Genomic DNA, 55882 nt, shown 5'->3' with positions numbered 1-55882 from the left:
AGGCCATGGGCGGCCTGGACGCCAAGCGCACCGCGCTGCAGAAGCACATCGAGGAGCTCAAGCAGTTCGAGCGCGAGTACCGCACCCGGCTCAAGGCGTACCTGGAGAGCCAGCTGCGTGACCTCGACGGTCGCGGCCAGGGCCTCGAGGTGGAGATGAACCGCGCCGAGGGCACCCGTGCCGCCGGCAGCAACGGTCTCGCCGCGGCCGGCCTCGCCGGCTCCTACGGCGGTGGCCGCGGCGCCGGCTCGCTCGAGTCCGGCCGCTGATCCCGCGTCGGTGGCCGTCCCCGTGACGGCCACCGACCGCCCAGACCGACACGACGCGGCCGGGGGTGAGCCGTGGTAGCCGCCAGCATCCTGCTCATCGTCGTCGCGGTCGTGCTGCTGGTCGCCGGGCTCGCCGGCGGATCCAGCCTCCTGCTCATCGTCTCGATCGCGGCCAGCGTCCTGTCCGCCGTCGTCTTCGTCGCGTTCGCCCGCCAGGCGGCCGCGGCGCGGGCCACGGCCGTCCGGGCGACCGGGCCGCGTACCCGGACCGCGCACACCGTCCCGTCTCCGGACGACCCGGTGAGCCCGGTCCCGCACCACACGTCCACGGTCGACGCCGGCGGATCCGGGTGGCGGCAACCGCCCGGGTCGCCGGTGACCGAACCGGACGACACCCCGCCGCCGGCCGCGTACTCACCACCGGCCGATCCGTTCGACGCCGATCCGTACACCGCGACTTACGAGCCGGCGACCGCCGAGTCGTACGAACGCGTCGCCGCCGAGCCGGTGACCGACGCGGAACCGACGCCCTACTCGCCGCCCGGCCAGCGCGCCTCGGACGCCACGCGGCCCACCTCGCCCGCGCCGGGCGATGCGTTCGACGGCGACCCGCCGGCCGAGTACCTCTCCGCCGGGCAGGTGGCCCGGCTGGTGCGGCTGCCCGGCGAGGTCCTGGTGGTCGACGGCCACCCCCGCTTCCACCTGCCCGGCTGCCCGCATCTGGTGGGCCGGGAGGACGAGCCCGTTCCGGTCGCCGAGGCGGTCGGCCTGGGCTTCACCCCGTGCGCGCAGTGCGCCGCCGCCACCACCCTGCTGGCCGAGGCCCGGCCCCGCTGACCATGACGATCGCGGACGACACGCTCACCGTCGCGGTGCGGGTGAAGCCCGGCGCGTCCCGGACCCGGGTCGGCGGCCGGTACGACGGGCCGCTGGGTCCCGCGCTCGTCGTCGCGGTGCACGCGCCGGCGGTGGACGGCCGCGCGACCGAGGCGGCCCGGAGGGCGCTCGCCGAGGCGCTCGGCGTCCGGCCGGCGACCGTGTCGCTGCGCTCCGGCGCGGCCAGCCGGGACAAGCTCTTCCTGGTGGAACGCCCGCACGCCGAACTGCCCGGGGTGCTGCGGCGACTGCGCGACGGCAGCACGCCGTGAGATCCGCCCGGGCCGGTCGGCGATGACCCCCGGGCTGGACGTCGCGTTGCTGGTGGGCGCCGCCGTGCTGCTGGTGGCGGTGGGCGCGGTGCGCTTCTCCACCCGGCTCGGCGTGCCGAGCCTGCTGGTCTACCTGGCGCTCGGGGTGCTGCTCGGCGAGGCCGGGCTGGGCATCCGCTTCGACGACGTCGAGCTGACCCGGGTGCTCGGCTTCTGCGCGCTCATCGTGATCATCGCGGAGGGCGGCCTGACCGCCCGGTGGAGCACGCTGCGGCCGGTGCTCGGGCTGGCGGCCACGCTGTCCACCGTCGGCGTGGTGGTCAGCATCGTGGTCGTCGGCGTGGTGGTGCACCTGCTGCTCGACCTGGACTGGCGGCTGGCGCTGCTCTACGGCGCGGTGCTCTCCTCGACCGACGCGGCGGCGGTGTTCGCCACGCTGCGCCGGTTGCGCCTGCCACCCCGGCTGGTGGCCGCGCTGGAGGCCGAGTCCGGGGTGAACGACGCGCCCGTCGTGCTCGTGGTGCTGCTGCTCTCCCGCGCCGGAGCGGAGGCGGCCCACCCGTGGTGGTACGAGGCGCTGCTGCTCGGCTACGAGCTGGGCGTCGGCGCGGCGGTCGGGGTGGGCGCCGGGCTGGCCGGGCGGTACGCGCTGCGCCGGGCCGCGCTCCCGTCGGCCGGCCTGTACCCGATCGCGGTGGTCGGGTTCACCGTGCTGGCGTACGCGGCCGGCTCGGTGGTGCACGCCTCCGGCTTCCTCGCCGTGTACGTGGCGGGCGTGCTGCTCGGCAACTCCCGCCTGCCGCACCGGCAGGCCATCCTCGGCTTCGCCGACGGGCTGGCCTGGCTGGCCCAGATCGGCCTGTTCGTGCTGCTCGGCCTGCTGGTCTCGCCGAGCCGTCTGGAGACCGCGGTGCTGCCCGCCGTGATCACCGGGCTGGCCCTGCTGCTGCTCGCCCGGCCGTTGTCGGTGGCGGTGTCCGCGCTGGCGTTCCGGGTCAACCTGCGCGAGCAGCTCTTCCTGTCCTGGGCCGGTCTGCGCGGCGCGGTGCCGGTCGTGCTCGCCACCATCCCGCTGTCGCTGCACGTGCCGGGGGCGGACCGCCTCTTCGACGCGGTCTTCGTGCTGGTGGTGATCTTCACGTTGCTCCAGGCCGGAACGCTGGCGTCGGCGGCCCGCCGGCTGGGCGTGATCGCGCCGGCCGAGCCGAACGAGATCATGCTGGAGACCGCCCCGCTGGAGCGGATGCGCGCCGACCTGCTCCAGCTGGAGGTGCCGGACGGGTCCCGGCTGGCCGGGGTGCACGTGGACGAGCTGCGGCTGCCGGTGGGCGCCGCGGTCACGCTGGTGCTGCGCGACGGCGTCGGGTTCGTGCCCGGCGCGGACACCCGGCTCAAGGTCGGGGACAGCCTGCTCATCGTCGCCACCGCCGGCGTACGGGACGAGACCGAGCGGCGGCTGCGGGCGGTGAGCCGCCGGGGCCGGCTGGCGCGGTGGTTCGGGGAGTACGGCGAGGAGACGGCCCGCTGATCTGCTACCGTTCCTTTTGCCCCGATTGATGGCAGTCCGGGGCGGATACGTGGGACGACGGTGCGGCACGTTGTCGGACGCCTGTACGTTCCGTATTCTTGCCAACCTCCGGAGTGCACGGCGGGCCCGCTCGCCGTGCACCCTTCCGTACGCGGAGATGCCGACGACGGCGTCCCCGCCCACGTACCGCTGACCGCCGCGCCACGCGGCTGAGGGAGCTGACGATGGCGAAGCCAGCCGACACCAGGACCGCCGGCCGCAAGCCCGCGCCGAAGGCCACCCGCAGCGCGGCGGAGACCGAGAAGATCCGGGCCGCCCTGGCGGCGCGGCGGGACGAGCTGAACGCCGAGTACGATCAGACGCTGAGCGAGATCACCGAGCTGCAGCGCGACCGGCTGACCGACTCGGCCGGGGACGACCAGGCCGACACCGGCACCAAGACGTTCGAGCGGGAGCAGGAGATCTCTCTCGCCAACAGCATCAAGGAGCGGATCACGCAGGTCGAGCGCGCGCTGGAGCGCCTCGACGAGGGCGGCTACGGCTGGTGCGAGCGGTGCGGCAACCCGATCCCGGTGGAGCGGCTCGCCGCGTTCCCGTCGGCCACCCTCTGCGTGACCTGCAAGCAGCTGGAGGAGCGGCGCTGATCACCGCTCCCCGGCGGCCGTACGGCAGACGGTGACCACGCCGTCGCAAGCGTCGATGGGGAGCAGATGACCGCAGCACCGCCCGCCGGTTCCGGCACCACCGAGTCGGGTGCCGGCGCGCCCCGCCGCAGGGCCGTCGGCCTGCTGCTCGGCGTGTCCCTGTTCTCGCTGCTGGCGGATCTGGGCACCAAACAGCTCGCGCTGGCCGAGCTGACCGGCCGGGAGCCGGTGTCGGTGCTCGGCGGCGCGGTCTACTTCAGCCTCACCCGCAACAGCGGCGCCGCCTGGAGCATCGGCTCCGACCACACCTGGGTCTTCCCGATCATCACGTTCGTGGTGATCGGGTGGATCGCGTGGATGGCGCTGCGGCTGCGCTCGCTGCCGTGGGCGGTGTCGCTGGGCCTGGTGCTGGGCGGCGCGCTGGGCAACCTGATCGACCGGATCTTCCGCGCGCCCGGGCACTTCGTCGGCCACGTGGTCGACATGATCAGCCTCTTCGACCCGTACGGCCAGGTCTGGCCGGTGTTCAACCTGGCCGACAGCTCGCTGGTCTGCGGCGTGGTGCTGGCGGTCTTCCTGGAGCTGACCGGCCGGCAGCGCGACGGCTCCCGGCTGCGCGACGAGAAGCGCGACGACGCCGCCCCGGCCGAGCAGCGGGAGACCGCGTGACCTCCGCGTTCGCCGCCGGCGGCGACACCCGCTCCCTGCCCGTCCCGGACGGCCTCGACGGCATGCGCCTGGACCAGGCCGTGTCCCGGCTGTTCGGGCTCTCCCGCACCGCCGCCGCCGGCCTGATCGACGCCGGGGACGCGCTCGTCGACGGCGTGGCCCGGCCCAACTCGCACAAGGTCAAGGCCGGCTCGTGGCTGGAGGTCACGCTGCCCGCGCCGCCCGCCCCGCCGACCGTGGTGCCGCAGGCGGTGCCCGGCCTGACAGTGGTGTACGCCGACGACGACATCGTGGTGGTGGACAAGCCGGTCGGGGTGGCCGCGCACCCGAGCCCCGGCTGGACCGGCCCGACGGTGATCGGCGGGCTGGCCGGCATCGGCCACCGCATCTCCACCAGCGGCGCGGCCGAGCGGCAGGGCGTGGTGCACCGGCTCGACGTGGGCACCACCGGGATCATGGCGGTGGCCAAGAGCGAGCGCGCGTACACCGCGCTCAAGCGGGCGTTCAAGGAGCGCGAGGTGGAGAAGCGCTACCACGCCGTGGTGCAGGGCCACCCGGACCCGCTGCGCGGCACCATCGACGCGCCGATCGACAGGCACCCGCACCACGACTACCGGTGGGCGGTGGTCTCCGGCGGCAAGCCGAGCATCACCCACTACGACACGCTGGAGGCGTTCCCCTCCGCCAGCCTGCTCGACGTACGGCTGGAGACCGGGCGCACGCACCAGATCCGGGTGCACTTCTCCAGCATGCGGCACCCCTGCGTGGGCGACCTGACCTACGGGGCGGACCCGACTCTGTCGGCCCGGCTCGGGCTGTCCCGGCAGTGGCTGCACGCCCGTTCGCTGAGCTTCGCGCACCCGGGCACCGGCGACGAGGTGACGTTCGTCAGCGACTACCCGGAGGATCTGGCCCGGGCGCTGGAGATCCTGCGCGACTGACCATGAGCGACGACACCGCGCCGCCGCGCCGGTCCCGGTTCACCACGCTGACCTGGTTGGCGCTGGCCTGCGCGCTGGTGGTGCTGGTGGTAGCGGTGGCACAGCGGCGGGACCGTCCGGCCAGCGACCGCACTGTCGGCGAGGTGACCCGGGTCGGGGTGGCCGCCGGCGCGAGCGTCCCGGCGTACCTGCGTGCCGCCGGGGAGGAGCTGGCCGCCCTCGACGCGCCCGACGCCTACGCGCTCGTCTCGTTCGCCGGCTACCTGACCCCGGCGCGGGCGGCCGCCGCGCTGGACGGCGCGCCGGTCTCGGCGGTGGTGGCGCGGGTGCCGCTGTCCGGCCGGCAGACCGAGATCGTCCGGATCGCGGCGTTGCGGCTGCCGGACGACGTGGTCGCCGGGATGGCCGACGTCGCCGGGCGCAAGGACCGGGAGGCCGCCGACTACCGGTCGCGCGCCGCCGCCCCGGCGGCCACCGCCGATCCGGAGCTGCGCCGGGTGTACGAGAGCGGGGCCGAGGTCGCGGCCCGGGAGGCGGACGCCTACCGGACCGGGTGCGCCTGCGTGTACGCCGCGGTGGTCCGTGCCGCGCCGGACGCGCTGCGCGCGCTCGCCGGGCGCCCGGACGTACGGGTGGTGGACCCGGCGCCGGAGGTCACCCGGCTCGACCGGACGGTGTTCACCCCGCCGCTGCCGGAGCAGCGTGACGTGGCCCGGCCGCCGGCGGACAGCGCGGCGGCCCAGGGCGGCGGAATGGGCGATTCGTCGGAAGCTGCACGGACGGTGAGCGGACCTTCACCGACCGCCCGTGCGCCGGTCCCCGGATCCGGGCCACCCAATCCCGCTCCCACCTCCTGAGACATCAGCGGGCGCGGCCACCCGGTCGATCCCACCGTGCGGCGGGTCACCGGGCGATGTGCGGCGCGGGGAGTGGTCCGAATAGGGTTTCGTTCGTAGCCTGTCAGGCGGAGATCGATGGGCTGGGGGAGGGCGAATCCTTGGACGGCAGCGAGACCGGCTGGGGTCGGCAGGGCGAGCCGGCACCGCGGTGGCGGGCGCTGCTCGACCGGGCCCGGCTCGGCGGTCGCGGCGCGGAGCACGCCGACGCCGACCGGCACGTCGAGGACCACCACGCGCCGCCGCCCGACCCGCTGCCACGCCGCGCCGCCGGCACCGGCTGGACCGGGCGCGCCGCCGCCGTCGGCCGCGCCCCCGACGGGTCGTACGGCGCCGAGCCCGGTTACCGGGCCGAGGCCACGTTCCGCGTCGACCCCGCCTTCCGCGCCGACCCCCGCCAGGAAGGTGAACCGGCCTACCGGGGCGAGCCGGCGTACCGCACCGACCCGGAGCCGTCCTGGCGCGCCGGGCAGCCCTATCCGGCCGAGCCGTCCTGGCGCGCCGAGCCGTCTGTCGCGCCGGACCCGTCCTTCGCCGCCGAGCCCCGGCCGGAGCCGTCCTGGCGCGCCGAACCGGCGCTGCCGGAGCCGCGCGGCCGGGCCGAGGCGCCGGCCGAGTCGCGCTACTCCCTTCTCGACGGTGGCTACCGGCCCGCGCCACCGCCGGCCGAGTCCCGGTACGCCCTGCTCGACCGGGGCCGCTACCGGCCGGACGTCCCGCCCGCGCCGGAACCGGTGGTGCCCGCGCCGCGCAGCCCGCTGGAGGGCCGCTCCGGCCGCGCCGGGCGGGTCGCGCCGGCCCAGGCGCAGTGGCGTGCCCCCGAGCCGGACGCCGAGCTGGAACGCGCCACCAGCGTGCTGCGCCGCGAGCTGGGCACGCCCCGGGTGCTCGCGTTCGCCAACCCCAAGGGCGGGGTGCACAAGACCACCGCCACCGTGCTCGCCGCGGCGACGGTGGGCAGCGTCCGCGGGCGCGGCGTGCTCGCCTGGGACGACAACGAGCTGCGCGGCACCCTCGGGCTGCGGGCCGGCAGCGCCCGGCACGCCCGCACCATCCGCCACCTGATCCACGACCTGGCGCAGATCGAGATCCTCGAGGGCAACCGGCTGCTGTCCCACCTCGACGACTACCTGCGGCACGCCTCCGACGGCTCGTACGACGTGCTGGCCGGCGAGGAGAGCCCGCGCTTCGCCCAGCGGCTCGACCAGTTCACCGTCAAGCGGGTGCTGGAGCTGCTGCGCCGCACCCACGAGGTGGTCTGCGTGGACACCGGCAACAACGTGGAGAGCCCGAACTGGCGCACCGTGATGCAGGCCGCCGACCAGCTCGTGGTGACCACCGTGCCGCGTGAGGACGCGGCGTTCAGCGCGGACTGGATGCTCGACCTGCTGCACGAGGAGGGCATGGGCGACCTGGCCGACAACGCGGTCACGTTGATCTCCTGCCCGACGCCCGGCCGGACCTCCCTGCAGGACGACCTGGAACGGCACTTCGCCACCCGGACCCGGGCGGTGGCGGTGGTGCCCTACGACCCGGCGCTGGAGACCGGCTCCTCGATCGAGTACCACCAGCTCCAGGCCGAGACCCGCAACGCCTGGCTCAAGGCCGCCGCGGTGATGGTGGAACCGTTCGCGCGCTGAGGCGGCGACCACCGCCCCGCGCCGTGCCCCGGCCTGAGAGGATCAACGGGTGACTCCGGACACCCCTGATCCCGAGCGGACGCGCGAGCGTGCCGACGGCGCCGAGGCGCGGCCCGAGCGCGAGCAGCCGCCTGCCTGGCCCGGCGGACCACCCGGCTGGCCCGGCGGACTGCCGGTGCCCGCCGGCACCCCGGTCACCGCGCCCGGCGCCGACCCGCTGGCCGGGCATCCGGGCGTCGTGACGCAGCTCCCCGGTGCGTCGCCCGCGTCCCGGCGATCCGCCGGCCGGGTGGTGGCGACCACCCTGGGCGTGGCCGCGCTGCTCACCGCGCTCGGCGCGCCGCTCGGGCTGCTCTGGGTGTGGGCGGCGCCGGCCACCCCGGTACGGCAGACGCCGGCCGGCGCGGTCTACGCCACCACGCAGCCGGAGCAGCCGATCGCCGCGGACGGCTGGTTCAGCCTCCTGACCCTCGGCTTCGGCGTGCTCGCCGCGATCACCCTGTGGGTGGTGCTGCGCCGCCGGCGTGGTCCGGCGGGCCTGCTCGCGGTCACCCTCGGCGGTCTCGGCGCGGCGGTGGTGGCCTGGCAGGTCGGCCGCCGGATCGGCCTGTCCACGTTCCAGCGGCTGGTGGAGACCGCGCCGCCGGGTACCGCCTTCACCAAACCCGTCGACCTGCGCGCCGGCGGCGTCGACTGGTTCGGCCCGCTCCCGCTGCCGCACGGCAACCTGCTGCTCGCCGCGTTCGGCGCCGCAGTCACGTACACGCTGCTCGCGGGCTGGTCGCGGTGGCCGTCGCTGCGGCCGGAGCCGGAGTTCGACGGCGGGTGGCCGCCGCCGGCGCCGGGGTTCAGTTCGGCGCCGGGAGACCCGCCAGCTCGCTGAGCGGCACGGGCACCGCCCGGACCTGCCGCAGCAACGCCGTCTCCCGGTTGAGCAGGCGCAGCTCGGCCCGCAGGCGGGCGGCCGTGTCGTCGATGGCGAGCAGCCGCTGCCGGTCGTCCACGGTCAGCGCGGCGGTCGCGGCCACCAGATGCGACAGCACCGTCGGGTCCTCCGGCAACTGCTCGGAGATCTCCTGCTGGTCCGGCCGGATCAGGCCGAGATATTGCCGGAACACCGAGATCACCCGGGCCGCCAGCAGGTCGGCCGTCTCGTCCGGGCCGCCCGGCTCGGGCAACCACTCCACCTCCGCCGTCAGGTAGGGCTCGGCGGAGTGGTCGACCTCGGCGAGGCGGAACCGGCGCCGCCCCACGGTGACGATGTCGAACCCGCCGTCGGCCAGCTCGGTGACCTGCCGCAGCTCGGCGGTGCAGCCCACCTCGTGCAGCGTGACCTCGCCGGCGGTCAGCCCGAAGCGCCCCGGCGGCCCGGCCGGCGCCACCTCCCAGCCGGCCCGGATCGCGACCACGCCGAACTCGCGCGGCGCGCCCTCGGGCAGCGCCACCAGGTGGCGTACCAGCGCCCGGTAGCGCTCCTCGAAGATGTGCAGCGGAAGGACCAGCCCGGGGAAGAGGACGGTCCCGAGCGGGAACACCGGCAGCCGTGCGCTCACGCGATCGAGCGTATCCCCAACGCGCCCGCCCGCGCGTGTCCCGGCTCACCGTCCCGGCGTGCGGGCGGCCCGGGCCGGTCGCCGCGGCGGCGGCCTAGACTCGCAGGCGTGCTGAATCGGATCGACCTGCGCGGCGGGGCACGTGACCCGCGCCGCCTGCTGCCCCGTGCCCAGCTCGACGTCTCCGTGGCGGTCGAGCGGATCCGCCCGCTGGTCGAGGCGGTCCGGGAGCATGGGTACCCGGCGATCCGGGAGGCCAGCGAACGGTTCGACGGTGTGTCACCGGAGCGGCTGCGGGTGCCGGTCGAGACGATCCGCGCCGCCGAGGACGAGCTGGACCCGCAGGTCCGCGCCGCGCTGCTGGAGTCGATCACCAGGGCCCGCAAGGTGCACGCCGACCAGCGCCGCACCGACCACACCACGACCGTGGTGCCCGGCGGCACGGTCACCGAGCGGTGGGTGCCGGTCGACCGGGTCGGTCTCTACGTCCCCGGCGGCCTGGCCATGTACCCGTCGACGGTGGTGATGAACGTGGTGCCGGCCCAGGCGGCCGGGGTGCGCTCGCTGGTGGTGGTGAGCCCGCCGCAGAAGGACAACGACGGCCTGCCGGACCGCCGGGTCCTGGCGGCCTGCGCGCTGCTCGGCGTGGACGAGGTGTACGCCGTCGGCGGCGCCCAGGCCGTCGCCATGCTCGCGTACGGGGCGGGCGCCGACCCGGCCGGGGACGAGCGCTGCGAGCCGGTCGACATGATCACCGGCCCGGGCAACATCTGGGTCACCGCCGCGAAGCGGCTGCTGCGCGGCGTGGTCGGCATCGACGCCGAGGCCGGCCCGACCGAGATCGCGATCCTGGCCGACGACACCGCCGACCCGGCGCACGTCGCCGCCGACCTGATCAGCCAGGCCGAGCACGACCCGCTCGCGGCCAGCGTGCTGGTCACCCCGTCCACCGCGCTGGCCGACGCGGTCGACGCGGAGCTTGCCCGGCAGGCGCCGGCGGCCAAGCACGCCGAGCGGATCGGCACCGCGCTGCGCGGCGAGCAGAGCGGCGTCGTACTGGTCGACGACCTGGAGGCCGGGCTGCGGGTGGTCGACGCGTACGCGGCCGAACACCTGGAGATCCAGACCGAGAACGCCCGCGAGTGGGCGCTGCGGGTCCGCAACGCCGGTGCGGTGTTCGTGGGCGCGTGGTCGCCGGTGTCGCTCGGCGACTACTGCGCGGGCTCCAACCACGTGCTGCCCACCGGCGGCTGCGCCCGGCACTCCTCCGGGCTGTCCGTGCAGTCGTTCCTGCGCGGCGTCCACCTGGTCGAATACACGCAGGAGGCGCTGCGCGACGTGGCCCCGCACGTGGTCACGCTGGCGACCGTGGAGGACCTGCCCGCGCACGGCCAGGCGGTCAGCGTCCGGTTCCCCGAGGGCGGGGCGTCGTGACCACGCTCGACGACCTGCCGATCCGCGACGACCTGCGCGGGCGCACGCCGTACGGCGCGCCGCAGCTCGACGTGCCGGTGCGGCTGAACACCAACGAGAACTCCTACCCGGTGCCCGAGCCGGTGGTCGAGGCGATCGGCAAGGCGCTCGCCGCCGAGCTGCGTGACCTCAACCGCTACCCGGACCGGGACGCGGTGGCGCTGCGCGCCGACCTGGCCGCCTACCTGGGGCACGGGCTCACCGCCGACCACGTGTGGGCGGCGAACGGCTCCAACGAGATCCAGCAGCAGCTGCTGCAGGCGTTCGGCGGTCCCGGGCGCACCGCGCTCGGCTTCACCCCGGCGTACTCGATGCACCCGCTGCTGGCGCTCGGCACCGGCACCCGGTGGGTGCCCGCCCGGCGCGGCGCGGACTTCGGGCTCACCGCCGACGAGGCGGTGGCCCAGGTCCGCGAGCACCGGCCGGACGTGGTGTTCCTCTGCTCGCCGAACAACCCGACCGGCACCGCGCTCGACCCGGCCGTGGTCGCCGCCGTGCTGGACGAGGCGCCCGGCATGGTGGTCGTGGACGAGGCGTACGCCGAGTTCGCCCGGCCCGGCACGGTGAGCGCGCTGGCGGTGCTGCCCGGCCACCCGCGGCTGGTGGTGACCCGCACCATGAGCAAGGCGTTCGGCTTCGCCGGCGGCCGGCTCGGCTACCTGGCCGCCGACCCGGCGGTGGTGGACGCGGTGCAGCTGGTCCGGCTGCCGTACCACCTGTCCGCGCTCACCCAGGCCGCCGCCCGCGCGGCGCTGGCGCACCGGGACGCCCTGCTCGGCACCGTGGCCGCGATCATGGCGCAGCGGGACCGGATCGTCGCCGAGCTGCGCGCCCGGGGCCACCGGGTGGCCGACAGCGACGCGAACTTCGTGCTGTTCGCCGTCGACGGGGACCAGGCGGTGGCCTGGCGTACCCTGCTCGATGCCGGCGTGCTGGTGCGCGACGTCGGCCTGCCCGGCTGGCTGCGCGTCACCGCCGGCACCCCGACCGAGACCGACGCCTTCCTCACCGCGATGGAGAACGTTTCATGAGCCGGATCGCCCGGATCGAGCGGGTCACAAACGAGACCAAGGTGCTCGTCGAGATCGACCTCGACGGCACCGGCCAGGCCGACATCTCCACCGGCGTCGGCTTCTACGACCACATGCTCAACCAGATCGCCCGGCACGGCGGCTTCGACCTGACCGTGCACACCGTCGGCGACCTGGAGATCGACGCGCACCACACGATGGAGGACACCGCGCTGGCGCTGGGCGCCGCGTTCGACCGGGCGCTGGGCGACAAGGCGGGCATCCGGCGGTACGGCTCGGCCACCGTCCCGATGGACGAGGTGCTGGTCCGCGCCGCCGTCGACCTGTCCGGCCGCCCGTACGTGGTGCACGACGAGCCGGCGCTGGCCCCGTACATCGGGCCGGTCTACCCGACCAGCATGACCCGGCACATCTGGGAGTCGTTCGGCCAGTCGGCCCGGATCACGCTGCACGTGGACGTGCTGCGCGCGGCCCGGCCGGGCGGTCACCCGGATGCGCACCACGTGGTCGAGGCGCAGTTCAAGGCCGTCTCCCGCGCGCTGCGCGAGGCCACCGCGCTGGACCCGCGTAACGCCGGTGTGGTGCCGTCCACGAAGGGCGCTCTCTGATGAGCGCGAGGAACGCAGCGCAGCGGAGTCCCGCAGTCGCGAATGAAAGGCGGCTCTAATGAAGGTGCTGCCCACTCTCGTGTTGATCCTGGCCGGGCTGCTGGTCGGCGGGACGTGGTCGCTGCTCAAGCAGGGCGCGCCGCGCGCCGCCGTGGTGGTCACCGGGCTGCTGGCCGTACTGGCCACCGTCGCCGGGGTGCTCTGGCTGCTGCCGGGGGAGAGCTGATGACGCGGCGCGTGGTGGTGCTCGACTACGGCTCGGGCAACCTGCGGTCGGCCGAGCGCGCGGTGGCGCGGGCCGGCGCCGACGTGACCGTCACCGACGACCTGGACGCCGCCGCGTCGGCCGACGGCCTGGTGGTGCCGGGCGTGGGCGCGTTCGCCGCCTGCATGGCCGGGATCGAGGCGCTGGGCGCCGGGCCGGTGATCGCCGAGCGGGTCGCCGCCGGGCGGCCGGTGCTGGGCATCTGCGTCGGCATGCAGATCCTCTTCGGGCACGGCGAGGAGCACGGCGTGGTCACCAAGGGGCTCGGGCTGCTGCCCGGCGGCGTGACCCGGCTGCCCGCGCGGCGGCTGCCGCACATGGGCTGGAACACGGTGCGGCCGTCGGCCGGCTCGACGCTGTTCGCCGGGCTGCCGGAGGGCACCCGGTTCTACTTCGTGCACTCCTACGGCGTGACGGACCCGGCGGCGCTGGCCGAGGCGGGCGCCACGGTGACGACCGCGCACCACGGCACGGACTTCGTGGCCGCGGTGGAGCGGGGCGCGCTGTCGGCCGCGCAGTTCCACCCGGAGAAGTCGGCCGACGCCGGTGCGGCGCTGCTGCGCAACTGGCTCGGCACGCTGTGACCGGCCCGCTGGCGTCGGCGTGAGCAAGGAGCGGGCCCGCCGCCGCGCGGAGCGCGAGGCCGAGCAGGAGCGTGCGCGCGCCGTCCGCGCCCGCCGGGTGGCCCGCCGGGAGCGGCGTCGTTCCCTGGTACGCCGGCTGACGCCGTCGCTGCGGCGCGGCCGTACCGGCCGGCTGCGCCGGCACACCCGCCGGGAGCGGGCGACGATCCTGGTGCTCACCGCGGTGGCGGTGGTCGGCATCTGGAGCCTGGTGGACGACCTGGCGCTGCGGCTGGTGCTGGTCGCGTTGTTGTTGCTGGTCCTGCCCGCGATCGTGGTGATCGCGCTGGACCGTCGTTGAGGATCCGAGGAGAGAAGCGTTGAGCCTCACCCTGTTGCCCGCCGTGGACGTCGCCGACGGCCAGGCCGTCCGGCTCGTGCAGGGCGCCGCCGGTAGCGAGACCGCGTACGGTGACCCGCTGGACGCGGCGCTGGCCTGGCAGTCCGACGGCGCGGAGTGGATCCATCTGGTGGATCTGGACGCCGCGTTCGGGCGGGGCTCCAACGCCGCGCTGCTGGCCGAGGTGGTCGGCAAGCTGGACGTGAAGGTGGAGCTGTCCGGTGGCATCCGCGACGACGAGTCGCTGCGGGCGGCGCTGGCCACCGGGGCGGCACGGGTGAACATCGGCACCGCCGCGCTGGAGGATCCGCAGTGGTGCGACCGGATCTGCGGCGAGTACGGCGACCGGGTGGCGATCGGGCTGGACGTGCGCGGCCGTACCCTGTCGGCGCGCGGCTGGACCCGCGACGGCGGTGACCTGTACGAGGTGCTGGCCCGGCTGGACGCGGCGGGCGCGGCGCGGTACGTGGTCACCGACATCACCAAGGACGGCACCATGCGCGGGCCGAACCTGGACCTGCTGCGCGAGGTGTGTGCCCGCACCGACGCCCCGGTGATCGCCTCCGGCGGCGTGTCCACGCTCGACGACCTGCGGGCGCTGGCCACGCTGGAGCCGGTGGGCGTGGAGGGCGTGATCGCCGGGAAGGCGCTCTACGCGGGCGCGTTCACCGTCGCCGAGGCGCTGGCGACGCTGCGGGCCGGCGCGTGACCGCCGCGCCGCCCGAGCCGCCGGCGGACGCCGGTGTGGTGACCCGGCTCGGCTCGGGCGGCCCGTGGGAGGCGCTGTACGGCTACTCGCGGGTGGTCCGGGCCGGTTCGCTGGCGATCACGGCCGGCTGCACCTCCACTGTGGACGGCCGGGTGGCGCACGCCGGCGACGCGGCGGCGCAGACCGCGCAGGCGATCCGGATCGGCCTGGACGCGCTGGCCGAGGTGGGCGCCGGTCCGGGCGACGTGGTGCGGACCCGGATGTACGTGACGGATCGGATCTTCGCCGACGAGGTGGGCCGGGCGCACAACGCGGTGTTCGGCCCGGTACGCCCGGTGGCGACGATGGTGGTGGTGGCCGGGCTGATCGACCCGGACCTGCTGGTCGAGGTCGAGCTGGAGGCGTACCTCCCCGCCTGAGGCGTTCCGGGGTGCCTCGCGCGCCCCGGACCACACGCCGATCGGTTGTGCACAACCTAATTGTGCGTTACGGTTTCGCGGTGACCGATGATCTGGTGCTGCGCCGGCAGGTGTGCTTCGCCCTCTACGCGGCGTCGCGCGCCATGACCGACGTCTACCGGCCCATCCTCGACGAGCACGGCCTGACCTACCCGCAGTACCTGGTGCTGCTGGTGCTCTGGGAGCGTGACGACGACGCCCCCACGGTCTCCGAGCTCGGCGCCGCGCTCCGGCTCGACTCCGGCACGCTCTCCCCGCTGCTCAAGCGGCTGGAGGCGGCCGGCCTGGTGGTGCGTACCCGCTCGGCTGCCGACGAGCGCCGGGTCGAGGTGGGCCTCACCGGCCAGGGCCGGGCCCTGCGGGAGCGGATGTGTGACGTGCCGCGGCAGGTGGCCACCGCCACCGGGCTCACCGAGGCCGAACTGGTCTTCCTCCACGGCATCCTCACCCGGGTCACCGAGACGATCCACCGACAGAAGGAGCAGTGACATGCAGGTGCTCTACACCGCCTCCGCCCGCGCCACCGGCGACGGCCGCGACGGTCACGTCCGCACCTCCGACGGCACGGTCGAGCTGGACCTCGCCGTACCGAAGGAGATGGGTGGCGCCGGCGGCGCGGCCAACCCGGAGCAGCTCTTCGCGGCCGGCTACGCGGCCTGCTTCCACTCCGCGCTGCGCGTGGTCGCCCGCAAGGCCAAGGCGGACGTCTCCGGCTCGGTGGTCGAGGCCGAGGTGGGCATCGGCCCGAACGGCAGCGGCGGCTTCGGCCTCGCCGTGACGCTCGTGGTGGACCTGCCCGCGGTCGAGCGCGCGGCCGCCGAGCAGCTGGTCGACGCGGCCCACCAGGTCTGCCCCTACTCCAACGCGACCCGGGGCAACGTCGAGGTCACCCGCACGGTCCGCGAGGCCCGATGAGCGGGATGAACCGGGAGATCCATCTGGCGTCCCGGCCGCAGGGCTGGCCGACCGCGGAGAACTTCCGGCTGGTCACCACCGAGGTGCCGACGCCGGGCCCGGGACAGGTGGTGGTCCGCAACCGGTTCATGTCCGTCGACCCGTACATGCGCGGGCGGATGAACGACGTCAAGTCGTACGTGCCGCCGTTCGCGCTCGACGCCCCGCTCGACGGGGGCGCGATCGGTGAGGTGGTGGCCGGCGAGGCCGGCGGCGTCAAGCCCGGCGACACGGTGCTGCACGGGCTGGGCTGGCGCGAGTACGCGCTGGTGGACGCCAAGGGCGCGCGCAAGATCGACCCGGACCTGGCGCCGGTGACCGCCCATCTGGGCGTGCTCGGCATGACCGGGCTGACCGCGTACGCCGGGCTGCTCGACGTGGCCGCCATGAAGCCGGGGGAGACCGTCTTCGTCTCCGGCGCGGCCGGCGCGGTGGGCAGCATGGTCGGCCAGATCGCGAAGCTGCGCGGCGCCGGCCGGGTGATCGGCAGCGCCGGCTCCGCGGCGAAGGTGGAACGGCTCACCGCGCTCGGCTTCGACGCCGCGTTCGACTACCACGACGGCCCGGTGTCCAAGCAGCTCAGGGCGGCCGCGCCGGACGGCGTCGACGTGTACTTCGACAACGTCGGCGGCGACCACCTGGAGGCCGCGATCGGGGCGATGAACGTGCACGGCCGGGCCGCCATCTGCGGCATGATCGCCCAGTACAACGCCACCGAGCCGCCGCCCGCGCCGCGCAACCTGGCGCTGGTGATCGGCAAACGCCTGACGCTGCGCGGCTTCCTTGTCAGTGACCACGGTCACCTGCGGGAGCAGTTCGTGCAGGAGGTGGCGGGCTGGCTGCGCGAGGGCCGGCTGTCGTACGACGAGACGATCGTCGACGGCATCGAGCAGGCCCCGGAGGCGTTCCTCGGCCTGCTGCGCGGCGAGAACCTCGGCAAGATGCTGGTCCGTCTCTGACCGGCGTGAACCCGTACCACCACGGGCGGTGGTGACCGGCCTCACCGGCGGGTCACCACCGCCCGCGCGTTGGCTAGGCTCGGGGCATGACGGTGGCGGTACGGGTCATCCCGTGTCTGGACGTGGACGCCGGGCGCGTGGTCAAGGGGGTCAACTTCCTCGACCTGCGCGACGCGGGCGACCCGGTGGAGCTGGCGGCGGCGTACGACCGGGCCGGCGCGGACGAGCTGACCTTCCTCGACGTCACCGCCTCGTCCAGTGACCGCGGCACCATGCTCGACGTGGTGCGGCGTACCGCCGAGTCGGTCTTCATCCCGCTCACCGTGGGCGGCGGCGTCCGCCAGGTCGCCGACGTCGACACGCTGCTGCGGGCCGGGGCGGACAAGGTGGGCGTGAACACCGCCGCCATCGCCCGCCCGGAGCTGATCGCCGAGATCGCCGACCGGTTCGGCAGTCAGGTGCTGGTGCTCTCGCTGGACGTGCGCCGCGCGCCCGACGGCACGACGCCGAGCGGTTTCGAGGTGACCACGCACGGCGGGCGGCGGGGCACCGGGCTGGACGCGGTCGAGTGGGCGGCGCGCGGCGCCGAGCTGGGCGCGGGGGAGATCCTGCTCAACTCGATGGACGCCGACGGCACCAAGGCCGGGTTCGACCTGCCGCTGATCCAGGCGGTCCGGGAGGTGGTCGACGTGCCGGTGATCGCCAGCGGCGGCGCGGGCGAGGTGGCGCACTTCCCGCCGGCCGTCGGCGCGGGGGCGGACGCGGTGCTCGCGGCGAGCGTCTTCCACTTCGGTGAGCTGACCGTCGGCGAGGTCAAGGACGCGCTGCGCGGCGCCGGGCACCCGGTGCGCTGAGGCGCGCTCACTGCCGGCCGGAGTGCCCCTCGGGGGAGCGGCGCGGCATCGGGATCGAGCGGACCACGTACTCCTGCACGGCGGCGGCGTGGTCGTCCTCGTCGAGCTGCCACTCGGACTCACCGGGCGGGTGCCGGCGGGTCAGCACGCCCTGCACCGTGTCCACAGTGGTGCCGAGCCCGGCGCTGGGGCGGGTGCGCCAGAGCCGCTCACCGTCCGGTGTGACCCGGAACCAGCCGTCGGCGACGCTGACCAGGCCCGCGCCGACGAGCCGCCGGACCGCGCCCTCCACCTCGTGCCGCTCGGGGATGGCCTGGTTTAGGTGGTCGGCGGTGGAGAGGACGTCGGCCAGTCGTACGCCTTCGGGGCGGCGTGTCGACGCGGACCGCCGGTGCCGGCCGGCGCCACTGGCGATGACAAGCGCGACGAAGATCCAGGCGTCGCTCCAACGCCATCCGTTCTCCCCCATGCAGGAATGATGCCCGGCCGCGACGGCGGAGGAAACACCTGGTTTTGCTGTTCTTCGTCACCGCAGCTCAGCGCGTTGCGGATCGCTTCGGGCCGTGGCGGTCGGCCCGGCGCCGGTCACGTAGCGTAAGCGCCGCTCGCCGGCCGTGCGGGCAGCGCGAAGACCGGGATGAAGAACTGGGCGAGCGGGCCGATGGTCAGCGCGTACGCCACGGTGCCGAGGCCGACGGTTCCGCCGAGCAGCCAGCCGAGGGCCAGCACGGTGACCTCGATGCTCGTGCGGACCAGCCGTACCGAGAAGCGGGGATGACGGGCGACGAATCCGGTCATCAGACCGTCGCGGGGCCCGGGGCCGAGCCCGGCGCCGAGGTAGAGCCCGGTGGCGGCGCCGTTGGCGACGATCCCGGCCACGAGCATCGCGGCACGCGCCGGCATGCCCTCACCGGGCGGCAGCACGGCCAGGGTGGCGTCGACGACCAGGCCGATGACCACGACGTTGCTGACCGTGCCGAGGCCGGGCCGCTGCCGCAGCGGGATCCAGAGCAGCAGCACGAGAGCGCCGACGGCGATGGTGACGGTGCCGAAGGAGAGACCGGTCTGCCGGGCGAGCCCCTGGTGGAACACGTCCCACGGGTCCAGCCCCAGCTCCGACCGGATCATCAGCGCCATGCTGAGGCCGTACAGGACGAGCCCGGCGTAGAGCTGGGTGAGTCGTCGCGCCGAACGGTGCCCGAGATTGCCAAGCGGTGCCATGCATGCCACCCTAGGGGCCAATTGCAGGACGTAAGGGGTCCAATTCCGGAGGTGTGGCCATGACCAGCCAGGTGCGCGGCGTCCAATTGGCGCGACTCCTCGGCCAGTGGCATGCGCTGCCGGGCCGCCGCCGCAGCCCCGACTACGCCGCGCTCGCCGGCGCCGTCCGGGGCCTGCTCGCCGACGGCCGGCTGCCCCTGGGGGTACGCCTGCCGGCCGAGCGGGAACTGGCCGAGGCGCTGCGGATCAGCCGGACCACTGTCACCGCCGCGTACCGGGAACTGCGGGAGAGCGGCCACCTGGCCAGCCGCCGGGGCGCCGGGAGCTGGACCATGCTGCCCGGCGGCCACCGGGTCGCCAGCACCGGGCTGTGGACGCCGCTGGACGACCGCGACATGATCGACCTCGGCGTGGCCGCGCTGTCCGCGCCGCCGCAGCTCGTCCCGGCCGCCCGGGCGGCCGCCGAGGACCTGCCCCGCTACCTCGGCGGGGCCGGCTACCACCCGACCGGCATCATCGAGCTGCGGGAGGCGGTGGCCCGCGGGTACACCGAGCGCGGGCTGCCCACCAGCCCGGAGCAGATCATGGTCACCAGCGGCACCCAGCACGCGCTGGACCTGGTGCTGCGGCTGGCCCTGTCGCCCGGCGGCGCGGTGCTCGTCGAGTCACCCACCTACCCCAACGCGCTGGCCGCGCTGGCCGCCCGGCGCGCCCGGATCGCCACGCACGGCCTGTCCGACGAGGGCTGGGACGCCGAGCTGCTGCTCGGCAGCATCCGGCAGACCCGGCCGAAGCTCGCGTACGTGATCCCGGAGTTCCACAACCCGACCGGCCACCTGATGGCGGCCGACCTGCGCGAACGGCTGGTCGGCGCGGCCCACGCGGCCGGCACCGACCTCGTCGTCGACGAGTCCTTCGTCGACCTGCCGCTGGACGGCACCCCGCTGCCGCCGCCGGTCGCGGTCTTCGACAGGCACTCCCGGGTGATCAGCATCGGCGGGATGAGCAAGCCCTACTGGGGCGGCCTGCGGATCGGCTGGGTCCGCGCCTCCGCGCCCCAGGTGCAGCGGCTCGCCGCGGCCCGGGTCGGGGTGGACATGGCCAGCCCGGTGCTCGACCAGCTCGTCGCCGTGCACCTGCTCGCCGAGGCGCCGGCCATCGTGGCCGCCCGCCGGGCCCAGCTCGCCGCGCAGCGCGACGCCCTGGTCGCGGCGCTCGCGGAGCAGCTGCCCGACTGGCGGGTCACGCCGCCGCGCGGCGGCGTGACGCTCTGGGCCGAGCTGGACGGCCCGATCTCCAGCGCGCTGGCCCGGGCCGCCGAGGAGGTCGGCGTACGGCTGGCGCCCGGACCCCGGTTCGGCCTGGACGGGACGCTCGAGCGCTTCCTGCGGTTGCCCTTCACGCTGCCCGCCGAGGAACTGGTGGAAGCGGTGGGCCGGCTCGCCGCGGTGCGCTACGACCTGGACCGCACCAGCCGCCCGCAGTGGCGCGAGCCGAGCGTCATCGCCTGACCGCCCGCCCGATCCGGTGGTGAACCGCCCGAACCACAGCTGCGGGCGGGTCCGCGCCCGCACACTGCCCGGGTGGGAGACGGGGACGCGGTCCGGTGGTCGTGGGCGGTGCGGCGCAGCGCGCCGGGCTCCCGCACCACTCGGCTGGAGCTCTTCTACGACCTGGTCTTCGTCTTCGCGTTCCTGAGCGTCACCACGCTCACCGCCTCGGTGCTCACGCCCGCCAACCTCTACCGGTTCCTGCTGGTGCTGGCGCTGCTCTGGTGGTCGTGGACCGGCTTCGCCCGGATGGGCAACGCGTTCCGCGCCGACCAGGGGATGCTGCCGCTGATCGGCGTCGTCACCGTGGCGGCCACGTTCCTGCTCGTGCTCAGCACGCCCAGCGCGTTCGCCAACAGCGGTGGCTGGCTGCCCGGGCCGCTGGTCTTCGCCGCGTGCTACTTCGTGATCCGGACCGCCCAGCTCACCGTCTTCGCCTGGGCCGACCGCGCCGACCCGGCCCGGCGCCGGGGACTGCGGATGCGCTTCCTGGCCCCGACGGTGGCCACGGCGCTGCTTGTCGTCGCCGGCACACTCCCCGGCCGGCTGCCGCAGGAGCGGTTCGCGGTCGGGCTGCAACTGGCGCTCTGGACGCTGGCGCTGCTTGTCGAGTACGTCGCCGGGACGGTCCTGGGCCAGCAGTGGTGGGTGGTGCTCTCGGCCGGGCACTGGGCGGAACGGCACGCGCTCATCGTGCTCGTCGCACTCGGCGAGTCGATCATCGCGCTGGGGCTCGGCCCGAAGCGCGGGCTGCCGCTCACCGGCCCGGTGGCGATCGCCGCGTTGCTCGGCATCACGGTCGTGGCGGCGCTGTGGTGGGCGTACTTCGACACGCTGGCGTTCGCCATGGAACAGGTCCTGCACCAGGCCCGGGACCGCGCCACACGGCTGCGGCTGGCCCGCACCGCGTACACGTTCCTGCACCTGCCGATAGTCGCCGGGATCATCCTCTACGCGCTCGGCCTCAAGGACCTGCTGGCCGAGGCCGCCGATCCGCACACGCCCGCCTGGGGGCTGCCGCTCGGCGACTTCTGGGGCGCGATCCTGTTCGGCGGGGTCGCGTTGCACCTGCTCGGCGTCGCCGGGTGCTGGTGGGTGGCGCTGCGCGAGATCCACTGGCGGCTGCTGACCACCGTGGGGGCGCTGACCGCGGTCGCCCCATTCGTGTTCCGTGTGCCGGAGCTGGTCGCGCTGATCGTGCTGGCGGTGGTCACCGGCGCGGGAGTGGCTTGGGAGACCCGGGGCGAGAACGGTCACCGGCGCCGGGTACGCCAGCTCGCGCTGGAGGAGCAGATCGCCGCCGAGGCCGAGCAGAGCCGCTGGCGGCAGCAGCACCTCTGACCGGCGCCGACGCGAACGGCCGTGCCCCGGGACGGTGGGGCACGGCCGGCGCTACCGGCTGGCGGTGCGGGTCACAGCTCGGCGAGCGTGCCCTCGTACATCTTGTCGATCTCGGAGGAGAAGTTCGTCTCCACGCTCCGGCGCTTGATCTTCAGCGACGGCGTGACCTCGCCGTCCTCGATGGTGAGGTCACGGGGGAGGATCGTCACCTTCTTGATCGTCTCCCAGCGGTTGAGCTTGGCGTTCAGCTCGGCGACGTACCCCTCGACCATCTCCCGCGCCTGCGGCGAGGTGACGATCGTGGTGTAGTCGCTGCCCTCCAGCGGGGTGCCGGCGGCCCAGCCCTTGATCGCGTCCGGGTCCAGCGTGACGAGCATGGTGCAGTAGTTGCGCGCCTGCCCGATCACCACCGCCTGCGAGGTGTACGGGCAGACCGCCTTGAACATGCCCTCGATGTGCGACGGCGCGACGTACTTGCCGCCGGACGTCTTGACCAGGTCCTTCTTGCGGTCGGTGATGCGCAGGTAGCCGTCGTCGTCGAGCGTGCCGATGTCGCCGCTGCGGAAGAAGCCGTCCTCGGTGAACGCGGCGGCGGTCTCCTCGGGGAGGTTGTGGTAACCCCGCATGACCGGCTTGCCCCGCATCAGGATCTCGCCGTCGGTGTCGATCCGGCACTCCAGATCACCCATGGCCCGGCCCACGCTGCCGATCTTCAGCCCGTCGGGCGGGTTCACGAACGCGCCGGCGCTGGTCTCGGTCAGGCCGTAGCCCTCGGAGATGGGCAGGTTGGCGGCGGCGAAGAAGGTGGCGATCTCCTTGCTCAGCGGCGCCGCGCCGGAGACCAGCACCCGCATCCGGCCGCCGAGCCGGGCCTGCAGCTTGCTGAACACCAGCTTCTCGGCCAGCGCGTACTTCATCCGCAGCCCGGCCGGCACCGGCTTGCCGGCCTGCTCCAGCGCGACCTTCTCCTTGCCGACCTCGACGCCCCAGGCGAAGATCTTGGCCTTCGCGCCGCCCGCGCCCTGCGCGGTGGTGACCGCCTTGTTGTAGACCTTCTCGAAGACCCGGGGCGCGCCGCACATCAGCGTCGGCCGGATCACGCCGAGCAGGTCGACCAGCTTGTCCACCCGGCCGTCGACGTACGTGGGCAGGCCGACGTGGGTGGCGCCGCAGAGCAGCGTCTTGCCGAACGAGTGCGACAGCGGCAGCCACAGGTACTGCAGGTCGTCGGTGCGCAGCAGGCCCAGCTCGGCCTGCGCCACGCCCTCCCAGCACCAGCCGCCGTGCAGCAGCTCCACGCCCTTCGGGCGGCCGGTGGTGCCCGAGGTGTAGATGAGCGTCGCCAGGTGGTCCGGGCCGATGCCGGCCACGAGCATGTCGATCAGGTCGGGCTCGGCGCTCAGCGCGGCGGCGCCGCGCTCCTCCAGCTCGGCCAGGGTGAGCTGCGGGACGGCGGCGGCCGGGTCCGGCGCGCCGTCGAAGAGCACCACGTGGGTCAGCGCGGGCAGGTCCGCTCCGGCGATCTTCGCCGCCTGGGCCGGGTTCTCCGCGAACAGCACCTTCGAGCCGGAGTCGGCGATGATGTAGACCGCGTCGTCGGGCTCGGTGGTCGGGTAGACGGTGGTGGTGGCCCCACCGGCGCACATGATGCCGAAGTCGGCAAGCACCCACTCCAGCCGGGTGTTGGCCAGGATCGCCACCGGGTTCTCCAGGCCGACACCGAGCCCGTGCAACCCGGCGGCGATCGCCTTCGCGCGCTGCCCGACCTGCTCCCACGTCAGCCAGACCGGGCCCGAGTCGTCGGGTGCGGGGTGAGCGAACGCCTGGCGGTCGGGGGAGTCCGCCACGCGCTTGAGGAACATGTCGGGTACGGAACGGTACGGTACATCGAGAGCCATCGCTGTAGCCGCCTTCAGGGGTGGAGGGACGTGACGGGGGTCACGCCGGTCTGCGGTTACCGAAGGGTATTGCCTGTACCCGGCCAGCGGCTAGCCCTGATCGGCCGAGTCGCCACCGGTCCCGACTTCTGGAATCGGATCAGGCGTATCGGCTGGCGGCGCGGGACCAGTCGTAGGTGGCCCGGATCCAGTCCCGGCGGGTGTCCAGGAACGCCCGCATCCCCTCGTCGGCCCCGGCGCTCAACGCCGCGTCCCGCTCCGCGTACGAGGCGAGGGCCGCGTTGAAGCGGTTCGCCGCCGCGTTCAGCGCCGCCGACTCGTCCTGCCCGGTCTCGCCCGCGATCGTGGTCACCAGGTTGTGCGCGTCCGGGGTGACGCCCCGCTCCTTGCCGTAGGAGAACACGTCGTTGCACCAGCAGACCAGGTCGGTGGCGAGGGCGTCCAGCGCGGTGAGCGCCGGGGTCGCCCGCTGGTCGGCCCGGGGCAGGGACGGGCGGGCCAGGTCGGTCACCGTGAAGCTGGGGCGTACGCCGCCGGTGTGGCGGCGCATCTGCACGTACTCGGCGACCCCCGGCACGCGCCGGCGCTCCCGGTTCGCCGCCTCCCACAGCAGCGCCAGCAGGTACTCCCGCAACTGGCTCACCAGCCGCATCAGGTGCGCCGGCCGGCCCCGGCCGCGCGCCCGCCGGCACAGATCGTGCAGCGCCAGGCCCATCGGGCCGGCGTCGGTGGGCGCGGGCGCGTCCGGGTCACCGTGCCGGTCGAGCACTTCCAGCAGCGCCGCCAGGGTGGGCGCGAGCACTGTCGGCGCGGCGCCCAGCCCGTCGTCGTCGCAGGCGTCGTCCACCACGAACAGCCAGTTGATCAGGTCGGTGAGCAGCCGCAGACCGGCCGGGGACGCCTCGGGGCAGGCCCGTCCGGCCAGCTCCGAGGCATGGGCGCCGGCCAGCCGCAGCAGGCCGGCCTGGGTCTTGACCAGGCCGAAACCGCGCACCCAGGCGACGCTCTGCGCGGCCACCTCGTCCGCGGCCGGGTGACACCGGGAGGGAAAGGGCGGCTCGTGCAGCGCCGAGAGCGCGAAGTCCCGCATCGTCGTCCCCTGTCCGCCGCCCCGCAGGGTCGGGCCGGTGCGCAGGAGCGTACGGCAGCCGGCGAACGTTATCGAACGCCGGGTGTCCACATTCTACGATCGCCTGGGTGGACGGGCGGAAACGTCTGTCACAGGCCCAGTTCGGCGGTACGCAGACGCTCGGCGCGCTCGGCCGGACCGTCCACCTGGACCCGGGCCACCCGCTGCCGCCCGGTGAGGAACAGCACGAGTTCCCCCGGCGCGCCGACCAGCCGCAGCCGCTCGCCGCCGCCACCGGCCCGCAGCTCGCCGTGCCCCGGCGCCTGCACCAGCACCTCGGCCGGGAAGCGCCGCAGCGCCATCCGGGCCAGCAGGGCGACCCGCTTCCAGAGCACCGCCTGCTGCCCGGCCGGCAGGTCACGCGGCTGCCAGCCCGGCCGGGCCCGGCGGACGTCCTCGTGGTGGATGAAGAACTCCATCCCGTTCGCGATCTCGTCGGTGAGCGGGTTGCTCACCGGGCTCCACACCGGGGGACGGCGGACCCGGGCGATCAGGTCGGCGTACGGCCCGGCGGCGATCCGCCTGCGGACCGACTCGCCGTAGCCGCGCAGCGGCGGCAGCAGGATCCCGCCCGCCGCGTCCGGCCGGCGCTCCCGCACCAGCAGGTGCGCCGCCAGGTCGCGGGTGGTCCACCCCTCGTTCACAGTCGGCGCGTCCGGTCCCAGCTCCAGCATCAGGTCGGCGAGCGCCTCGCGCTCCGTTCGGGCGTACCGCGGCATGGCCCGATCGTAGGCCCGTCGCGGCCGATCGGCGCGCCACGCCCGGCGCTACGGCGGGCCGCGAGCATCGAGGGCCGGTGTCCGCCCAGGTCCGGTGCGAACGTGACGGCGGACATATCCCGGCCGGGTCGGCGGAGCTGGCGGCGAGCGGTAAGGATGGGGGAGAAAATTGCGGCTTACGGCGGGGGCGAACGTGGCGAGCGGGACAAGTCGGGACGTGCTCGGCAGAGGGCTACGGGTGCTCGGCCGGGCCATCCGGGAACAGCCGCGGATCTTCGCGGTGGCGGTCAGCGGCAGCGTGCTGTTCGGCCTCCTGGTGATCGCCAGCGCGTACGTGGTCGGCGGGGTGGTCGGCAAGGTCGTCGTGCCCGCGGTCGAGCGCGGCGAGGTGGCCCGCGGGACCCTGGCGCTGGCCGCGGCGGCGCTGCTCGGCATCAGCGTGCTGCGGGTCGTCGGCATCTTCGGCCGGCGGCTCGGCGCCGGTTACATGCAGTACCGGCTCCAGGCCGCCTACCGCCGCCGGGTCACCCGCCGCTACCTGGAACTGCCGCTGGCCTGGCACCACCGCAACTCCACCGGCACGCTGCTGTCGAACGCCAACTCCGACGTGGAGGCGGCCTGGTACCCGATCGCGCCGCTGCCGTTCGCGGTCGGCACGCTGGTGATGCTGGTCGGCGCGGTGGCGTCACTGTTCGTCACCGACTGGGCGCTGGCCCTGGTCGGCCTCGCCGTGTTCCCCGCGCTGTTCGCGCTCAACGTGGTCTACTCCCGCCGGATGGCGCCCCGGCAGGCCCGGGCGCAGCGGCTGCGCGCCGAGGTCAGCGGCATCGCGCACGAGAGCTTCGACGGCGCGTTGGTGGTCAAGACGATGGGCCGCGAGGCCCAGGAGACCGCCCGTTTCGCCGCCCGCGCCGGCGAGCTGCGGGACGCGCTGATCTCGGTCGGCCGGCTGCGCGGCGTCTTCGACCCGATGCTGGAGACGCTGCCCAGCCTCGGCACGCTCGCCGTGCTGGTGGTCGGCGCGATCCGGCTGCGGCAGGGCGCGATCACCGTGTCCGAGCTGGTCAGCGTCGCGTTCCTGTTCACCGTGCTGGCCTTCCCGGTGCGCGCCATCGGCTGGGTGCTGGCCGAGCTGCCGCGCAGCGTCGCCGGGTGGGACCGGGTGCGCCGGGTGCTCGACGCGACAGGCGAGATGCCGTACGGCACGAGGACGCTCGACCCGGCCACCCGTACGCCGGCCACGCTCGCGTTCCACGACGTGCACTTCGCGTACGAGCCGGCCGAGGCGCACCTGCCCGGCGCCCAGGTGCTCGGCGAGGTGACGTTCACCGTGCCAGCCGGGAAGACCGTCGCCCTGGTCGGGCCCACCGGTTCGGGCAAGTCCACGATCGCGTCGTTGGCCGTGCGCCTGGTCGACCCGGGCGCCGGGCGGGTCACGCTGGACGGCGTGGACGTGCGGGAACTGACCGCCGCCTCGCTCGCCGGCAACGTGGCGCTGGTGGCGCAGGTGCCGTTCGTCTTCGACGACACGGTCCGGGCCAACATCGCGCTGGACCGGGCCGGCATCGGCGACGACGAGGTGTGGGCGGCGCTGCGGCTGGCCGAGGCGGACGGCTTCGTGGCCGCGCTGCCGGACGGGCTGGACACCATGGTCGGCGAGCGAGGCACCTCGCTGTCCGGCGGGCAGCGGCAGCGGCTGACGCTGGCCCGGGCGCTGGCCGGACGCCCCCGGCTGCTGGTGCTCGACGACGCCACGAGCGCTGTCGACCCGCGCGTCGAGGCGGCCATCCTGGCCGGGCTGCGCGCGCCCGCCGACGGCGGCGCCCCGGCGTCGATCCTGGTGGTGGCGTACCGCCGGGCCACCATCGCGCTCGCCGACGAGGTGATCTACGTGGAGCAGGGCCGGGTGGTCGCCCGCGGCGCCCACACCGAGCTGCTGGCCACCGTGCCCGGCTACGCCGACCTGGTCACCGCGTACGAGCAGGCCGAGCAGGAACGCGAGCAGAAGCAGACGTACGACGAGGTCACGCCGCTGGCCTCCGGCCTGGAGGTGGAGCGGTGAGCGCGACGACGGCGGAGGCGGACCGGAGCACCGAGACCACCGAGTCGACCTGGCAGACGTTGCGGCGCGGGCTGGCGCTCTCCCCGGAGCTGCGCACCGGTCTCGCCGGCACGCTCGCGCTGGCGCTGGTCTACATGGTCGGCCGGGTCGCCGTGCCGGTGGCGGTGCAGCGCGGCATCGACCACGGCATCGTCGGCGGGCTCGACCTGAACGTCATCTCGCTCACCGTGGCGATCACCGCCGGGGTGCTGGTGGTCACCACCGCCTGCGGCTACCTGATGATGCGCCGGCTGTTCACGGTGAGCGAGACGGCCCTGGCCGGGGTGCGCACCCGGGCGTTCCGGCACGTGCACGACCTGTCCATGCTGCACCAGCAGTCCGAGCGGCGCGGCTCGCTGGTCTCCCGGGTGACCAGCGACGTCGACCAGATCACCCAGTTCCTGCAGTGGGGCGGCGTGATCCTGATCGTCAACCTGGGCCAGCTGCTGGTGACCACAGCGGTGATGCTCGCGTACTCCTGGCAGTTGACGCTCGTGGTGCTCGTCGCGTTCGCGCCGGCGGTGCTGGTGATCCGGCAGTTGCAGCGCCGCCTCGCCGGGGCCTACGGCCTGGTGCGGCAGCGCACCGGCACGCTGCTCGGCGCGATCGGCGAGAGCGTGGTGGGCGCGCCGGTGATCCGGGCGTACGGCATCGCCGGGCGGACCGCGCGGCGGCTCGACACGGCCATCGACGGTCAGCGGGTGGCCCAGCAGCGGGCGATCCGGATCAGCATCATGGGCAGCTCGGTGGGGGAGCTGGCGGCCGGGCTGGCGCTGGCCGGCGTGGTCGTGGTCGGGGTGAGCCTGGGCGTCGACCGCACGCTGTCGGTCGGCCAGCTCACCGCGTTCCTGTTCCTGGTCACGCTCTTCATCCAGCCGGTGCAGATCGCCACCGAGGTGCTCAACGAGGCGCAGAACGCGATCGCCGGCTGGCGCCGGGTGCTGGACGTGCTGGACGTCTCCCCGGACGTGGCCGACCCGGGCGAGCAGGGGCGGGAGCTGCCGCCCGGGCCGCTGGACGCCCGGTTCGCCGGCGTGACGTTCGCCTATCCGGGCGGCCCGCCGGTGCTGCACGACGTGACGCTGGACATCCCGGCCAAGAGCCGGGTGGCGGTGGTGGGCGAGACCGGCAGCGGCAAGACCACGTTCGCCAAGCTGCTCACCCGGCTGATGGACCCGACCGAGGGCGCGGTGCTGCTCTCCGGCGTCGACCTGCGGCAGGTGCGTTTCGACTCGCTGCGTTCCCGGGTGGTGATGGTGCCGCAGGACGGCTTCCTGTTCGACGCCACGGTCGGGGAGAACGTCCGCTTCGCCCGCCCCGACCTGACCGACGAGCGGCTCACCGCCGCCTTCGGCGAGCTGGGCCTGGCCGACTGGCTGGACGGGCTGCCGTCCGGGCTGGACACGCCGGTCGGTGAGCGCGGGGAGGCGCTCAGCGTCGGCGAGCGGCAGCTCGTGGCGCTGGCCCGGGCGTACGTCGCGGACCCGGACCTGCTGGTGCTGGACGAGGCGACGAGCGCCGTCGACCCGGCCACCGAGGTACGCCTGCAACGCACGCTCGACGCGGTGACCCGGGGGCGGACCACGCTCGCCATCGCGCACCGGCTGTCCACCGCGCAGGCGGCGGACGAGGTGATCGTGGTGGACCGGGGCCGGATCGTGCAGCGTGGCCCGCACGACGAGCTGGTCCGCGACACCGACTCCGTGTACGCGCTGCTGTACGCGTCCTGGTTGGAGCAGACCCGGTAACCGGTCAGCGGGAGTAGAACTCCACCACCAGTTGCTCGTCGCAGACCACCGGCACCTCGTGCCGGGCCGGTTCGCGTACCAGCGTGGCGCGCAGCTGCGCCGGCTGCGCCGACAGGTACGGCCGGGGCTGCGCGTCGGCGTGCGCCCCGGCGGCGGCGAGCTGGAACGGTGGCAGCGTGCGGCTGCGCTCGCGTACGCCGACCACCTGGCCGGGCCGCAGCCGGTACGACGGCCGGTCGACCTTGCGCCCGTCCACTGTGATGTGGCCGTGCCCGACGAGCTGGCGGGCCTGGTAGATGCTGCGGGCCAGCCCGGCCCGCAGGACCACCGCGTCGAGGCGTCGTTCCAGCAGCGCGACGAGCGTGTCGCCGGTCTTGCCGGCGGCCCGGGCGGCCTCGTCGAACAGCCGGCGCAACTGGGCCTCGCTGACGTTGTACTGGTGGCGCAGCCGCTGCTTCTCCAGCAGCCGCACCTGGTAGTCGGAGGTGGTGCGGCGGGACCGGCCGTGCACGCCCGGGGGATAGGGGCGCCGCTCGAAGTACCGCACGCACTTGCGGGTCAGCGGGATGCCGAGGGCCCGGGAGAGCCGGGCTTTGGGCCGGGGGTGGTTCACGGGGGCGTCTCCGATCGTCTAGCCTGCTTCTTAGGTAAGCCTAACCTATCTTGAGGAGGTCGGGATCATGCGGCCCAGCCCGGCGGAGATCGTGCGAACCCTTGTCGCGGGCCGGTTGCCCGCCCTCGTCCACCTGGCCCGGCACCCCGGCCCGCACCAGGTCCGGCACGCCGTCGACCCGGACGGGCGGGTGCTGCTGCTCGTACCCGTGGTCAGTGACCTCGCCGCGGCGCTCGTGCCGCCGGCGGGCGACGCCGACGTGGCCGCCGTGCTCGACGTGCTCGACCTGCCGCCGGCGGCCGGGGCGCCCTCGCTCGGCCGGGCCTGGGTGTCCGGCTGGGCGACGCGGCTGAACGGGGACGAGGCGCGCGACGCGGCTGTCGACTTCGCCGCCACCGACCCGGTCGCCGATCTGCTCGACGTGGGCAGCCGGTTCCACCTGCACCGCTTCGAGGTGGCCGAGGCCCGCTGGGAACGCGCCGGGCGGGTGCGCCGGATCGACCCGGAGGCGTTCGCGGAGGCCGAGCCGGACCCGCTGCACCCGGTCGAGGCCGCCCTGCTCGCGGACCTGGCCGACCACCACGCCGAGCAGGTCGGCGACTACCTTCGGCGGCGGCTGGACCTGCCCGGCGACCAGATCCCGCGGGTGGTCCGGATCGACAGGTACGGCCTGCTGGTCGCGCACGGGCGGCCCGGCGCGACCCGGCGGGCCCGGCTCGCCTTCCCCCGGCCGGTCGCCGACGTGGCGGAGTTGTCCCGCCTGCTGCACCCGATGCTCTGCCCCCGGGCGGCCGCGGCCTGAGCCGCGACGGCTCAGGTGATGTCGCCGGTGAGGTACCGCTGGACCGTCGGGCCGACGGCGGCCACCAGCGTCGCCGGCTCGGCGGTGGCGACCGCGTCGAGGCGGAGCACGTACCGCATCATCGCCAGCCCGGCGAGCTGGGTGGCGACCAGGCCGCCGCGCAGCGCGCGCTGCGCCGGGTCGACGTCGAGCTGGTCGAGCACCCGCCGCAGCACCTGCGTGACCAGGAACTCGCGCAGCAGGCGCGCGGTCCAGTCGTTGCTGACCGCCGAGCGCAGCAGCGCCACCGCGGCGGTGCCGGTGGGGGAGTCCCAGACCTCCAGGAACACCCGGACCATCCGCTCGCCGAGCGCGTCCGGGCCGCCGGCGAGCACCGCCGGCAGCAGCCGTCCCGGGTCGGCTGGGAACGCCGTCGCGGCCCGGAACAGCTCCTCCTTGCCGCCGAAGTAGTGGTGCACGAGCGCCGGGTCCACTCCCGCCGCGGCGGCGATGGCCCGGATGGACGCGGCGTCGAACCCCCGCTCGGCGAACGCCTCCCGCGCCGCGGCGAGGATCGCCTCGCGGGTGTCCGGAGTGCCGGGCCGCCGCCCGGTGCGCCGCGCGTTCACCCGCTGCGCCGGCGCAGCGTCGCGGCGGCCAGCACCAGCGCCGCCACCGCCGCCCCGGTCACGATCGCCACGTCCCGCCACATCGTCCCGGTCGGCTCGGCGTGCGCGCCGACCTCCTGCAGCGCCTCGACCGCGTACGACAGCGGCAGCGCGTCGCTGACCGCCTGGAGCCAGCCGGCCATCTGGTCGCGCGGCACGAACAGGCCGCACAGCAGCAGTTGCGGGGCCACCACCACCGGCATGAACTGGACCGCCTGGAACTCGGTGCGGGCGAACGCCGAGCAGAACAGCCCGAGCGCCACCGCCAGCACCGCGTTCACCCCGGCGATCAGCACGACCAGCCACGCGCTGCCCGCGGTCTCCAGGCCGAACACCCGGTACGCGACGACCGAGGCGACAGTGGACTGGAGCACCCCGGCCAGGCCGAACGCGATGCCGTACCCGAACAGCAGGTCGAGCTTGCCCAGCGGCGTGGTGAGCAGGCGCTCCAGCGTGCCCGTGGTGCGCTCGCGGAGCATGGCGATGCTGGTCACGAGGAACATGATGATGAACGGGAAGAAGCCCAGCATGATCAGGGCCACCCGGTCGAACGTGCTGGGCGCGCCGGGCGGGGCGGGCTGGTCGACGTACATGAAGTAGACGAGCGTGAGCAGCACCGACGGCACCACCACGAGCAGCGCCACGGTCCGCCGGTCGTGCCGGAGCTGGCGCAGGATGCGCCCGGTGGTGGCGGCCAGGATCCGTCCGTTCATCGCGCCTCTCCCTCGGCGTCGCGGATCAGGCGCAGGAACGCCTCTTCCAGGTCGTCGGTCCCGGTGGCGGCGCGGACCGCGGCCGGGGTGTCGTCGGCGACCAGCCGGCCCTCGCGGATCAGCAGCAGCCGGTCGCAGCGGGCGGCCTCGTCCATCACGTGGCTGGACACCAGCAGCGTGGTGCCGGCGGCGGCCATGGCGTGGAACCGGGCCCACAGGTCGGCCCGCAGCACCGGGTCCTGGCCGACCGTCGGCTCGTCGAGGACGACCAGCTCCGGCTCGCCGACCAGCGCGCACGCGAGCGAGGCGCGGCTGCGCTGGCCGCCGGAGAGCGTGCCGACGAGCTGGTCGGCCGCCTTTCCCAGGCCGACGTCGGTGACCGCGCGGTCGGCCTCGGCGCGGCCCCGGCCCTGGAGCACCGCGAAGTAGCGGGCGTTCTCCCGCACCGTCAGGTCGGCGTAGACGCTCGGCGCCTGGGTCAGGTAGCCCACCCGGCGGCGCAGGTCGGCCGAGCCGGCCGGGCGGCCGAGCACGTCGACCGCGCCGGAGCCGACCGTCTGCACGCCGACCACCGCGCGCATCAGCGTGGTCTTGCCGCTGCCGCTGGGCCCGAGCAGCCCGGTCACCGTGCCCCGGGGCACCCCGCAGGTGATGCCGTGCAGCACCCGCCGCCCGCCCCGGTCGACCACCAGCTCGCGGACCGACACCGCGTCGTCCATGCTCGCCTCCGTCAATTCATCACCCGGTGAACTCAACGCTAGATGAATTCCGTCGGCGAGGCAACGAGGGACTTGACTTCGAGTGGGCTCGAACTGGAAGCCTGGAGGGCGTGGACATCAGCACGCGGGAGATGAGCCTCACCGTGGGTGAGGCGGCGGAACGGGTCGGCCTGACCACCTACACGCTGCGCTGGTACGAGCAGGAGGGGCTGGTGGGCCGCGTCGGACGGGACTCCTCCGGCCGCCGGCGCTACACCGAGTCCGACGTCAACTGGCTGTTCCTGCTCACCCGGCTGCGGCGCACCGGGATGCCGGTGCGCGACATGCGCCGCTACGCCGAGCTGGCCCGGCACGGCGACAGCACCCTCGGCGCGCGGCGGGCGCTGTTCGAGGCGCACCGCGCCCGGGTGCTGGCCCGGATGGCCGAGCTGGAGGAGGACCTGAAGGTTCTCGAATACAAGATCGACGCGTACCGGCGGGCGGAGGAGGAGTCGGGCTGAACACCCGGCGGCGGACAGGGAGTCCGGCATCGGAAGATCAGGTTTCGGGCACCATGAGGCAGTGGGTCCAGCTCCGTTGTCCGACACCGGGTTCCTCGACCTCTGGGCCGCCCGCCTGCGGCACGCCGCCGACCGGCCGGTCGTCGGGATCATGCTGCGGGGCAGCCACGCCCGGCGGGCCGCCACCGAGCACAGCGACGTGGACGTGGACGTGCTGGTGGCCGCCGACGAGCCACGCGCCACCGGCGGGCCCCGGCCGGTCACGTCCCGCCGCGGCACGCCGTACGCGGCCCGGCGGGCGTACCTGACCGAGTTCGGCGGCCGCCTGGTGCACGTCTCCGTGGCCGCCCGCGACGTCCGTTCCTGGGTACGCCGGCTCGGCCAGCCCGCCGACTGGGCGTTCGGGCTCCCGGTCACCGCGCCGGCCCGGCTGCTCTGGGCGGTGCCGGAGTGGCGGCGCCGGATCGACCTGCCGGTGCTCTGCCAGCCCGCGGACGAGCCGCGCCTGGAGGAGCTGATCGCCACGCTGGGCAAGGTCGCCGCCGCGCGCCTGGCCGGTGACCCGGCCGGGGTCCGGCTCGCCGCGGCCGACCTGGCCCGGCTCTGCCCCTCGGTGCTGCGGCCGGCCAACCCGTCGGTGCGCGTGGTGTCCCGCCGGGCCGCCCTGACCGCCGCGCTGGACCTGCCGGTCGCCCCGGCCGGCTACCGCGACGACATGCTCCTCTGCCTCGGGCTGCGCCCCGGCGACCCGGCCGAGGTCGGGGCCGCCGCCGGACGGCTGGTCACCGGCATCCTCCCGCTGGTGCGCCCGTACGCGGCGGAGATCGCCCGGGCCACCGGGACCGACCTGGCCGAGGCGCTCACCGACGGCCGGGCGGACCGCTACCTGCGGCAGCTGGGCCGGGCGCTGGCGACGGTGACGCCCGCCTCCCGGGACACGTCGGCGGTCCCCGGGCCGCGTGCGGGAGAATGGTCAACCGTGCCCGCCCCTGACGCGCCGCTGACCGGCGCCCCCAGTCCCGGCCCGGCCCGGCCGTCCCGGCTCGACCCGGCCATCGCGGCCAAACTCCGCCGCACCCCGGACGGCCTGGTCGCCGCCGTGGTCCGCGCCCACGACACGGGCGAGGTGCTGATGGTCGCCTGGATGGACGACGAGGCGCTGCACCGCACGCTCACCACCGGCCGGGCCACCTACTGGTCGCGCAGCCGCGGCGAGTACTGGGTCAAGGGCGCCACCTCCGGCAACCACCAGTACGTGCGCTCGGTGGCCCTGGACTGCGACGGCGACGCGCTGCTGGTCAGCGTGGAGCAGGTCGGCGCGGCCTGCCACACCGGGCAGCGCACCTGCTTCTTCACCGACCTGCCGGTCAGCTCACCGGAGGAGACCCCGTGACCGACGGCACCGTCAGCCCGGACCGGTCCACCTTCGCCGGCCTGGCCGCCGGCTGGCGGGTCGTGCCGGTGACCCGGCGGCTGCTCGCCGACGCCGAGACCCCGGTCGGGGTCTACCGCAAGCTGGCCGGCGGTCCCGGCACGTTCCTGCTGGAATCCGCCGAGCAGGGCGTCGGGTCGGCCGGCACGGCCTGGTCGCGGTACTCGTTCATCGGCGTCCGCAGCAGCGCCACGCTCACCGAGCGGAACGGCGAGGCGCGCTGGACCGGCACGCCGCCCGCAGGCGTACCGACCACCGGGGACCCGGTCACCGTGCTCCGCGAGTCGGTCGACGCGCTCGCCGGCCCGGCCTGGGACCCGGCCGGCGGAATGCCGCCGCTGACCGGCGGGCTGGTCGGCTACCTCGCCTACGACCTGGTCCGCCGCTTCGAGCGGCTGCCCGAGCTGACCGAGGACGAGCTGGACGTGCCCGAGCTGGGCATGATGCTCGCCACCGACCTGGTGGTGCTCGACCACTACGAGGGCTCGGCGATCCTGGTCGCCAACGCGGTCCTGCCCCCGCTCGACACGCCCGGGCGGGCGGAGCTGGTCGACGCCGCGTACCACCACGCGGTGGGTCGCCTGGACGCCATGACCACCGCGTTGTCCCGACCGATCCCGCCCATGGTGTCCACCGTCGGCCGGCCGGGCGTCGGCGAGGTGGTCAGCCGGACCCCGGAGGGCGGCTACCCGAAGGCCGTGGCGGCGGCCAAGGAGGCGATCCGCGCCGGCGAGTGCTTCCAGATCGTGCTCAGCCAGCGTTTCGAGCGCCCCACCGAGGCCGACCCGCTGGACGTCTACCGGGTGCTGCGCACCACCAACCCCAGCCCGTACATGTACCTGCTGCGCTTCGACGGCTTCGACATCGTCGGGTCGTCCCCGGAGGCGCACCTCAAGGTCAGCGCCGGCCCGGACGGGCGGCGGCGGGCCCTGCTGCACCCGATCGCCGGCACCCGGCCGCGCGGCGGATCCCCGGAGGCCGACGCCCGGCTCGCCGCCGAGCTGCTCGCCGACCCCAAGGAACGCGCCGAGCACGTCATGCTTGTCGACCTGGGCCGCAACGACCTGGGGCGGGTCTGCCGGCCGGGCACCGTGGAGGTGCCCGAGTTCGCCACCATCGAGCGCTACAGCCACGTCATGCACATCGTCTCGACGGTCGTCGGCGAGCTGCGCGCCGACCGCACCGCGTTCGACGCGCTCGCCGCCACGTTCCCGGCCGGCACGCTCAGCGGCGCGCCCAAGGTACGCGCCATGGAGATCATCGAGGAGCTGGAGCCGGTGCGGCGCGGCGTCTACGGCGGCACCGTCGGCTACTTCGCCTTCGGCGGCGACCTGGACATGGCCATCGCGATCCGTACCGCGCTGATCCGCGACGGCCGGGCCTACGTGCAGGCCGGCGCCGGGATCGTGGCCGATTCCGATCCGGCCGCCGAGGACCGGGAGACGCGCAGCAAGGCCGCCGCCGTCCTCGCCGCGATCGCGGCCGCCGAGACGCTGCGGGCAGCCCGGTGAGCGCGCCCGGCACCACCGCGCCGTCGGCCCGCGGTCGGCGCGAACTCGCGTACGCGGTGCTGCTCTGCCTGGCCGGGGCGGGCCTGGCCTGCTGGGCGGTGACCCGGACCTGGTCGGTGGAGATGACCGCCCGGGGGTCGCTGCCGCCCGGCCGGGCCGACCGGACCGGCGCGGAGCTGCTGCCCTGGGTGCTGGCGCTGACCTACGTGGGGCTGGCCGGCGGCGGCGCGGTGCTCGCCACCCGGGGCCGCCTGCGCCGGCTGCTGGGCCTGCTGCTGGGCGCGGTCGGCGTGGCCGTGGCGGTCGGCGGCGGGATCGGCCTCGCCGAGGCCGGGGTGAGCCGCCAGTGGCCGGCGCTGGTGGTGGCCGGCGGCCTGGCCCTCGCGGCCGGCGGCGCGTTCACCGCGCTGCGCGCAGCGGGCTGGCCCGCGATGGGCGCGGGGTACGAGCGACGGGCCGTCCCGGCGGTCGAGCCCGGCCGGCCGGCGGTCGAGCGGGGCACCCGGGACGCGTGGGACGCGCTGGACCGGGGCGAGGACCCGACGGTCAGCTGACCGGCTGAGCCTCGCGCGCGTCGCGCCGGCGGCGGGCCGCGGCCCGTGCGGCGGTCAGCTCGGCCACCAGCCGCTCCAGCTCGCGGCGCTGGGCGGCGCGGGCCCGGTCGGCGCAGACGGCCTCCCAGGCGTTGCCCTGGGCGGTACGCGTCCGGCCGTCACCGGCCACCGCGCGCTCCAGCGTGTGCACCACGCCGAAGGCGAGGGAGGCGACGGTCCGGGAGATGGTGGTCAAGCCGATGGTCTGGTTCGGCCCGTTGGCGCTCATGGTCACCCCGCACGAGATGGTTGTCGGCGGTGGTCAGCCGCCGGTGTCGAGTCTGCCCGAGGACGATGCTGCCGGGCTCACGTTTCGCCCTCGTGAAGCACAGGTCAACGGTCCGCCAGGCAGCCCGACCTGGGCAGGGCCGGAGGTCCTTGAGCTTGGTCACAGCCCGGCGCGGGAGCGGTGCTGCGGCGACGGATCAACCGTGGTGAGATGGGGGATGGGTGACGGTCGATGCCAGCGTGGCGCTGCGTGACGTGGCGTTCACCGGAAGTCGGCCATCATGCCACAGCCCATGTCGTGAGGTGCGCCATACCCCCCGGCACTTGTCGCCAGGTGGCGCCCCCTAGCATCGGCCCATGACGCCCGGAGAGGGGAGTCCGTTGGTGACTGCTGAGCATGCGCACGCGGAGGGGGACGACGCCGGAGCGGCGCCGTCCGCAGGCGTGCTCGACGAGATCCTGGCCGGTGTGCGCGAGGACGTGGCCCGGCGGCAGGAGCAGGTTCCGCTGGAGCGGATCCGTGAGCTGGCCGCCGCCGCGCCGCCGCCGCTGGACGCGTACGCGGCCCTGCGCCGGCCCGGCGTGGCCGTGATCGCCGAGGTGAAGCGCTCGTCGCCGTCCAAGGGGCGGCTGGCCGAGATCGCCGACCCGGCGGACCTGGCCGGTGACTACGCGGCCGGGGGAGCGCGGGCGATCAGCGTGCTCACCGAGGGCCGGTGGTTCGGCGGGTCGCTCGACGACCTGGCGGCGGTGCGGGCCGCGGTGAACGTGCCGGTGCTGCGCAAGGACTTCGTCGTCTCCAGCTACCAGGTGCACGAGGCCCGCGCGCACGGCGCCGACCTGGTGCTGCTGATCGTCGCCGCGCTGGAGCAGAACGTGCTGGTCGGCCTGCTGGAGCGGATCGAGTCGCTGGGCATGACCGCGTTGGTCGAGGTGCACACCGAGGAGGAGGCGGACCGCGCCCTGGAGGCCGGCGCGCAGGTGATCGGCGTGAACGCCCGTGACCTGCGTACGCTGGAGGTCGACCGCTCGGTGTTCGAGCGGATCGCGCCCGGCCTGCCGAGCAGCGTCGTCAAGATCGCCGAGTCCGGGGTGCGCGGTCCGCACGACCTGATCCGGTACGCCTCCGCCGGCGCCGACGCCGTGCTGGTGGGCGAGGGCCTGGTCACCCAGAAGAGCCCGCGTGAAGCGGTCGCCGAGCTGGTCAACGCCGGTAACCACCCGGCCACGCCCCGCCCGGTGCGCTGAGCCGCCGGGCCACCCGATCCGAGAGGACGCCCGCGATGAGCGCCGCACCCGCAGCCGGCCAGGTTCCCGACGCCGCCGGTCACTTCGGCCGGTTCGGCGGCCGGTTCGTCCCGGAGGCGCTCGTCGCCGCGCTGGACGAGCTGGACGCGGCGTACCGCAAGGCGATGGGCGACGAGGACTTCCTCGCCGAGTTCGACGCGCTGCTGCGTGACTACGCCGGCACGCCCTCGATGCTCTACGAGGCCCGGCGCTTCTCCGCGCAGGTCGGGGCGCGGGTCCTGCTCAAGCGGGAGGACCTCAACCACACCGGCGCGCACAAGGTCCGCAACGTGCTGGGCCAGGCGCTGCTCACCAAGCGGATGGGCAAGCGGCGGGTCATCGCGGAGACCGGCGCCGGCCAGCACGGCGTGGCCACCGCCACCGCCGCCGCGCTGTTCGACCTGGAATGCGTCGTCTACATGGGCCAGGTGGACACCGAGCGGCAGGCGCTCAACGTGGCCCGGATGCGGATGCTCGGCGCCACCGTCGTCCCGGTGACCACCGGCTCGCGCACGCTCAAGGACGCGATGAACGAGGCGATGCGGGACTGGGTCGCCAACGTCGACGACACCCACTACCTGATCGGCACCGCCGCCGGCCCGCACCCGTTCCCGGAGATGGTCCGCGACTTCGTCCGTGGCATCGGCGTGGAGGCCCGCCAGCAGTGCCTGGACCTGACCGGCACGCTGCCGGACGCGGTCGCGGCGTGCGTCGGCGGCGGCTCCAACGCGCTGGGCATCTTCCACGCGTTCGTGCCGGACGCCGGGGTCCGCCTCTACGGCTTCGAGGCCGGTGGCGAGGGCGTCGGGACCGGCCGGCACGCCGCCAGCATCACCGGCGGCTCGTCGGGCGTGCTGCACGGCACCCGCACGTACGTGCTGCAGGACGCCGACGGGCAGACCATCGAGTCGCACTCGATCTCGGCCGGCCTGGACTACCCGGGCGTCGGCCCGGAGCACGCCTGGCTGCACGACACCGGGCGGGCCACGTACCTGCCGGTCGACGACGCCGACGCGATGGCCGCGTTCGAGCTGCTCTGCCGCACCGAGGGCGTGATCCCGGCGATCGAGAGCGCGCACGCGCTGGCCGGCGCCCGCGCGATCGCCCCCCGGCTCGCCGAGGAGCTGGGCCGGGAGCCGTTGATCGTGGTCAACCTGTCCGGCCGGGGCGACAAGGACGTGCACACCGCCGGCGCGTACTTCGGCATCCTCGACAAGGAGTGACAGCGTGAGCCGCATCGGGGTCGCCTTCGACAAGGCGCGGGCGGACGGCCGGGCCGTGCTGGTCGGCTGCATGCCGGCCGGTTTCCCGACCGTCGAGGGCAGCATCGCCGCCATGAAGGCCATGGTCGAGGCGGGCGTGGACGTCATCGAGGTGGAGATCCCGTACTCCGATCCGGTGATGGACGGCCCGGTCATCCAGAAGGCGAGCGACATCGCGCTCGCCGGTGGCGTCCGCGTCGCGGACGCGCTGCGCGTCGTCGAGGCGGTCGCCGCGACCGGGGCGAGCGTGGTCACCATGACCTACTGGAACCCGATCGAGCAGTACGGCGTCGACGCGTTCGCCCGCGACATGGCCGCCGCCGGTGGGACCGGCCTGGTCACGCCGGACCTGATCCCCGACGAGGCCGCCGAGTGGCTGGCCGCTTCCGACGCGCACGGCCTGGACCGGACGTTCCTGGTCTCACCGTCCTCGACCGACGCGCGGCTGCGGATGACCGCCGAGCACTGCCGCGGCTTCGTCTACGCCACCGCGATCATGGGCGTCACCGGCGCCCGCGCGCAGACCTCCGAGGCGGCCCCGGTCCTGGTCTCCCGGCTGCGCGAGGTCACCGACATCCCGGTCGGCGTCGGGCTGGGCGTGGGCACCGGCGCGCAGGCCGCCACCGTCGCCGGGTACGCCGACGCGGTGATCGTGGGCAGCGCGCTGGTCCGCTGCGTGCTGGACGCCCCGGACCAGGCCGCCGGCCTGACCGCGCTGCGCAAGCTGAGCGCCGAACTGGCCGAGGGCGTCCGCAACCCGGCCCGCTGACGCCTGGCTCGCCACCTGCTTGATCGACTCCATTTCGCCGAGCTGGCGTGGTCCAGGACGCCGGGATACCGCCACTTCGCCGAACTGGTGTCGATCAAGCGAGCGAGCGAGCGGGCGGGCGGTCAGCGGCTACTGCTGTCGACCTGCTCGGAGGCGCGCTGGCCGGGCGGGGCGGGCTGCCCGTCGCCGGGTGGCGTGAGCGCGTCGGCGGCGGTCGTGTGCCGCAGCACGCCGGCGCGGCCGGCGAGCGCGTCCGCGATCGCCGCGCGCGTCGTGGGGGTCAGCACGTCGGGCAGCTCTTGCGGCGGCCACCACCGAGGCAGGCACCCGGTCGCCGGTTCGCCCGCCGGTCCGGCGTCGGCCGGTCCGGCGCGGAACACGTGCACCAGCACGTCTGGGCGCGCGCCGCACCGCCCGGCCGATGGGGCGGGCACCGGTGGACCGGTGACCCGGTAGAGGCCGACCAGGTCGGCCGGCGCCACCGCCCAGCCGGTCTCCGTGCGGACCGCCCGGACGACGGCATCCACCGGGCTCTCGTCGTGGCGCAGCCGCCCGCCCGGCAGGCCCCAGCGCCGGGCCCCCTCGGACCGGCCGCAGAGCAGCAGCCGCCCGGATGCGTCGGTGACGACAGCGGCGACCGCCCAGGTGAGCGGGCTCATGGACAAACAGCCTACGACCGTGCAAACCAGAAGTCATCCGACCCGCGCGGCAGGCGGCCCGGGGTGCCGCACACACAGTCCGCACCGGTACCGTGTGCACCCGTGACCCTCGCCCCGATGACCCCACTGGCGGCCATGCCCAGCCCCAGCACCGCCGTCTGGCAGCTCGGTCCGGTTCCGATCCGGGCGTACGCGCTCTGCATCATCCTCGGCATCGTGGTGGCCTGCGTGGTCACCGAGTACCGGCTGCGCCGCCGCGGTGTGGCGCCGGGCGCGGTGCTCGACATCGCCGTCTGGGCGGTGCCGGCGGGCATCATCGGCGCGCGGATCTACCACGTGATCACCTCGCCGGAGAAATACTTCGGCGCCGGCGGTGAGCCGATCAAGGCGCTCTACATCTGGGAGGGCGGGCTCGGCATCTGGGGCGCGGTGGCCGGTGGCGCGGTCGGCGCGTGGCTGGCCGCCCGGCAGCTCGGCATCCCGTTCCCGGTGATCGCCGACGCGCTGGCGCCCGGGCTGCCGCTGGCTCAGGCCGTGGGCCGGCTGGGCAACTGGTTCAACAACGAGCTGTACGGCGGGCGGACCACGCTGCCGTGGGGCCTGGAAGTGCACGTCATGGACCCGGACAACCCGGGTCACGCACTGCGCGACGACGCCGGCAACCCGGTGCTCCAGCCGGGGCTCTACCACCCGACGTTCCTCTACGAGGCGCTCTGGAACATCGGCGTCGCCGCGCTGGTGCTCTACCTCGACCGCAAGCTGCGGCTCGGGCGCGGCCGGGCGTTCGCGCTCTACGTGATGGGCTACACGGCGGGCCGGTTCTGGATCGAGCTGATGCGCACCGACGAGGCGAACCTGATCCTCGGCGTACGCCTCAACGTCTGGACCGCCGTGCTGGTCTTCCTCGGCGCGCTGGCCTACTTCGTCCGGGTCCGCGGCCCGCGCGAATACCTGGTGCCGGTGGGCGAGCCGGCCGCCGCGCCCACCCCGTCCGGGGACGTCTCCCAGGTCGACCTCTCCGCCCGGGAGGCCGCCGCACGGCCGGCCCCGCCCGAGGGCTACCGGGTGGTGAGCGAGGAACAGTTCGACGCGTACCGGAAGACCGGCGTGCTGCCCCCGGTGGAGCCGGCGGCCGACGACGACCGGCCGGAGACCCCCGGCGGTGCCACCGACGGCGACGCGGAGCAGGCCGACCGCACGGACACCGACCCCGCGGCCACCGACGGCGCCGACGCGGACGGCACCGACGCCGACCCGGAACGGACGGACGCCGAGCGCACGAACGCCGGCCGGGCCGACGGCGGGCGCCCGGCGGACCGGGACAGCTGAGCGGGGGAGTCATGCGCAGCGCGGTGGTGGTCGGCGCCGGCCTCGGCGGGATGGCGGTGGCCGGCGTGCTGGCCCGCTCGGGATGGCAGGTCACGCTGCTGGAACGCGCCGACCGGGTCCGGCCGGAGGCGACCGCCGTGGTGCTCTGGCCCAACGGGGTACGCGCGCTGCGCGCCCTCGGGCTGGGCGACGGGCTGGACGCGATCGCCACCCCGCTGCCCGACGGCGGCGTGCGCCGCCCGGACGGGCACTGGCTGGTGCAGGCCCGGTCCACCCCGGCCGAGCGGATGCCGGTGGTGGTGCACCGGGAGGACCTGCACGACGCGCTCATCGCCGGCCTGGGTGACCGGGTCGAGCTGCGTACCGGCGTGAGCGTGCGGACGGTGCGCGCCGCGTCCGGTGAGCGCCCGGCGGTGGGCGACGGCCGGCACACCTACGAGGCGGACCTGGTGGTGGCCGCCGACGGCACCGACAGCGAGATCCGCCGGCAGTTGGCGCCGGAGACCTCGGTGGTCAGCTCCGGGTGCGCGGCGTGGCGGGCGGTCATCCCCTGGTACCGGGCCCCGCAACTGCCCGACGACCAGCCGCTGCAGGGGGAGACGCTGGGCGCCGGCTACCGGTTCCTGGCCGCCTCGCTCGGCGAGCGGGGCAACGCCGGGGCGTCCCGCCGGGGCGGCGTCTACTGGGTGGCCACGGCGGCGGGCGCGCCCCGCCCGGAGCCGCCCGAGGTCCAGCTCGCGCTGCTCAAGCGCTGGTTCGCGGGCTGGCCCGCGCCGATCGGCACGCTGCTGGACGCGACCGACCCGGACGACGTGGTGCAGCAGGAGATCCGCGAGCTGCGTCCGCTGCCCAAGGCGTACGGCTTCCCGGCCGGGCCGGGCGGCGTGGTGCTGCTCGGCGACGCGGCGCACGCCATGCCGCCGCACCTCGGCCAGGGCGCCTGCCTGGCGTTCGAGGACGCGGCGACGCTGGCCGGACTGCTGCGGGAGTCGCGGCTGCCGGACGCGGTGACCGCGTACGACAGGCTGCGCCGGCCCCGCGCGGCCACGATGGTCCGGCAGACCCGGCGGATGTCGGCGGTCCTGCAGGCCCGGGGCCGGCTGGCGCTGCGCGCCCGCGACGCCGCCCTCGGCACGATCAGCCCGCGCCTGCGTAACACGGCCGCCGCGGCGGCCGCCGCCTGGCAGCCGCCGTCCTGACCTCCGCCGCGGCGGCCTCAGATGACCGCGGCGGGCTCGGCGATGCAGGCGGTGCCGATCCGGCGGAACCCGACCCGCAGGTAGACCCGGGCGATGTCCTCGCTGCCGGCGCTGAGGAAGATCAGGTCGGTGCCGGCGGCCCGCAGTTCCCGAGCGAGGGTGGCGGTCACCGCCGCGCCGAGGCCGCGCCGCCGCGCGGACGGCAGCGTGGCCACCCCGGCGATCTCCGCCACGTCGCCGACCCGCATGGCCATGCCGCCGGCGAGCGCGCCTTCCTCGGGCGTGGCGGCGAGCACGGAGATGCGCCGGCCGTCGGCGACCCGGGTCGCCTCCTCCTCCAGCGCGGCCACGTCCAGCCCGGAGACGGTGGCGTCCCGCTCGGCCGGTCCGGCCTCGCCGCGCGCGGTGCCGCCGTTGGCGAAGCCGACCGCGGCGACGGCCCGCCGCAGCGCGATGTCCGCGGCGAAGCCCGCGTCGCCGGGGTCCAGCACCCGCACCGGTACGTCGCTGAACGTCCCCGGTTCGGGCAGGCGCTCCGGTTCCAGCAGCATCAGCGGCGCCTCCAGCACGCTCAGCCCGGCTGAGCGGGCCACCGCCAGCAGCTCCGGTTGGTGCTCGTGCACCCATTCGAACGCCTCCGGCAGGCCCAGTTCCTGCTGCCGGGTGCGTACCGCGTTGACATCGGCGAGGGTGGGGTGCTCGGTGGCGTCGAGCCGGGGCCGGGCGTAGAACGGCCATCCGGCGCCTTCCCGGACGAAGAGCACCAGGGCGCCGTACTCCTCGGTCCGGGCCCCGTCGCGGGGCACCGCGTCGTAGAACCGCTCCAACCGGTCGAGTACGTCAGCGCGTGCGAGATCCACCGCGCGAGACTACATGTCCCAGCATCTGGAAGTGTGATCAATCTGAACTGGCCTTGCGCCGGAAGCCCTAACGTAGACTCAATAAACCGCAGAGGGCCGACGTCGTCCCCATCATGATCCATCCTGAGTGACGACAGGAGGCCCGGTGGCCTTTCCGTACCCTCACAGCCCGCAGTCGGCCCCACCGGCGACCGGGCTCTACGACCCCGCGTACGAGCATGACGCCTGCGGTGTGGCCTTCGTGGCCGACCTGCACGGGCGGCGCTCGCACCAGGTCGTCGCGAACGGCCTCGGGGCGCTGTGCCGGCTGGACCACCGGGGCGCCCGGGGCGCGGAGCACAACACCGGGGACGGCGCCGGCATCATGATCCAGGTGCCGGACGCGTTCCTGCGCGCCACCGTCGACTTCCCGCTGCCCCCGGCCGGCCAGTACGCCACCGGCCTGGTGTTCCTGCCCGACGACGACGCGGCCGAGACCCGTGCCCGCCAGGTGGTCGACAAGTACGCGCTGGTCGAGGGCGCCGACGTGCTCGGCTGGCGCGAGGTGCCGACCGACCCGTCCGGCCTGGGGGAGACGGCGCTCGCGGCGATGCCCCGGGTCCGGCAGCTCTTCGTGGCCGCGCGCCGGCTGACCGGCTCACCGGCCGGCCCGGCCGGTTCCCCGCTGACCGGGCTGGACCTGGACCGGGTGGCGTTCTGCCTGCGCAAGCAGGTCGAGCGGGAGACCGCCGAGCGGGGCGTGCCGGCGTACTTCCCGTCGCTGTCCGGCCGCACCATGGTGTGGAAGGGCATGCTCACCCCGGACCAGCTTCCGGAGTTCTACCCGGAGCTGACCGACGAGCGGGTGGTCAGCGCCATCGCGCTGGTGCACTCGCGCTTCTCCACGAACACGTTCCCCTCCTGGCCGCTGGCGCACCCGTACCGGTTCATCGCGCACAACGGCGAGATCAACACGATTCGCGGCAACCGCAACTGGATGCAGGCCCGCGAGGCGCTGCTGCGCAGCCCGAACCTGCCCGGCAACATCCGCCGGGTCTTCCCGGTGTGCACCCCGGCCGCGTCCGACTCGGCGAACTTCGACGAGGTCCTGGAGCTGCTGCACCTGGCCGGGCGGAGCCTGCCGCACGCGGTGCTCATGATGATCCCCGAGGCGTGGGAGAACGACCCGGACATGCGCGCCGACAAGCGCGCCTTCTACCGCTTCCACGCCAGCCTGATGGAGCCGTGGGACGGCCCGGCCTCGGTCGCCTTCACCGACGGCGAGATCGTCGGCGCGGTGCTCGACCGCAACGGGCTGCGCCCGGGCCGCTGGTGGCACACCGCCGACGGGCTGGTGGTGCTTGGCAGCGAGGCGGGCGTGCTCGACCTGGACCCGTCCACCGTGATCGCCAAGGGCCGGCTCCAGCCGGGCCGGATGTTCCTGGTCGACACCGTCAACGGCCGGATCGTCTCCGACGACGAGATCAAGACCGAGCTGGCCGCCGAGCAGCCGTACCAGGAGTGGCTGCACGCGGGCCTGATCGAGCTGGACGACCTGCCGGCCCGCGAGCACATCGTCTACACCCACGACTCGGTACGCCGCCGCCAGCAGGTGTTCGGCTACACCGAGGAGGAGCTGAAGATCCTGCTCGGCCCGATGGCCCGCAGCGGCGCGGAGCCGATCGGCTCGATGGGCACCGACACGCCCATCGCCCCGCTGTCCACCCGGCCGCGGCTGCTCTACGACTACTTCCATCAGCTCTTCGCGCAGGTCACCAATCCGCCGCTGGACGCCATCCGGGAGGAGCTGGTGACCAGCCTGGCGTCCACCATCGGGCCGGAGGGCAACCTGCTCGACCCGGGTCCGGCGAGCTGCCGGCAGATCGTGCTGCCGTACCCGGTGATCGACAACGACGAGCTGGCCAAGATCCTCTCCATCGACGAGGACGGCGACCTGCCCGGCTTCAAGGCGGTCCGGGTCTCCGGTCTCTACCGCCTGCGCGACGGCGGCGCCGGCATCAAGGCCCGGCTGACCGAGATCTGCCGGCACGTCTCCGAGGCGATCGAGGACGGCGTACGCATCCTGGTGCTCTCCGACCGGGACTCCAACGCCGACCTGGCCCCGATCCCGTCGCTGCTGCTCACCGCCGCGGTGCACCAGCACCTGGTACGCGAGCAGACCCGCACCCAGGTCGCGCTGATCGTCGAGTCCGGCGACTGCCGCGAGGTGCACCACGCGGCGGTGCTGATCGGGTACGGCGCGGCGGCGGTCAACCCGTACCTGGCCTTCGAGTCGGTCGAGGACATGATCTCCACCGGCGTGCTGGCCGGCGTCGACCGGGTGAAGGCGGTCCGCAACTACGTCAAGGCGCTCGGCAAGGGCGTCCTGAAGATCATGTCCAAGATGGGGATCTCGACCGTGTCGTCATACTGCGGCGCGCAGGTCTTCGAGGCGGTCGGCCTGGAGACCCGCCTGGTCGACAGGTACTTCCGGGGCACGCCGAGCACCATCGGCGGCATCGGGCTGGCCGAGATCCACGCCGAGGTGGCGGCCCGGCACGCGCGGGCCTGGCCGGCACCGGGCGTGCAGGCGAACGACCGGCTGGAGGTCGGCGGCGAGTACCAGTGGCGCCGCGAGGGCGAGCTGCACCTGTTCAACCCGGAGACCGTCTTCCTGCTCCAGCACGCCACCCGCAGCCGCCAGTACGACGTGTTCCGGCAGTACACCGCGAAGGTCGACGAGCTGGCCGCGCAGGCCGGCTCGCTGCGCGGGCTGTTCACGCTGCGCACCGGCGTACGACCGGCGGTGCCGCTGGACGAGGTCGAGCCGGCCAGCGAGATCGTCAAGCGCTTCGCCACCGGCGCCATGTCGTACGGGTCGATCTCGGCGGAGGCGCACGAGACGCTCGCGATCGCGATGAACCGGCTCGGCGGCAAGTCCAACACCGGTGAGGGCGGCGAGGACGTCGAGCGGCTGCACGACCCGGCGCGGCGCTCCGCGGTCAAGCAGATCGCCAGCGGCCGCTTCGGCGTGACCAGCGAATACCTCGTCAACGCCGACGACCTCCAGATCAAGATGGCGCAGGGCGCGAAGCCCGGCGAGGGCGGGCAGCTACCCGGCAACAAGGTCTGGCCGTGGATCGCCCGGACCCGGCACGCCACCCCCGGTGTCGGCCTGATCTCCCCGCCGCCGCACCACGACATCTACTCCATCGAGGACCTGGCCCAGCTCGTCCACGACCTGAAGTGCGTCAACCCGGCCGCCCGGGTGCACGTCAAGCTGGTCAGCGAGGTCGGCGTGGGCACCGTCGCGGCGGGCGTGGCCAAGCTCAAGGCCGACGTCATCCTGATCTCCGGCCACGACGGCGGCACCGGCGCGTCCCCGCTCAACTCGCTCAAGCACGCCGGCACCCCGTGGGAGCTGGGCCTGGCCGAGGCGCAGCAGACGCTGCTGCTGAACAAGCTGCGCGACCGGGTCACCGTGCAGGTCGACGGCCAGCTCAAGACCGGCCGGGACGTGCTGATCGCGGCGCTGCTCGGCGCCGAGGAGTTCGGCTTCGCCACCGCCCCGCTGATCGTCGAGGGCTGCGTGATGATGCGGGTGTGCCACCTGGACACCTGTCCGGTCGGCATCGCCACCCAGAACCCGGTGCTGCGCGAGCGCTTCACCGGCCGCCCCGAGTTCGTGGAGAACTTCTTCCTCTTCCTCGCCGAGGAGGTCCGCGGCTACCTGGCCGAGCTGGGCTTCCGCAGCATCGACGAGGCGATCGGGCACACCGAGCTGCTCGACGTGGCCGGCGCGATCGACCACTGGAAGGGCCACGGGCTCGACCTGAGCCGCGTGCTGCACCTGCCCGAGCTGCCCGAGGGCGCGGCCCGCCGGGGCGTACGCGCCCAGGACCACGGCCTCGACGCGGCGCTGGACAACCGGCTCATCGAGCTGGCCGGGCCGGCGCTGCGGGAGCGCACCCCGGTCCGGGTCGAGGTCGAGGTGCGCAACGAGCACCGCAGCGTCGGCGCGATGCTCGGCGGCGAGGTGACCCGCCGCTTCGGCGGCGCCGGCCTGCCCGACGACACGATCGAGTTCCTGCTGCGCGGCACCGCCGGCCAGTCGTTCGGCGCGTTCCTGCCGCGCGGCGTCACGCTGCGCCTGCACGGCGACGCCAACGACTACGTCGGCAAGGGACTGTCCGGCGGACGCCTCGTGGTGCGGCCGGACGCCGGCGCGCCGTTCGTCGGCGTGGACGCCGCGCCCGGCCGCCGCGCCGAGGACCAGATCATCGCCGGCAACACCATCCTGTACGGCGCGACCGGCGGCGAGGTCTACCTGCGCGGCCGGGTGGGGGAGCGGTTCGCGGTGCGCAACTCCGGCGCGGTCGCGGTGGTCGAGGGCCTCGGCGACCACGGCTGCGAGTACATGACCGGCGGCACCGTCGTGGTGCTCGGGCCGACCGGGCGCAACTTCGCCGCCGGCATGTCCGGCGGCACCGCGTTCGTGCACCGGCTCGACCGGCGACTGGTCAACACCGAGCTGGTCGACCTGTCGCCGCTGCGCGACGAGGAACGCGACCGGCTGCACGAGCTGGTCCAGCGGCACTTCGCCGAGACGGACTCGGCGGTCGCCGAGGACCTGCTCAAGCGCTGGCCGCAGGCGGTGGAGGAGTTCACCGCGGTGGTGCCCCGGGACTACCGCCGGGTCATGGAGATCATGCGGGCCGCCGAAGCCGCCGGCCGAGACGTCGACGACGCGGTGATGAGCGCCCTCTCGCCCGCGCCGGTACCGCCCGCGCCCCGGGCGGTCGCCCAGGAGGTGGCTCGTGCCTGACCCGAACGGTTTCCTGCGCTACGACCGGCGGCTGCCGGCCCGTCGTCCGGTGCCGGTGCGGATCTCCGACTGGCGGGAGGTGTACCCGCCGGCCGGTGAGGAGCTGATCCGCGAGCAGGCCACCCGGTGCATGGACTGCGGCATCCCGTTCTGCCACGACGGCTGCCCGCTGGGCAACCGCATCCCGGACTGGAACGACCTGGTCCGCACCGGCAACTGGGACGCGGCGGTGGACTCGCTGCACGCCACCAACAACTTCCCCGAGTTCACCGGCCGGCTCTGCCCGGCGCCGTGCGAGGCGGCCTGCGTGCTCGGCCTGGGCGGCCAGCAGCCGGTCACCATCAAGCAGGTCGAGGTGGAGATCGCCGACGCGGCGGTGGCCCGCGACGGCCTGCGGCCCCGGCCCGCGTCCGTGTCCACCGGCCGGTCGGTGGCCGTGGTCGGCTCCGGCCCGGCCGGGCTGGCCGCCGCGCAGCAGCTCGCCCGCGCCGGTCACACGGTCACCGTGTACGAGCGCGACGACGCGATCGGCGGCCTGCTCCGCTACGGCATCCCCGACTTCAAGCTGGAGAAGCAGCACATCGACAAGCGGCTGGCCCAGCTCACCGCCGAGGGCGTGCGGTTCCGCACCGGCGTCGAGGTCGGCGTCGACGTGACCGCCGAGCAGTTGCGCGCCGAGCACGACGCGGTGCTGCTTGCCTGCGGCGCGTTGCAGGGCCGGGACACCCCGGAGACGCCCGGCCGGGCGCTGCGCGGCGTGCACCAGGCGATGGCGCACCTGGTCGCCGCGAACCGGGTGGTGGCCGCCGCCGGGGACGGGAAGCCCGCCCCCGCGACGCTGCCCGACGGTACGCCGATCGACGCCGCCGGCAAGCACGTGGTGATCATCGGTGGTGGCGACACCGCCGCCGACTGCCTCGGCGTGGCGCACCGGCAGGGCGCGGCCGGCGTACACCAGCTCGACCTCTACCCGGAGCCGCCGGCCGAGCGGGACGCGGCGCGGGACCCGTGGCCGACCTGGCCGTGGGTGCTGCGCAACTACCCGGCGCACGAGGAGGGCGGCGAGCGGGTCTTCGCCGTCGCCGTGCAGGAGTTCGTGGACGACGGCACCGGCCAGGTCCGCGCGGTCCGGATCGCCGAGGTGACAGTGGAGAAGGTGGACGGTCGCCGCATCGTCACCGCGCTGCCCGGCTCCGAGCGCGAGATCCCGGCCGACCTGGTGCTGCTCGCCATCGGCTTCGAGGGCACCGAGGAGCAGCCGCTGCTGGCGCAGTTCGGGGTGACCCGCAACGGCCGGGGCGCGATCGACTCCCGCCCGGACTGGCAGGCCACCGACGGCGTCTTCGTCGCCGGTGACATGCACCGGGGCGCGTCGCTGATCGTCTGGGCGATCGCCGAGGGACGCGCCGCCGCGGCGGCGATCCACACGTACCTGGGCGGGGTGGGCGACCTGCCCGCCCCGGTCGACCCGGCCCGCCAGCCGCTCGCCGCCAGGTGAAAGGAAGGGCCCCCTCTTAACGCCTCAGGTAGAGGAGGGGGCCCTTCTTAACACCCGCCGCCGCCGCGCGGCCGTCCGGGAAGGGTGGCCCAGGTCATGCCGGACGGGGCCCCGGCGGCACGACGACCGTCGTTAGGCTGCGGCCATGGACGTCGAGGTACGCCTGCGGCGCATCCGCCGCTGGCTCTGGCTGGTGGTGGCGGGGCTCTTCCTCAGCGGGGTGACCGCGTTCCCGCTGGAGGTCGAGGTGCGCTGGCTGCTGGCGGCGTCCGACCCGCTCGCCGGGCAGTTTCCGGCGCTGGTCGACTGGATCGAGCGGGTCCACGTCGGACTGGTGGCGGCCGGTGAGGACTACCCGTTCCTGCGGTACGGCACCGACTGGCTGGCCTTCGCGCACCTGGTGCTCGCGGTGGCGTTCTGGGGGCCGCTGCGTGACCCGGTCCGCAACGTGTGGGTGGTCCAGGTCGGAATGATCGCCTGCGCCGGCATCGTGCCGCTGGCGGTGATCTGCGGTCCGATCCGGGACATCCCCTGGTTCTGGACGCTCGTCGACCTCTCGTTCGCGGTCGGCGCGTTCCCGCCGCTCTGGTTCGCCTACCGCCACATCCGCGCGGTCGAGGCGGCGCAGCCTTGGACGGCGTCGACTGCGGCACCCGTGCCGACCGCCGGTTGACCGGCCGGCCGGGCCGCCCCCGTCGTGGGGGAGCGGCCCGGCCGGCGCCCGGTCAGCGGCCGAGCGGGTCGTGCGCCGCGCGGATCTTCGTCCACGAGGCCGGCTGCGCCGGTGCGGCGCTCGTCCGCGCGGCGGCGGTCACGTCGGGGCGGCCGGGCGTGAACAGCCAGGTGGTGAACACCGCGTCGAGGTCCCGCCCGGAGATCCGCTCGGCGAGCGCCTGGAACTGCGCGACGGTGCCGTTGGCGTACTGCCGCTTGGCCGTCCAGGTGCGCAGGATGCGGAAGAACGCGGCGTCGCCGACGGCGAGCCGGATCTGGTGCAGCGCCATCGCGCCCCGGTCGTAGACGGCGTCGTCGAAGATCCCGCTCGGGCCCGGGTCGCCGGGGCGCACCTGCCAGAACTCCGAGTCGGCCGGGTAGCTGTCGTAGGTGAAGTCGAACAGCTCCTGCGCGGTGCCCTCGCCCTGCTCCTCGGACCAGAGCCACTCGGCGTACGAGGCGAAGCCCTCGTTGAGCCAGATGTGCCGCCAGTCCGCCACCGACACCGAGTCGCCGAACCACTGGTGGGCGTTCTCGTGCACCACCACGTACGGGTTGGCGCCGCGCCGCCAGAAGCCGGGGCCGTACACCGGGCGGGTCTGCGTCTCCAGCGCGAAGCCGATGCCGTCGACCGGCCCGGCCACGCCGCCCTGCGCCTCGAACGGGTACGGGCCGAACAGCCCGCTCTCCCAGTCGACGATCTCGGCGGTGCGTTCGATGCTGGCCCGCGCGGCGGGCAGGCGCTCGCCGAGCGTGGTGCTGTACGCGTTCACCACCGGCTGGCCGTTGGGCGCGACGTCGGTGACGATGTCGTACTGCCCGATGGCCAGGAACGCCTGGTACGTGGCGCCGGGCTTGACGCTGCGCCAGCTCCACCGGGTGCGGTTGCCGGCCTCGGGCAGCGGGTCGCGCGGCTGCACGCCGTTGCTGATCACCTCGACGCCGGTCGGCACCGAGACGGAGATGTCCCAGGTGGCCTTGTCCTTCGGGTGGTCGTTGCTCGGGTACCACCACCAGGCCGACTCGGGCTCGTTGACGGCGAGCGCCCCGTCGGCGGTACGGGTCCACGCGGTGTAGCCCTGGACCGTGGTCTGCGACGGCACGCCCGCGTACTTCACCACGACGGTGAGCTGCTGCCCCTTGGTCAGCGGCCGGGCCGGGGTGATCACCAGCTCGTGGTCGCCGGCCCGGGTGTACGTGGCGACCCAGCCGTTAACGCGCACCGACTCGACGGCGAGGACGAAGTCCAGGTTGAACCGGGACAGGTCCTTGGTGGCGGTGGCCAGGATCGTGGTGGTGCCGGTGAGCCGGTCGGTGGCCGGCTCGTAGCGCAGCCGGATGTCGTAGTGCCCGACGTCGTAGCCGCCGTTGCCGTAGTCGGGGAAGTAGCTGTCGCCCAGCCCGGGGCTGCCGGGCGTCGGGGTGGCCGCCGCGGGTTGCGGCCGGCCCCATCCGGCCGGGGCGGCCTGGCCGGGCGCGCCGGTCACTGTGGTGCCGGCCGCGGTGAGGGTCAGGGCGGCGATGGCCGCCGTGAGTGCGCGTCGCACGGGGGACTCCCTCCGTCGGGTGTCGTCACCGCCAAGCTAATCGACGCATGTGAACGCATCTGTCCCGTCCGGCCGATCTCGGCTATTCAATTTCGGCAAATGTTTCGATAGCATTACCGACCAGTAACAGCACCGATCCCTCGGCCACGCGCGCGGTCAACGGGCTCCACCACCCTGCCCCGTGGAGGCTCTGCCATGCCCCGTCGCGTCCGTACCGTGTTCGCCGCCGTCCTGGCGGCCGTCCTCGGCGCCGTGCTCCTGCCCGGCGCCGCCCGGGCGGCCACCGTCAACTACGTCGCCCTCGGCGACTCCTACTCCTCCGGGGTCGGCGCCGGCCCGTACGACCTGTCCACCTGCCTGCGCAGCCAGAAGTCGTACGCCCCGCTCTGGGCCGCCGCCCACTCGGTCACCAGCTTCAAGTTCCCGGCCTGCGGCGGCGCGGTCACCGCCGACGTGCTGAACAACCAGGTCGGCCAGCTCAGCAGCAGCACCACGCTGGTGACCATCACCATCGGCGGCAACGACGCCGGCTTCGCCGACGTGATGACCAGTTGCCGGTTCGGCAGCACGTCGAGCTGCGAGAGCGCTGTGAACGAGTCGAAGGCGTTCGCCACCGCGACGCTGCCCGCCCGGCTCGACGCCACGTACACCGCGATCCGCAACCGGGCCCCGAACGCCCGGCTGGTGGTGCTCGGCTACCCGCGGCTGTTCGAGACCGGCTCCTGCGGCCTGCTCGCCATGAGCAGCTACAAGCGCACCATCCTCAACCAGGCCGCCGACACGCTCAACGGCGTCATCTCCGGCCGGGCCGCCGCGGCCGGGGGCACGTTCGTCGACGCGCGGCCGTTCTTCGCCGGGCACGGCGTGTGCGCCGCCGACCCGTGGATCCGTGACGTCAGCGGCGTGATCGAGGCGTACCACCCGAACGCGAACGGCTACCGCTACGGCTACCTGGCCGCGCTGACCGCCGCCATCGGCTGACCGGCACGGCGAAGCCCCGCCCGGCACCGGCGCCGGGCGGGGCTTCCGTCCGCGTACCCCATGGGGTCAGCGGGCCGGGACCAGCTCCGGCGCCGGCGCCAGGTCCGGCACCGCCGGCCCGATCCGTCGCCGCGGCCACCGGCGGCGGCCGGAGGGTACGGCGAGCGCGGCCAGCGCCGCGGCCACCGAGATGCCGGTGAGCAGCAGGAAGCCCGCCGTGAAGCCGGCCTCCCGGGGCAGCCCGCTCGGCTGCGGATTCGCGGTGATCACGGCGCTGGCGAGCGCCGCGCCGATCGCGCCGCCGATGGTACGGATGTTGGCGTTCATGCCGGTCGCCGCGCCGGTCTGCCCGGCCGGCACGTTCGCCACGATCAGGTTGGCCATCGAGGCGAACGCCAGCCCGATGCCGAGGCCGACCAGGCCACCGGCGACACCGACCTGCCAGCGGGTGTCGTGCGCGACGGTCAGCATGGCGGCGGCCGCGACGTTGAACACCGCGCCGGTGCTCAGCTGCGCCTTGGCGCTGAACCGGGACTGCAGCCGTCCGGCCAGCAGGCCGGCCACGAACATGCCGACGAGCATCGGCAGCATCAGCAGCCCGGCCTGGGTGATGCTGGCGCCGAAGCCGTAGCCGGCGCTGGTCGGGATCTGCGCGAACTGCGGCAGGAAGGCGTAGACGGCGAACATCGAGGCGCCGTAGAGCAACCCGACGAGGTTCGTGGTCCAGACCGCCGGCAGGCGCATCATCCGCAGGTCGATCAGCGGGTTCGCAGCCCGCGCCTCGGTCGCCAGCCAGGCGACCGCGAGCACCGCGGCCAGCGCCAGCAGCCCGACCACCCGGCCGGAGCCCCAACCCCACGCGGCGCCCTTGCTGACCGGCAGCAGCAGCGCCACCAGCCAGCCGGACAGGAGTACGGCGCTGAGCCAGTTGATCCGGCCCGGGGTGCGTACCGGCGAGCGCGGCACGAACCGGTGCGCGGCGAGCGCGGTCAGGCCGACCACCACCAGCGGGATCCAGAACAGCCACCGGTAGCCCAGCGTGGCCACGATCGGCCCGGCCAGCACCACGCCCAGCCCGCCGCCGACTGCGACGACCGCGGAGATCGAGGCCACCGCCGAGCTGACCCGGGCGGCCGGGAACTCGTCGCGGATGATGCCGAACGACAGCGGGAAGACGGCGCCGCCGATGCCCTGCACCACGCGGGCGGCGATCAACACGCCGATGCTGGGGGCGACGGCCGCCAGCAGGCAGCCCAGCGCCAGTGCGGCGAGCGAGAAGACGAGTGTCTTCTCCTTGCCGACCATGTCGCCGACGCGGCCGATGATCGGCGTGAAGACGGACGCGGAGAGCAGGTAGGCGGTGAGGACCCAGGTCACCGTGTTGGGCGAGGTGTGGAGGTCGTGCTGGATGGTGGGCAGCACCGGCGTGATCAGCGACTGGAGCATCGCGAAGAATCCGGTGCCGGCGGCCAGCACGAGGAAGGTGAGCCGGCGCGAGCCGCGCCGGGTTGAGTGGATCATGTGGGACGACTCCCCGTTCGGTACGAGACTGGTGGCCGCTCGCGCGGTCCTGCGGCGGTGGCGGCCGGACGTCCGGAGTAAGCTATCCGGAGGGGTGGCTCCGGTCAGCAACCGGAGGCTTGCCTCCATTAACTTAGCGGAGGGCTGCCTCCGGTTGCAAGACGGAAGGGGTGACGCGGGTCATGACCGACGCCGACGTGCCCGGTGAGGTCTTCTCCCGCCGCCCGAAACGGGCCGACGCCCGCCGCAACTACGACGCGCTCATCGCCGCCGCCCGTGAGGTCTTCGGCGAGCACGGCGCGGGCGCGTCGCTGGAGGAGATCGCCCGCCGGGCCGGCGTGGGCATCGGCACGCTCTACCGCAACTTCCCCCACCGGCGTGACCTGTTCGAGGCGGTCTACGTCGAGGAGGTGCGCGCGCTCAGC

Annotated in this window: 56 protein-coding genes and 1 pseudogene (2 of these 57 running past the window's edge); 42 read left to right on the top strand and 15 right to left on the bottom strand. The window is 74.6% G+C overall.

Features of this window, described 5'->3' with window-relative positions; translation table 11 throughout:
* The 10 genes from PVK74_RS12440 to PVK74_RS12395 all read left to right on the top strand — a co-directional run.
* A protein-coding gene (locus PVK74_RS12440) for a DivIVA domain-containing protein (RefSeq protein WP_043329484.1) crosses the window boundary here: on the top strand, positions 1 to 269 show its 3' portion. 538 nt of this gene lie to the left of the window's left edge; only the last 269 of its 807 coding nucleotides appear in the window; its start codon lies beyond the left edge, outside the window; the stop codon is at positions 267 to 269.
* A gap of 72 nt (positions 270 to 341) precedes the next feature.
* Positions 342 to 1106, top strand: a complete 765-nt coding sequence (locus PVK74_RS12435; protein WP_274479097.1) for a hypothetical protein — start codon at positions 342 to 344, stop codon at positions 1104 to 1106.
* Positions 1107 to 1108: 2 nt separating this feature from the next.
* A complete protein-coding gene (locus PVK74_RS12430) occupies positions 1109 to 1417 on the top strand; it encodes a DUF167 domain-containing protein (protein WP_209962680.1) in 309 nt (102 codons plus the stop codon).
* Positions 1418 to 1439: 22 nt separating this feature from the next.
* Positions 1440 to 2945 (top strand): potassium/proton antiporter, encoded by a 1506-nt coding sequence (locus PVK74_RS12425; protein ID WP_166456901.1) that lies wholly within the window; start codon positions 1440 to 1442, stop codon positions 2943 to 2945.
* Positions 2946 to 3169: 224 nt separating this feature from the next.
* A complete protein-coding gene (locus PVK74_RS12420; protein ID WP_030500254.1) occupies positions 3170 to 3589 on the top strand; it encodes a TraR/DksA family transcriptional regulator in 420 nt (139 codons plus the stop codon).
* Positions 3590 to 3655: 66 nt separating this feature from the next.
* Positions 3656 to 4258, top strand: a complete 603-nt coding sequence (gene lspA / locus PVK74_RS12415) for a signal peptidase II (protein WP_113972526.1) — start codon at positions 3656 to 3658, stop codon at positions 4256 to 4258.
* Positions 4255 to 5199: an RluA family pseudouridine synthase gene (locus PVK74_RS12410; protein WP_064445235.1), complete on the top strand. Its 945-nt coding sequence runs from the start codon at positions 4255 to 4257 to the stop codon at positions 5197 to 5199. The genes lspA and PVK74_RS12410 overlap by 4 nt, the downstream gene beginning before the upstream one ends.
* A 2-nt stretch (positions 5200 to 5201) precedes the next feature.
* Positions 5202 to 6056 carry a hypothetical protein gene (locus PVK74_RS12405; protein WP_274479096.1) on the top strand — a complete coding sequence of 285 codons (855 nt, stop codon included), beginning with the start codon at positions 5202 to 5204 and terminating at the stop codon, positions 6054 to 6056.
* Between the two features lie 140 nt (positions 6057 to 6196).
* Entirely contained in the window at positions 6197 to 7735 is a 1539-nt protein-coding gene (locus tag PVK74_RS12400) for an ATPase (RefSeq protein WP_274479095.1), read from the top strand.
* 49 nt (positions 7736 to 7784) lie between these two features.
* Complete coding sequence (locus PVK74_RS12395) at positions 7785 to 8618, top strand: DUF2567 domain-containing protein (RefSeq protein ID WP_069089032.1); 834 nt, start codon at positions 7785 to 7787, stop codon at positions 8616 to 8618.
* Here the strand turns inward: PVK74_RS12395 and PVK74_RS12390 are convergent.
* Complete coding sequence (locus PVK74_RS12390) at positions 8584 to 9288, bottom strand: LON peptidase substrate-binding domain-containing protein (RefSeq protein WP_043329490.1); 705 nt, start codon at positions 9286 to 9288, stop codon at positions 8584 to 8586. The genes PVK74_RS12395 and PVK74_RS12390 overlap by 35 nt on opposite strands.
* A 108-nt stretch (positions 9289 to 9396) precedes the next feature.
* Between PVK74_RS12390 and hisD the strand changes: the two genes are divergently transcribed.
* From hisD to hisF, 12 genes are all read left to right on the top strand, one after another.
* Positions 9397 to 10722, top strand: coding sequence for a histidinol dehydrogenase (hisD, locus tag PVK74_RS12385; protein WP_043329491.1), 1326 nt, complete (start codon positions 9397 to 9399; stop codon positions 10720 to 10722).
* A complete protein-coding gene (locus PVK74_RS12380; protein WP_113972524.1) occupies positions 10719 to 11792 on the top strand; it encodes a histidinol-phosphate transaminase in 1074 nt (357 codons plus the stop codon). Before hisD ends, PVK74_RS12380 begins: the two co-directional genes overlap by 4 nt.
* Entirely contained in the window at positions 11789 to 12400 is a 612-nt protein-coding gene (gene hisB, locus PVK74_RS12375) for an imidazoleglycerol-phosphate dehydratase HisB (RefSeq protein ID WP_043329493.1), read from the top strand. The genes PVK74_RS12380 and hisB overlap by 4 nt, the downstream gene beginning before the upstream one ends.
* Before the next feature lie 58 nt (positions 12401 to 12458).
* Positions 12459 to 12626 carry a hypothetical protein gene (locus tag PVK74_RS12370; RefSeq protein ID WP_176722837.1) on the top strand — a complete coding sequence of 56 codons (168 nt, stop codon included), beginning with the start codon at positions 12459 to 12461 and terminating at the stop codon, positions 12624 to 12626.
* A complete protein-coding gene (gene hisH / locus PVK74_RS12365) occupies positions 12626 to 13249 on the top strand; it encodes an imidazole glycerol phosphate synthase subunit HisH (RefSeq protein WP_104112778.1) in 624 nt (207 codons plus the stop codon). The genes PVK74_RS12370 and hisH overlap by 1 nt, the downstream gene beginning before the upstream one ends.
* A gap of 19 nt (positions 13250 to 13268) precedes the next feature.
* On the top strand, positions 13269 to 13589 hold the full coding sequence (locus PVK74_RS12360) for a hypothetical protein (protein WP_043329495.1): 321 nt from the start codon (positions 13269 to 13271) through the stop codon (positions 13587 to 13589).
* Positions 13590 to 13608: 19 nt separating this feature from the next.
* The gene (gene priA / locus PVK74_RS12355) at positions 13609 to 14337 is read left to right on the top strand and encodes a bifunctional 1-(5-phosphoribosyl)-5-((5-phosphoribosylamino)methylideneamino)imidazole-4-carboxamide isomerase/phosphoribosylanthranilate isomerase PriA (protein ID WP_043329497.1); all 729 of its coding nucleotides are present in this window, start codon (positions 13609 to 13611) and stop codon (positions 14335 to 14337) included.
* A complete protein-coding gene (locus PVK74_RS12350) occupies positions 14334 to 14756 on the top strand; it encodes a RidA family protein (protein ID WP_043329499.1) in 423 nt (140 codons plus the stop codon). The genes priA and PVK74_RS12350 overlap by 4 nt, the downstream gene beginning before the upstream one ends.
* An 80-nt stretch (positions 14757 to 14836) precedes the next feature.
* On the top strand, positions 14837 to 15283 hold the full coding sequence (locus PVK74_RS12345; RefSeq protein WP_043331106.1) for a MarR family winged helix-turn-helix transcriptional regulator: 447 nt from the start codon (positions 14837 to 14839) through the stop codon (positions 15281 to 15283).
* A gap of 1 nt (position 15284) precedes the next feature.
* Entirely contained in the window at positions 15285 to 15710 is a 426-nt protein-coding gene (locus tag PVK74_RS12340) for an organic hydroperoxide resistance protein (RefSeq protein ID WP_064445243.1), read from the top strand.
* Entirely contained in the window at positions 15707 to 16708 is a 1002-nt protein-coding gene (locus PVK74_RS12335) for an NADP-dependent oxidoreductase (protein WP_420800524.1), read from the top strand. The genes PVK74_RS12340 and PVK74_RS12335 overlap by 4 nt, the downstream gene beginning before the upstream one ends.
* Before the next feature lie 86 nt (positions 16709 to 16794).
* Entirely contained in the window at positions 16795 to 17562 is a 768-nt protein-coding gene (hisF, locus tag PVK74_RS12330) for an imidazole glycerol phosphate synthase subunit HisF (protein WP_043329502.1), read from the top strand.
* A gap of 7 nt (positions 17563 to 17569) precedes the next feature.
* Here the strand turns inward: hisF and PVK74_RS12325 are convergent, their stop codons facing one another.
* Both PVK74_RS12325 and yczE read right to left on the bottom strand, forming a co-directional pair.
* The gene (locus PVK74_RS12325; protein WP_043329504.1) at positions 17570 to 18031 is read right to left on the bottom strand and encodes a hypothetical protein; all 462 of its coding nucleotides are present in this window, start codon (positions 18029 to 18031) and stop codon (positions 17570 to 17572) included.
* Positions 18032 to 18147: 116 nt separating this feature from the next.
* A complete protein-coding gene (yczE, locus tag PVK74_RS12320; RefSeq protein ID WP_043329506.1) occupies positions 18148 to 18783 on the bottom strand; it encodes a membrane protein YczE in 636 nt (211 codons plus the stop codon).
* Positions 18784 to 18842: 59 nt separating this feature from the next.
* On the opposite strand from yczE, the gene yczR reads away from it, so the two are divergent.
* Together yczR and PVK74_RS12310 are read left to right on the top strand one after the other, a co-directional pair.
* Positions 18843 to 20294, top strand: coding sequence for a MocR-like transcription factor YczR (gene yczR / locus PVK74_RS12315; RefSeq protein WP_064445245.1), 1452 nt, complete (start codon positions 18843 to 18845; stop codon positions 20292 to 20294).
* A gap of 72 nt (positions 20295 to 20366) precedes the next feature.
* Positions 20367 to 21674 carry a low temperature requirement protein A gene (locus PVK74_RS12310; RefSeq protein ID WP_181373758.1) on the top strand — a complete coding sequence of 436 codons (1308 nt, stop codon included), beginning with the start codon at positions 20367 to 20369 and terminating at the stop codon, positions 21672 to 21674.
* A 71-nt stretch (positions 21675 to 21745) separates the two neighbouring features.
* Here PVK74_RS12310 and PVK74_RS12305 read toward each other — a convergent pair whose 3' ends face one another.
* The 3 genes from PVK74_RS12305 to PVK74_RS12295 form a co-directional block, all read right to left on the bottom strand.
* A complete protein-coding gene (locus PVK74_RS12305; RefSeq protein WP_043329509.1) occupies positions 21746 to 23572 on the bottom strand; it encodes an AMP-dependent synthetase/ligase in 1827 nt (608 codons plus the stop codon).
* Between the two features lie 139 nt (positions 23573 to 23711).
* A complete protein-coding gene (locus PVK74_RS12300; RefSeq protein WP_043331108.1) occupies positions 23712 to 24662 on the bottom strand; it encodes a terpene synthase family protein in 951 nt (316 codons plus the stop codon).
* Between the two features lie 128 nt (positions 24663 to 24790).
* A complete protein-coding gene (locus PVK74_RS12295) occupies positions 24791 to 25420 on the bottom strand; it encodes a TIGR03085 family metal-binding protein (protein ID WP_030500278.1) in 630 nt (209 codons plus the stop codon).
* Positions 25421 to 25613: 193 nt separating this feature from the next.
* On the opposite strand from PVK74_RS12295, the gene PVK74_RS12290 reads away from it, so the two are divergent.
* Together PVK74_RS12290 and PVK74_RS12285 are read left to right on the top strand one after the other, a co-directional pair.
* Entirely contained in the window at positions 25614 to 27482 is a 1869-nt protein-coding gene (locus PVK74_RS12290; protein WP_181373759.1) for an ABC transporter ATP-binding protein, read from the top strand.
* Complete coding sequence (locus PVK74_RS12285; protein WP_043329513.1) at positions 27479 to 29269, top strand: ABC transporter ATP-binding protein; 1791 nt, start codon at positions 27479 to 27481, stop codon at positions 29267 to 29269. Before PVK74_RS12290 ends, PVK74_RS12285 begins: the two co-directional genes overlap by 4 nt.
* Positions 29270 to 29273: 4 nt before the next feature.
* Here PVK74_RS12285 and rpsD read toward each other — a convergent pair whose 3' ends face one another.
* Complete coding sequence (gene rpsD, locus PVK74_RS12280; protein ID WP_064445248.1) at positions 29274 to 29882, bottom strand: 30S ribosomal protein S4; 609 nt, start codon at positions 29880 to 29882, stop codon at positions 29274 to 29276.
* 67 nt (positions 29883 to 29949) lie between these two features.
* Here rpsD and PVK74_RS12275 point away from each other — a divergent pair, with 67 nt between their 5' ends.
* Positions 29950 to 30684: a DUF2470 domain-containing protein gene (locus tag PVK74_RS12275; RefSeq protein WP_043329514.1), complete on the top strand. Its 735-nt coding sequence runs from the start codon at positions 29950 to 29952 to the stop codon at positions 30682 to 30684.
* An 11-nt stretch (positions 30685 to 30695) separates the two neighbouring features.
* Here the strand turns inward: PVK74_RS12275 and PVK74_RS12270 are convergent, their stop codons facing one another.
* The 3 genes from PVK74_RS12270 to PVK74_RS12260 are packed head-to-tail and all read right to left on the bottom strand — an operon-like array spanning position 30696 to position 32763.
* On the bottom strand, positions 30696 to 31292 hold the full coding sequence (locus PVK74_RS12270) for a TetR/AcrR family transcriptional regulator (protein WP_030500283.1): 597 nt from the start codon (positions 31290 to 31292) through the stop codon (positions 30696 to 30698).
* The gene (locus tag PVK74_RS12265; RefSeq protein WP_166456895.1) at positions 31289 to 32044 is read right to left on the bottom strand and encodes an ABC transporter permease; all 756 of its coding nucleotides are present in this window, start codon (positions 32042 to 32044) and stop codon (positions 31289 to 31291) included. The genes PVK74_RS12270 and PVK74_RS12265 overlap by 4 nt, the downstream gene beginning before the upstream one ends.
* Positions 32041 to 32763 carry an ABC transporter ATP-binding protein gene (locus PVK74_RS12260; protein WP_043329517.1) on the bottom strand — a complete coding sequence of 241 codons (723 nt, stop codon included), beginning with the start codon at positions 32761 to 32763 and terminating at the stop codon, positions 32041 to 32043. The genes PVK74_RS12265 and PVK74_RS12260 overlap by 4 nt, the downstream gene beginning before the upstream one ends.
* A gap of 110 nt (positions 32764 to 32873) precedes the next feature.
* Between PVK74_RS12260 and PVK74_RS12255 the strand changes: the two genes are divergently transcribed.
* The 5 genes and pseudogenes from PVK74_RS12255 (at position 32874) to PVK74_RS12235 (ending at position 36760) form a co-directional block, all read left to right on the top strand.
* Positions 32874 to 33263, top strand: coding sequence for a MerR family transcriptional regulator (locus PVK74_RS12255; RefSeq protein ID WP_051611426.1), 390 nt, complete (start codon positions 32874 to 32876; stop codon positions 33261 to 33263).
* Between the two features lie 151 nt (positions 33264 to 33414).
* Positions 33415 to 33993, top strand: a pseudogene (locus tag PVK74_RS12250) (phosphoribosyl-AMP cyclohydrolase); the annotation flags it as partial.
* A 249-nt stretch (positions 33994 to 34242) separates the two neighbouring features.
* Positions 34243 to 34656, top strand: coding sequence for a phosphoribosyl-AMP cyclohydrolase (hisI, locus tag PVK74_RS12245; RefSeq protein ID WP_043331113.1), 414 nt, complete (start codon positions 34243 to 34245; stop codon positions 34654 to 34656).
* The gene (locus PVK74_RS12240; RefSeq protein ID WP_274479094.1) at positions 34653 to 36206 is read left to right on the top strand and encodes an anthranilate synthase component I; all 1554 of its coding nucleotides are present in this window, start codon (positions 34653 to 34655) and stop codon (positions 36204 to 36206) included. The genes hisI and PVK74_RS12240 overlap by 4 nt, the downstream gene beginning before the upstream one ends.
* Positions 36203 to 36760, top strand: a complete 558-nt coding sequence (locus tag PVK74_RS12235) for a Trp biosynthesis-associated membrane protein (RefSeq protein ID WP_274479093.1) — start codon at positions 36203 to 36205, stop codon at positions 36758 to 36760. Before PVK74_RS12240 ends, PVK74_RS12235 begins: the two co-directional genes overlap by 4 nt.
* On the opposite strand, the gene PVK74_RS12230 is transcribed toward PVK74_RS12235, so the two are convergent.
* Positions 36753 to 37028, bottom strand: coding sequence for a hypothetical protein (locus tag PVK74_RS12230; protein WP_069089043.1), 276 nt, complete (start codon positions 37026 to 37028; stop codon positions 36753 to 36755). The genes PVK74_RS12235 and PVK74_RS12230 overlap by 8 nt on opposite strands.
* A gap of 443 nt (positions 37029 to 37471) precedes the next feature.
* Here PVK74_RS12230 and trpC point away from each other — a divergent pair, with 443 nt between their 5' ends.
* The 3 genes from trpC to trpA are packed head-to-tail and all read left to right on the top strand — an operon-like array spanning position 37472 to position 40345.
* Positions 37472 to 38275: an indole-3-glycerol phosphate synthase TrpC gene (gene trpC / locus PVK74_RS12225; RefSeq protein WP_030271968.1), complete on the top strand. Its 804-nt coding sequence runs from the start codon at positions 37472 to 37474 to the stop codon at positions 38273 to 38275.
* Between the two features lie 35 nt (positions 38276 to 38310).
* Complete coding sequence (gene trpB / locus PVK74_RS12220) at positions 38311 to 39537, top strand: tryptophan synthase subunit beta (protein WP_030500291.1); 1227 nt, start codon at positions 38311 to 38313, stop codon at positions 39535 to 39537.
* 4 nt (positions 39538 to 39541) lie between these two features.
* A complete protein-coding gene (gene trpA / locus PVK74_RS12215; RefSeq protein ID WP_043329522.1) occupies positions 39542 to 40345 on the top strand; it encodes a tryptophan synthase subunit alpha in 804 nt (267 codons plus the stop codon).
* 122 nt (positions 40346 to 40467) lie between these two features.
* On the opposite strand, the gene PVK74_RS12210 is transcribed toward trpA, so the two are convergent.
* Positions 40468 to 41004, bottom strand: a complete 537-nt coding sequence (locus PVK74_RS12210) for an NUDIX hydrolase (protein ID WP_113972521.1) — start codon at positions 41002 to 41004, stop codon at positions 40468 to 40470.
* A 102-nt stretch (positions 41005 to 41106) separates the two neighbouring features.
* Between PVK74_RS12210 and lgt the strand changes: the two genes are divergently transcribed.
* A complete protein-coding gene (gene lgt / locus PVK74_RS12205; protein WP_274479092.1) occupies positions 41107 to 42333 on the top strand; it encodes a prolipoprotein diacylglyceryl transferase in 1227 nt (408 codons plus the stop codon).
* A gap of 11 nt (positions 42334 to 42344) precedes the next feature.
* Entirely contained in the window at positions 42345 to 43532 is a 1188-nt protein-coding gene (locus PVK74_RS12200; protein WP_043329527.1) for an FAD-dependent oxidoreductase, read from the top strand.
* Between the two features lie 17 nt (positions 43533 to 43549).
* Here the strand turns inward: PVK74_RS12200 and PVK74_RS12195 are convergent, their stop codons facing one another.
* Positions 43550 to 44392, bottom strand: a complete 843-nt coding sequence (locus tag PVK74_RS12195; protein ID WP_043329528.1) for a GNAT family N-acetyltransferase — start codon at positions 44390 to 44392, stop codon at positions 43550 to 43552.
* A 145-nt stretch (positions 44393 to 44537) separates the two neighbouring features.
* On the opposite strand from PVK74_RS12195, the gene gltB reads away from it, so the two are divergent.
* The 3 genes from gltB to PVK74_RS12180 all read left to right on the top strand — a co-directional run bounded on the left by gltB (position 44538) and on the right by PVK74_RS12180 (position 51367).
* A complete protein-coding gene (gene gltB, locus PVK74_RS12190) occupies positions 44538 to 49196 on the top strand; it encodes a glutamate synthase large subunit (protein ID WP_274479091.1) in 4659 nt (1552 codons plus the stop codon).
* A complete protein-coding gene (locus PVK74_RS12185) occupies positions 49189 to 50694 on the top strand; it encodes a glutamate synthase subunit beta (protein WP_069089048.1) in 1506 nt (501 codons plus the stop codon). The genes gltB and PVK74_RS12185 overlap by 8 nt, the downstream gene beginning before the upstream one ends.
* 145 nt (positions 50695 to 50839) lie before the next feature.
* Positions 50840 to 51367, top strand: coding sequence for a hypothetical protein (locus PVK74_RS12180; RefSeq protein WP_043329534.1), 528 nt, complete (start codon positions 50840 to 50842; stop codon positions 51365 to 51367).
* A 52-nt stretch (positions 51368 to 51419) separates the two neighbouring features.
* Here the strand turns inward: PVK74_RS12180 and PVK74_RS12175 are convergent, their stop codons facing one another.
* Positions 51420 to 52955 carry a M1 family metallopeptidase gene (locus tag PVK74_RS12175; RefSeq protein WP_274479090.1) on the bottom strand — a complete coding sequence of 512 codons (1536 nt, stop codon included), beginning with the start codon at positions 52953 to 52955 and terminating at the stop codon, positions 51420 to 51422.
* A gap of 195 nt (positions 52956 to 53150) precedes the next feature.
* Here PVK74_RS12175 and PVK74_RS12170 point away from each other — a divergent pair, with 195 nt between their 5' ends.
* Positions 53151 to 53936, top strand: coding sequence for an SGNH/GDSL hydrolase family protein (locus PVK74_RS12170; protein WP_113972516.1), 786 nt, complete (start codon positions 53151 to 53153; stop codon positions 53934 to 53936).
* A gap of 66 nt (positions 53937 to 54002) precedes the next feature.
* Here PVK74_RS12170 and PVK74_RS12165 read toward each other — a convergent pair whose 3' ends face one another.
* On the bottom strand, positions 54003 to 55457 hold the full coding sequence (locus tag PVK74_RS12165; protein ID WP_069089051.1) for an MFS transporter: 1455 nt from the start codon (positions 55455 to 55457) through the stop codon (positions 54003 to 54005).
* 182 nt (positions 55458 to 55639) lie between these two features.
* Between PVK74_RS12165 and PVK74_RS12160 the strand changes: the two genes are divergently transcribed.
* Positions 55640 to 55882, top strand: partial view of a TetR/AcrR family transcriptional regulator gene (locus tag PVK74_RS12160; RefSeq protein ID WP_043331116.1) — the 5' portion only. 339 nt of this gene lie beyond the right edge of the window; the window shows 243 of its 582 coding nt (coding positions 1-243); the start codon lies at positions 55640 to 55642; its stop codon lies beyond the right edge, outside the window.

Origin of the sequence: Micromonospora chalcea (genome assembly GCF_028768405.1) — a bacterium.
GTDB classification, from domain to species: domain Bacteria; phylum Actinomycetota; class Actinomycetes; order Mycobacteriales; family Micromonosporaceae; genus Micromonospora; species Micromonospora chalcea.
The sequence above is the reverse complement of the archived record's forward strand: the minus strand, read 5'-3'. Positions and strand labels throughout refer to the sequence as shown.

Bases quoted from the DNA above. Each gene is read 5' to 3' on its own strand.
- lspA (WP_113972526.1), top strand. From the start codon at position 3,656: ATGACCGCAGCACCGCCCGCCGGTTCCGGCACCACCGAGTCGGGTGCC.
- hisH (WP_104112778.1), top strand. From the start codon at position 12,626: ATGACGCGGCGCGTGGTGGTGCTCGACTACGGCTCGGGCAACCTGCGG.
- PVK74_RS12305 (WP_043329509.1), bottom strand. From the start codon at position 23,572: ATGGCTCTCGATGTACCGTACCGTTCCGTACCCGACATGTTCCTCAAG.
- PVK74_RS12420 (WP_030500254.1), top strand. From the start codon at position 3,170: ATGGCGAAGCCAGCCGACACCAGGACCGCCGGCCGCAAGCCCGCGCCG.
- PVK74_RS12260 (WP_043329517.1), bottom strand. From the start codon at position 32,763: ATGGACGACGCGGTGTCGGTCCGCGAGCTGGTGGTCGACCGGGGCGGG.
- PVK74_RS12425 (WP_166456901.1), top strand. From the start codon at position 1,440: ATGACCCCCGGGCTGGACGTCGCGTTGCTGGTGGGCGCCGCCGTGCTG.
- PVK74_RS12180 (WP_043329534.1), top strand. From the start codon at position 50,840: ATGGACGTCGAGGTACGCCTGCGGCGCATCCGCCGCTGGCTCTGGCTG.
- PVK74_RS12170 (WP_113972516.1), top strand. From the start codon at position 53,151: ATGCCCCGTCGCGTCCGTACCGTGTTCGCCGCCGTCCTGGCGGCCGTC.
- yczR (WP_064445245.1), top strand. From the start codon at position 18,843: ATGACCAGCCAGGTGCGCGGCGTCCAATTGGCGCGACTCCTCGGCCAG.
- hisF (WP_043329502.1), top strand. From the start codon at position 16,795: ATGACGGTGGCGGTACGGGTCATCCCGTGTCTGGACGTGGACGCCGGG.
- hisB (WP_043329493.1), top strand. From the start codon at position 11,789: ATGAGCCGGATCGCCCGGATCGAGCGGGTCACAAACGAGACCAAGGTG.
- PVK74_RS12275 (WP_043329514.1), top strand. From the start codon at position 29,950: ATGCGGCCCAGCCCGGCGGAGATCGTGCGAACCCTTGTCGCGGGCCGG.
- PVK74_RS12265 (WP_166456895.1), bottom strand. From the start codon at position 32,044: ATGAACGGACGGATCCTGGCCGCCACCACCGGGCGCATCCTGCGCCAG.
- PVK74_RS12295 (WP_030500278.1), bottom strand. From the start codon at position 25,420: ATGCCGCGGTACGCCCGAACGGAGCGCGAGGCGCTCGCCGACCTGATG.
- PVK74_RS12210 (WP_113972521.1), bottom strand. From the start codon at position 41,004: ATGAGCCCGCTCACCTGGGCGGTCGCCGCTGTCGTCACCGACGCATCC.
- PVK74_RS12230 (WP_069089043.1), bottom strand. From the start codon at position 37,028: ATGAGCGCCAACGGGCCGAACCAGACCATCGGCTTGACCACCATCTCC.
- PVK74_RS12165 (WP_069089051.1), bottom strand. From the start codon at position 55,457: ATGATCCACTCAACCCGGCGCGGCTCGCGCCGGCTCACCTTCCTCGTG.
- yczE (WP_043329506.1), bottom strand. From the start codon at position 18,783: ATGGCACCGCTTGGCAATCTCGGGCACCGTTCGGCGCGACGACTCACC.
- PVK74_RS12370 (WP_176722837.1), top strand. From the start codon at position 12,459: ATGAAGGTGCTGCCCACTCTCGTGTTGATCCTGGCCGGGCTGCTGGTC.
- PVK74_RS12340 (WP_064445243.1), top strand. From the start codon at position 15,285: ATGCAGGTGCTCTACACCGCCTCCGCCCGCGCCACCGGCGACGGCCGC.
- PVK74_RS12200 (WP_043329527.1), top strand. From the start codon at position 42,345: ATGCGCAGCGCGGTGGTGGTCGGCGCCGGCCTCGGCGGGATGGCGGTG.
- PVK74_RS12405 (WP_274479096.1), top strand. From the start codon at position 5,202: ATGAGCGACGACACCGCGCCGCCGCGCCGGTCCCGGTTCACCACGCTG.
- PVK74_RS12335 (WP_420800524.1), top strand. From the start codon at position 15,707: ATGAGCGGGATGAACCGGGAGATCCATCTGGCGTCCCGGCCGCAGGGC.
- trpB (WP_030500291.1), top strand. From the start codon at position 38,311: ATGAGCGCCGCACCCGCAGCCGGCCAGGTTCCCGACGCCGCCGGTCAC.
- PVK74_RS12430 (WP_209962680.1), top strand. From the start codon at position 1,109: ATGACGATCGCGGACGACACGCTCACCGTCGCGGTGCGGGTGAAGCCC.
- PVK74_RS12325 (WP_043329504.1), bottom strand. From the start codon at position 18,031: ATGGGGGAGAACGGATGGCGTTGGAGCGACGCCTGGATCTTCGTCGCG.
- PVK74_RS12300 (WP_043331108.1), bottom strand. From the start codon at position 24,662: ATGCGGGACTTCGCGCTCTCGGCGCTGCACGAGCCGCCCTTTCCCTCC.